General features: G+C 59.1%; 50 protein-coding genes, 2 tRNA genes, 1 other RNA gene, 1 pseudogene and 1 riboswitch (2 of these 55 running past the window's edge). Of the genes and pseudogenes, 4 read left to right on the forward strand and 50 right to left on the reverse strand.

Annotation, left to right across the window (positions count from 1 at the left end; translation table 11 throughout):
- The 5 genes and pseudogenes from glgB to T518_RS00780 form a co-directional block, all read right to left on the reverse strand.
- On the reverse strand, positions 1 to 226 hold the 5' end (the start) of the coding sequence (gene glgB, locus T518_RS00760; RefSeq protein WP_036373734.1) for a 1,4-alpha-glucan branching protein GlgB. It extends 2081 nt beyond the left edge of the window; the window shows 226 of its 2307 coding nt (coding positions 1–226); it begins with the start codon at positions 224 to 226; its stop codon lies off the left edge, out of view.
- A gap of 63 nt (positions 227 to 289) precedes the next feature.
- On the reverse strand, positions 290 to 2758 hold the full coding sequence (locus tag T518_RS00765) for a glycogen/starch/alpha-glucan phosphorylase (protein ID WP_036373737.1): 2469 nt from the start codon (positions 2756 to 2758) through the stop codon (positions 290 to 292).
- Between the two features lie 115 nt (positions 2759 to 2873).
- Complete coding sequence (gene glgD / locus T518_RS00770) at positions 2874 to 3980, reverse strand: glucose-1-phosphate adenylyltransferase subunit GlgD (protein WP_036373740.1); 1107 nt, start codon at positions 3978 to 3980, stop codon at positions 2874 to 2876.
- A 62-nt stretch (positions 3981 to 4042) separates the two neighbouring features.
- Positions 4043 to 5200, reverse strand: a pseudogene (locus tag T518_RS00775) (glucose-1-phosphate adenylyltransferase).
- Between the two features lie 449 nt (positions 5201 to 5649).
- A complete protein-coding gene (locus T518_RS00780; protein ID WP_244881826.1) occupies positions 5650 to 6204 on the reverse strand; it encodes an N-acetylmuramoyl-L-alanine amidase in 555 nt (184 codons plus the stop codon).
- Positions 6205 to 6475: 271 nt separating this feature from the next.
- Here T518_RS00780 and T518_RS00785 point away from each other — a divergent pair, with 271 nt between their 5' ends.
- Entirely contained in the window at positions 6476 to 7231 is a 756-nt protein-coding gene (locus tag T518_RS00785; RefSeq protein WP_036373746.1) for a DeoR/GlpR family DNA-binding transcription regulator, read from the forward strand.
- 85 nt (positions 7232 to 7316) lie between these two features.
- Here the strand turns inward: T518_RS00785 and T518_RS00790 are convergent, their stop codons facing one another.
- Positions 7317 to 9026, reverse strand: a complete 1710-nt coding sequence (locus tag T518_RS00790; RefSeq protein WP_036373749.1) for an ABC transporter ATP-binding protein/permease — start codon at positions 9024 to 9026, stop codon at positions 7317 to 7319.
- 142 nt (positions 9027 to 9168) lie between these two features.
- On the opposite strand from T518_RS00790, the gene T518_RS00795 reads away from it, so the two are divergent.
- Positions 9169 to 9864: a hypothetical protein gene (locus T518_RS00795; RefSeq protein WP_036373752.1), complete on the forward strand. Its 696-nt coding sequence runs from the start codon at positions 9169 to 9171 to the stop codon at positions 9862 to 9864.
- Positions 9865 to 9966: 102 nt separating this feature from the next.
- On the opposite strand, the gene T518_RS11930 is transcribed toward T518_RS00795, so the two are convergent.
- From T518_RS11930 to T518_RS00890, 20 genes are all read right to left on the reverse strand, one after another.
- A complete protein-coding gene (locus T518_RS11930) occupies positions 9967 to 10248 on the reverse strand; it encodes a family 1 glycosylhydrolase (protein WP_162177174.1) in 282 nt (93 codons plus the stop codon).
- The gene (locus tag T518_RS00800) at positions 10184 to 10924 is read right to left on the reverse strand and encodes a GntR family transcriptional regulator (protein ID WP_345938738.1); all 741 of its coding nucleotides are present in this window, start codon (positions 10922 to 10924) and stop codon (positions 10184 to 10186) included. The genes T518_RS11930 and T518_RS00800 overlap by 65 nt, the downstream gene beginning before the upstream one ends.
- A 109-nt stretch (positions 10925 to 11033) precedes the next feature.
- Complete coding sequence (locus T518_RS00805) at positions 11034 to 11912, reverse strand: ROK family protein (protein ID WP_036373759.1); 879 nt, start codon at positions 11910 to 11912, stop codon at positions 11034 to 11036.
- 165 nt (positions 11913 to 12077) lie between these two features.
- A complete protein-coding gene (locus T518_RS00810; protein ID WP_036373762.1) occupies positions 12078 to 13031 on the reverse strand; it encodes a type I phosphomannose isomerase catalytic subunit in 954 nt (317 codons plus the stop codon).
- Between the two features lie 225 nt (positions 13032 to 13256).
- Entirely contained in the window at positions 13257 to 14699 is a 1443-nt protein-coding gene (locus T518_RS00815) for an Rne/Rng family ribonuclease (RefSeq protein WP_036373765.1), read from the reverse strand.
- A gap of 56 nt (positions 14700 to 14755) precedes the next feature.
- A complete protein-coding gene (locus T518_RS00820) occupies positions 14756 to 17416 on the reverse strand; it encodes a TIGR03960 family B12-binding radical SAM protein (RefSeq protein ID WP_036373767.1) in 2661 nt (886 codons plus the stop codon).
- Positions 17417 to 17496: 80 nt separating this feature from the next.
- A complete protein-coding gene (gene rodA / locus T518_RS00825) occupies positions 17497 to 18603 on the reverse strand; it encodes a rod shape-determining protein RodA (RefSeq protein WP_036373771.1) in 1107 nt (368 codons plus the stop codon).
- Positions 18604 to 18616: 13 nt separating this feature from the next.
- Positions 18617 to 18889 (reverse strand): cell division topological specificity factor MinE, encoded by a 273-nt coding sequence (gene minE, locus T518_RS00830; RefSeq protein WP_036373774.1) that lies wholly within the window; start codon positions 18887 to 18889, stop codon positions 18617 to 18619.
- 12 nt (positions 18890 to 18901) lie between these two features.
- Positions 18902 to 19693, reverse strand: a complete 792-nt coding sequence (minD, locus tag T518_RS00835; RefSeq protein ID WP_036373777.1) for a septum site-determining protein MinD — start codon at positions 19691 to 19693, stop codon at positions 18902 to 18904.
- 10 nt (positions 19694 to 19703) lie between these two features.
- On the reverse strand, positions 19704 to 20354 hold the full coding sequence (gene minC, locus T518_RS00840; protein WP_036373779.1) for a septum site-determining protein MinC: 651 nt from the start codon (positions 20352 to 20354) through the stop codon (positions 19704 to 19706).
- Between the two features lie 56 nt (positions 20355 to 20410).
- Positions 20411 to 22195 (reverse strand): penicillin-binding protein 2, encoded by a 1785-nt coding sequence (mrdA, locus tag T518_RS00845; RefSeq protein ID WP_036374438.1) that lies wholly within the window; start codon positions 22193 to 22195, stop codon positions 20411 to 20413.
- An 81-nt stretch (positions 22196 to 22276) separates the two neighbouring features.
- Entirely contained in the window at positions 22277 to 22771 is a 495-nt protein-coding gene (mreD, locus tag T518_RS00850) for a rod shape-determining protein MreD (RefSeq protein ID WP_036373782.1), read from the reverse strand.
- The gene (mreC, locus tag T518_RS00855; RefSeq protein ID WP_036373784.1) at positions 22768 to 23796 is read right to left on the reverse strand and encodes a rod shape-determining protein MreC; all 1029 of its coding nucleotides are present in this window, start codon (positions 23794 to 23796) and stop codon (positions 22768 to 22770) included. The genes mreD and mreC overlap by 4 nt, the downstream gene beginning before the upstream one ends.
- Positions 23796 to 24836, reverse strand: coding sequence for a rod shape-determining protein (locus T518_RS00860; protein ID WP_036373789.1), 1041 nt, complete (start codon positions 24834 to 24836; stop codon positions 23796 to 23798). Before T518_RS00860 ends, mreC begins: the two co-directional genes overlap by 1 nt.
- A 107-nt stretch (positions 24837 to 24943) precedes the next feature.
- A complete protein-coding gene (radC, locus tag T518_RS00865; RefSeq protein ID WP_036373792.1) occupies positions 24944 to 25633 on the reverse strand; it encodes a RadC family protein in 690 nt (229 codons plus the stop codon).
- Positions 25587 to 26192, reverse strand: a complete 606-nt coding sequence (locus T518_RS00870) for a Maf family protein (RefSeq protein WP_036373795.1) — start codon at positions 26190 to 26192, stop codon at positions 25587 to 25589. The genes radC and T518_RS00870 overlap by 47 nt, the downstream gene beginning before the upstream one ends.
- 36 nt (positions 26193 to 26228) lie before the next feature.
- Positions 26229 to 26471 (reverse strand): DUF4321 domain-containing protein, encoded by a 243-nt coding sequence (locus T518_RS00875; RefSeq protein WP_036373798.1) that lies wholly within the window; start codon positions 26469 to 26471, stop codon positions 26229 to 26231.
- Positions 26472 to 26659: 188 nt separating this feature from the next.
- Positions 26660 to 27937 carry an ArsB/NhaD family transporter gene (locus T518_RS00880; protein WP_036373801.1) on the reverse strand — a complete coding sequence of 426 codons (1278 nt, stop codon included), beginning with the start codon at positions 27935 to 27937 and terminating at the stop codon, positions 26660 to 26662.
- Between the two features lie 218 nt (positions 27938 to 28155).
- A tRNA-Arg gene (locus T518_RS00885) sits at positions 28156 to 28232 on the reverse strand.
- A gap of 7 nt (positions 28233 to 28239) precedes the next feature.
- Positions 28240 to 28316, reverse strand: a tRNA-Pro gene (locus T518_RS00890).
- 190 nt (positions 28317 to 28506) lie between these two features.
- Here T518_RS00890 and trpD point away from each other — a divergent pair.
- Entirely contained in the window at positions 28507 to 29523 is a 1017-nt protein-coding gene (trpD, locus tag T518_RS00895) for an anthranilate phosphoribosyltransferase (protein ID WP_036373804.1), read from the forward strand.
- A 69-nt stretch (positions 29524 to 29592) separates the two neighbouring features.
- On the opposite strand, the gene codY is transcribed toward trpD, so the two are convergent.
- The 8 genes from codY to rnpB all read right to left on the reverse strand — a co-directional run bounded on the left by codY (position 29593) and on the right by rnpB (position 38950).
- Positions 29593 to 30372, reverse strand: coding sequence for a GTP-sensing pleiotropic transcriptional regulator CodY (gene codY / locus T518_RS00900; protein ID WP_036373807.1), 780 nt, complete (start codon positions 30370 to 30372; stop codon positions 29593 to 29595).
- Positions 30373 to 30580: 208 nt separating this feature from the next.
- Positions 30581 to 31978 carry an ATP-dependent protease ATPase subunit HslU gene (gene hslU, locus T518_RS00905; RefSeq protein WP_148485431.1) on the reverse strand — a complete coding sequence of 466 codons (1398 nt, stop codon included), beginning with the start codon at positions 31976 to 31978 and terminating at the stop codon, positions 30581 to 30583.
- An 11-nt stretch (positions 31979 to 31989) separates the two neighbouring features.
- Positions 31990 to 32538 (reverse strand): ATP-dependent protease subunit HslV, encoded by a 549-nt coding sequence (hslV, locus tag T518_RS00910; protein ID WP_036373813.1) that lies wholly within the window; start codon positions 32536 to 32538, stop codon positions 31990 to 31992.
- 33 nt (positions 32539 to 32571) lie between these two features.
- A complete protein-coding gene (gene trmFO / locus T518_RS00915) occupies positions 32572 to 33909 on the reverse strand; it encodes a methylenetetrahydrofolate--tRNA-(uracil(54)-C(5))-methyltransferase (FADH(2)-oxidizing) TrmFO (RefSeq protein WP_036373816.1) in 1338 nt (445 codons plus the stop codon).
- Entirely contained in the window at positions 33906 to 36215 is a 2310-nt protein-coding gene (topA, locus tag T518_RS00920; protein ID WP_072003555.1) for a type I DNA topoisomerase, read from the reverse strand. Before topA ends, trmFO begins: the two co-directional genes overlap by 4 nt.
- Positions 36178 to 37272, reverse strand: coding sequence for a DNA-processing protein DprA (gene dprA, locus T518_RS00925; RefSeq protein WP_036373822.1), 1095 nt, complete (start codon positions 37270 to 37272; stop codon positions 36178 to 36180). Before dprA ends, topA begins: the two co-directional genes overlap by 38 nt.
- 306 nt (positions 37273 to 37578) lie before the next feature.
- Complete coding sequence (locus tag T518_RS00930) at positions 37579 to 38232, reverse strand: C40 family peptidase (protein ID WP_288270992.1); 654 nt, start codon at positions 38230 to 38232, stop codon at positions 37579 to 37581.
- Between the two features lie 17 nt (positions 38233 to 38249).
- Positions 38250 to 38416, reverse strand: a riboswitch (cyclic di-AMP (ydaO/yuaA leader).
- Positions 38417 to 38594: 178 nt separating this feature from the next.
- Positions 38595 to 38950, reverse strand: an RNA gene (gene rnpB / locus T518_RS11325) — RNase P RNA component class A.
- Positions 38951 to 39164: 214 nt separating this feature from the next.
- Between rnpB and deoD the strand changes: the two genes are divergently transcribed.
- Positions 39165 to 39875, forward strand: coding sequence for a purine-nucleoside phosphorylase (gene deoD, locus T518_RS00940; RefSeq protein WP_036373831.1), 711 nt, complete (start codon positions 39165 to 39167; stop codon positions 39873 to 39875).
- A 139-nt stretch (positions 39876 to 40014) separates the two neighbouring features.
- Here the strand turns inward: deoD and T518_RS00945 are convergent, their stop codons facing one another.
- The 16 genes from T518_RS00945 to rpoE form a co-directional block, all read right to left on the reverse strand.
- Positions 40015 to 41406, reverse strand: coding sequence for an aminopeptidase (locus tag T518_RS00945; RefSeq protein ID WP_036373835.1), 1392 nt, complete (start codon positions 41404 to 41406; stop codon positions 40015 to 40017).
- Positions 41407 to 41438: 32 nt separating this feature from the next.
- Complete coding sequence (dusB, locus tag T518_RS00950) at positions 41439 to 42398, reverse strand: tRNA dihydrouridine synthase DusB (RefSeq protein ID WP_036373838.1); 960 nt, start codon at positions 42396 to 42398, stop codon at positions 41439 to 41441.
- Positions 42385 to 43188 (reverse strand): type III pantothenate kinase, encoded by an 804-nt coding sequence (locus T518_RS00955; RefSeq protein ID WP_036373841.1) that lies wholly within the window; start codon positions 43186 to 43188, stop codon positions 42385 to 42387. The genes dusB and T518_RS00955 overlap by 14 nt, the downstream gene beginning before the upstream one ends.
- A 29-nt stretch (positions 43189 to 43217) precedes the next feature.
- Entirely contained in the window at positions 43218 to 44201 is a 984-nt protein-coding gene (locus tag T518_RS00960; protein ID WP_036373844.1) for a biotin--[acetyl-CoA-carboxylase] ligase, read from the reverse strand.
- Between the two features lie 105 nt (positions 44202 to 44306).
- Positions 44307 to 46295, reverse strand: a complete 1989-nt coding sequence (gene ftsH / locus T518_RS00965; RefSeq protein ID WP_036373847.1) for an ATP-dependent zinc metalloprotease FtsH — start codon at positions 46293 to 46295, stop codon at positions 44307 to 44309.
- Between the two features lie 50 nt (positions 46296 to 46345).
- A complete protein-coding gene (gene hpt, locus T518_RS00970) occupies positions 46346 to 46888 on the reverse strand; it encodes a hypoxanthine phosphoribosyltransferase (protein ID WP_036374441.1) in 543 nt (180 codons plus the stop codon).
- Positions 46889 to 46892: 4 nt separating this feature from the next.
- Entirely contained in the window at positions 46893 to 48284 is a 1392-nt protein-coding gene (gene tilS, locus T518_RS00975; RefSeq protein ID WP_162177176.1) for a tRNA lysidine(34) synthetase TilS, read from the reverse strand.
- A gap of 83 nt (positions 48285 to 48367) precedes the next feature.
- Positions 48368 to 48826 carry a S1 domain-containing RNA-binding protein gene (locus T518_RS00980; RefSeq protein ID WP_036373854.1) on the reverse strand — a complete coding sequence of 153 codons (459 nt, stop codon included), beginning with the start codon at positions 48824 to 48826 and terminating at the stop codon, positions 48368 to 48370.
- Between the two features lie 92 nt (positions 48827 to 48918).
- Positions 48919 to 49224, reverse strand: a complete 306-nt coding sequence (locus tag T518_RS00985; RefSeq protein WP_036373856.1) for an FtsB family cell division protein — start codon at positions 49222 to 49224, stop codon at positions 48919 to 48921.
- A gap of 4 nt (positions 49225 to 49228) precedes the next feature.
- Positions 49229 to 50350 carry an MGDG synthase family glycosyltransferase gene (locus tag T518_RS00990; protein WP_036373859.1) on the reverse strand — a complete coding sequence of 374 codons (1122 nt, stop codon included), beginning with the start codon at positions 50348 to 50350 and terminating at the stop codon, positions 49229 to 49231.
- Positions 50350 to 51117, reverse strand: coding sequence for an SDR family NAD(P)-dependent oxidoreductase (locus T518_RS00995; RefSeq protein ID WP_036373862.1), 768 nt, complete (start codon positions 51115 to 51117; stop codon positions 50350 to 50352). The genes T518_RS00990 and T518_RS00995 overlap by 1 nt, the downstream gene beginning before the upstream one ends.
- Positions 51118 to 51185: 68 nt before the next feature.
- Positions 51186 to 51461 carry an HU family DNA-binding protein gene (locus tag T518_RS01000; protein ID WP_036373864.1) on the reverse strand — a complete coding sequence of 92 codons (276 nt, stop codon included), beginning with the start codon at positions 51459 to 51461 and terminating at the stop codon, positions 51186 to 51188.
- A 150-nt stretch (positions 51462 to 51611) separates the two neighbouring features.
- A complete protein-coding gene (locus T518_RS01005; RefSeq protein ID WP_036373867.1) occupies positions 51612 to 52289 on the reverse strand; it encodes an SAM-dependent methyltransferase in 678 nt (225 codons plus the stop codon).
- A complete protein-coding gene (gene mfd, locus T518_RS01010) occupies positions 52286 to 55657 on the reverse strand; it encodes a transcription-repair coupling factor (protein ID WP_036374444.1) in 3372 nt (1123 codons plus the stop codon). Before mfd ends, T518_RS01005 begins: the two co-directional genes overlap by 4 nt.
- A 97-nt stretch (positions 55658 to 55754) precedes the next feature.
- Positions 55755 to 57359: a CTP synthase gene (gene pyrG / locus T518_RS01015; protein WP_036373869.1), complete on the reverse strand. Its 1605-nt coding sequence runs from the start codon at positions 57357 to 57359 to the stop codon at positions 55755 to 55757.
- A 78-nt stretch (positions 57360 to 57437) separates the two neighbouring features.
- A protein-coding gene (gene rpoE / locus T518_RS01020; RefSeq protein WP_036373872.1) for a DNA-directed RNA polymerase subunit delta crosses the window boundary here: on the reverse strand, positions 57438 to 57671 show its 3' portion. Its footprint extends 99 nt past the window's final position; the window shows 234 of its 333 coding nt (coding positions 100–333); its start codon lies beyond the right edge, outside the window — the gene reads right to left on this strand; its stop codon occupies positions 57438 to 57440.

Here is a 57671-nt window from a genome sequence, read left to right on the forward strand (position 1 = left end):
AGATCTCGCCGTCGCGGCCGCGCGTCATCGGATTGACGCGCGTATCCCACTCATTGAAGTCACCGACGACGCTGATGGACTTCGCATGCGGTGCCCAGACAGCAAAGCGCACGCCCTTCTTGCCGTCGCTCTCGACAAAATGAGCGCCGAGCATCTCATATGCATGATAATTCGTCCCCTGATGGAAGAGATAGAGGTCGAACTCGCTTAATTCTGATGTTTTCACAATAATCCCCCTCTGTGTATCCCCTTGGAATCGGGCAGGGGCATAGCCCCTGCGATTCACAGCTTACGGGATCATGACCGGCTTGACCTGCCAGATTTCATTTGCGTACTCATCGATTGTGCGGTCGGACGAGAAGACGCCCGAGTTCGCGATGTTGATGGCCGAGGACTTCAGCCACTGGAAGCGCTTCTGGTAGCGCTTCATGATCTCGACATGCGCGTCAGCATAGGCATTGAAATCCTTGAGGATGAAGAACTCATCGTTTGCGCGGATCAGGTAGTCCGACAGTGACTGGAAATTGCCGTACGTGCCGTCCGTCAGCTGGTTGACGACGAGGCGCACGTTCTCATTCGTATTGTACTCATCCCAGGCAGAATACGTGCCCGTCGCATAGTAGTTGAGAACTTCCTCTGCCTTGAGGCCGAAGATCACACAGTTCGCGTCGCCACCGACCGCTTCGCGGATCTCGACGTTCGCGCCGTCGAGCGTGCCGAGCGTGATGGCGCCGTTCATCATGAACTTCATGTTGCCCGTGCCCGAAGCTTCCTTCGAAGCCGTGGAGATCTGCTCACTGACATCGGCCGCCGGATAGACGATCTCGCCGATGGAGACGCCGAAGTTCTCGATGAATACGACCTTGATCTTGCCCTTGATGCTCGCATCGTTGTTGACCTTGTCCGCGACGGCATTGATCAGGCGGATCGTCTCCTTCGCGATGTAGTAGCCCGGTGCAGCCTTGCCGCCGAAGAAGTACGTCGTCGGCAGCATGTCGAAGTCCGGATCCGTCTTGAGCTTGTGGTACTGGTACATGATGTGCAGGATGTTCATGAGCTGGCGCTTGTATGAATGGATGCGCTTGACCTGGATGTCGAAGATGCTGTCCGGATCGACATCGATGCCATTGTGCTCTTTGACGTACTTCGCGAGTCCTTCCTTGCGCAGGTGCTTGATGGCGCCGAGCTTCTCGAGGAACGGCTTATCCTCGACGTAGTCGTTGAGCAGGTCGAGCTGCTCCGGATGACGATGCCAGCGGCGGCTGCCGATGGTCGCATCGATGAGGTCCGAGAGCTCCGGGTTTGCGCCCATGAGCCAGCGGCGGTGCGTGATGCCGTTCGTCTTGTTGTTGAACATGCGCGGGTTGTACTCGTAGAAGTCGTGCAGTGTCGTGGACTTGAGGATGTCCGTGTGGATCTTCGCGACACCGTTGACGCTGTGCGAGCCGACAATCGACAGACGGGCCATGTGGACCATGCCGTCCTGGATGATGGAGAGCTCGTGGACTTTCTGCTCGTTGTTCGGATAGCGGTCGCGCACATCGATGAGCCAGCGGCGGTTGATCTCGTCGATGATCATGTAGATTCGCGGCAACAGCGGCTTGAACATGTCGATTGGCCACTTCTCAAGTGCCTCCGGCATGATCGTGTGGTTCGTGTAGGCAATCGTGTTCTTCGTGATAGCCCATGCCTCATTCCACTCGAGGCCCTCCTCATCAACGAGGATGCGCATGAGCTCGGCGACGCAGAGTGCCGGATGCGTGTCGTTGATGTGGATGGCGATCTTCTGGGCGAAGTCATGGATGTCCATGCCGACCTTCTTGTAGTGACGGACGATGCTCTGGACACCAGCCGAGACGAAGAAGTACTCCTGTATAAGGCGCAGGCGACGGCCATCGTAGGTGCTGTCATCCGGATAGAGGTAGCGCGTGATGCTCTCGACGAAGTTGCGGTACTCGTTCTTCTGGCGCATCTGTTCCTGCGTCAGGCGGCCGTAGTCGGAGAAGTCGCGGTTGACCTCTGCATTCCAGAGGCGAAGTGTGTTGACCGTGTTGTTGTGATAACCGACGATCGGCACGTCGTAAGGCACAGCCATGACCGTCATCGGATTCTCGTAGACGAGCTTGAGTCTGCCGTCCGGCATCTTCTTCATGTAGGCATTGCCGTTGAACTTGACATCGATGGCCTTATCCGGCTTGCGGTACTCCCAGGCAAAGCCGTTCTTGAGCCAGTTGTCCGGGATCTCGACCTGGTTGCCCTCGATGATCTTCTGCTCGAACAGGCCGTACTGGTAGCGGATGCTGCAGCCGTGGCCCGGCAGGCGGTGTGCTGCCATCGAGTCGATAAAGCAGGCGGCAAGGCGGCCGAGGCCGCCGTTGCCGAGGCCTGCGTCTGGCTCTTCATCGAACGTCTTGACGAGGCTGAGATCGAAGTCCTCCAGGACTTCCTTGACGGCCTCTTCGATGCCGAGATTGATGAGATTCGACTTGAGCAGGCGGCCGAGCAGGAATTCGATGGAGAAATAGTAGATCTGCTTCTCCTGGCGCTCTGCATACGTCTTGTTTGTCTTGATCCAGTTGTCGGAGATGAACTGCTTTGCGGTAGCAGCCACCGTCTGGTAAACCTCATTCTCCGTGAGGTCCTTGATCTCACGGCCATACATCAGATGTGCCGTGCTGACAAAACGAAGTTTCAGATTCTCCTTGAGCTTGTCAAACTCGCGGCTCTTCTGTTTCTGTTCCTTTGTTTCTCGTGCCAAAAAAAACACTCCCCTTGGCTTTGACTTACTTGATTTATAAAAGAAAAGCCGTCGTAAATGAGGTGCCAGCCCATACCTGCCAGCGCATTTCTATTTACAACGGCTTGTCTCAATCTTAGATCACCACATTTTTCGCAACGATCAGCGGATAGTTCTGAGCTCCCTTGAGCCACTTCTCCTTCGTGATCACTACGTTCTTATCACAGATGACATTTTCGAGCAGGGAATTCTCCTGCACGTCGCACTTCTGCATGATAATAGAATTCTTGACCTTGACACCCTTCTCGATGGTGACGCCGCGGAACAGGATGCTGTTCTCGACTTCACCGCGGATGATGCAGCCATTGGCAATCAGCGAATTCTTGACGACGGCAGTGTCCTTGTACTGCACAGGGACTTCATCCTTGACCTTCGTGTAAATGGAATTCTCGCCCATGAAGAGCTCTTCCCATACAGAAGGATTGAGGATGTCCATGTTTGCCTTGTAGTACGAAGCCGTCGAATCAACATGTGCGACATAGCCATCATGCTCATAAGCATAGATGCTGTACTCGTCCGAACGGCGGATGATGCCGTCGAGCAGCAGGTCCTGGCCGCCATGCTCGTAGCTGTAGCGGATCATCTCGATGAAGATGCGCTTCTCCATGAGGAAGACATTCATCGAGACTTTCGAGCCATCGTAGATGGCCGGCTTCTCGGCGATGTCCTCGACGAGCCCGTTCTCAGCCGTCTCGATGACAGTGCTGCGGCCCGCAGCTTCGTGCGAGGCCGTGTAGTAGACCATCGTGATGTCAGCATTCGTGTTCTGGTGGAAGCGCAGAAGCTCGTTGAAGTTGATGTTGTAGACGAAGCTGCCGCCTGCCAGCAGGACGTATTTCTGCGAGCTGTGCTCGAAGAAGTCGAGATTGTAGTAGAAGTTGCGAAGGTCACCGCGGCGGCGCGATTCCTCGTCATGCGGAGCCGGCAGGTAGAAGAGGCCGTCATGGCGGCGGGCCAGATCCCAATCCTTACCGGAACGCAGATGATCGAGGACGGAACGCGGTTTGTCCGGCAGCATAACGCCGACATTCTGGACGCCCGAGTTCACCATGCTCGACAGTGCAAAATCGATGAGGCGATAGCGGCCGGCAAACGGCAGCGATTCGACGACGCGACGGTCGGTCAGCTCTCGGATGAGGCTATTGTCCTCCTGAAGATTGATGATCCCCATTACTGTTTTCAATTTGATTCACTCCGATCTTCTGGTCTGTGTTCTGTTGTATCTATGAGGTTGAGCTGACAATCTTAGCCGGCCTGCTTGCTGCCTGCCGCTGTTGCGACAATCGTCTCGCCATCTGCGACGACCGTGATGGCACCCTTCTCACCCGTCACCTTTGCTCCTTCGCCGATCTCGCAATTCTGTGCGAGGATCGCATAGTCGACGACAGCATTCTCACGCACGACTGTCGACGGCATGATGACCGAATTGCGCACCTTTGCGCCCTTGCCGATGCGGACGCCTGGGAAGATGACCGAGTTCTCGACATCGCCGAGGATCATCGAGCCCTCGCTGACCATCGAGTTCTTGACCGTGGCATCAGGGCCTACATAATGCGGCGGCATCGAGGGATTCGAGGAATAGATCTTCCAATCGCCATTGAGCTCGAACGGCGGCTAATCCTGCAAGAGGTCCATGTTTGCCTGCCAGAGGCTCTCAATCGTTCCGACATCTTTCCAATAGCCATCGAAAGCGTACGAGTAGAGACGTGCTTTATCGGCAAGCATCTTCGGGATGATGTTCTTGCCGAAGTCATGGCTCGACGTCTCATCCTTCGCATCCTCTTCGAGGTACTTCTTGAGGAAGTCCTTGTTGAAGATGTAGATGCCCATCGAAGCGAGGTTGCTCTTCGGCTTAGCCGGCTTCTCCTCGAATTCCTCGATGCGGCCCGTCTTGTCCGTGTTCATGATGCCGAAGCGCGGGGCCTCATCCCACGGGACTTCGATGACACCGATTGTGGCCTCAGCCTTATTGGCCTTGTGGGCATCGAGCATCCAGGAATAATCCATCGTGTAGATGTGGTCGCCCGAGAGGATCAGGACGTACTCCGGGTCCGCCAAGTCGATGAAGTTCAGGTTCTGGTAGATGGCATCTGCCGTGCCGCGATACCAGTCCGCACCTTTCTCGCGTGCATACGGCGGCAGAATGAAGACACCGCCCTCTTTCTTATCGAGATCCCAGGCACTGCCGGAAGCCAGGTAATTGTGAAGCTCGAGCGGACGGTACTGCGTCAGTACACCGACCTTGTCGATGCCGGAATTGGCGCAGTTACTGAGTGGAAAGTCAATGATGCGGTACTTCCCGCCAAACGGGACGGCCGGCTTTGCGATCTTCTTCGTCAAAGCGCCAAGGCGGCTTCCCTGTCCGCCAGCCAGTATCATTGCTAAGCATTCTGTCTTTCTCATACAAAATCCCCCTTGGATATACTCAGCAAGAACAGCCTCCCCTTACATCAATACGCCGCTCTTGCCGATCGTGCACTGTCAAAAAAAGATGGTGCTCTGTCAGTATACCTCTTTTATCAATGATTGCAATACCATTTTATTTATCAATGAATTACGTAATATTTATGAAACTAATCGCAGTCACCTTGCTTTCTGTGAAAAACCATGAGAAAACCGCAAGTTTTCCGTTAATTCGAGAAAATCCAAGGGAACAGTTGCGCCTGCCGCCCCCTGATTTCCCGATCCATCCAGAAAACTTCTTTGTATATTATGTAGGTTCTATGAAAACGAAAAAAATCCTTCATGTAAATCGCAATTTTTCGCACTTTTTTAGAAAAAAAATAAAAAGACCGTACCAGCCAAAATGGCCAGCAGGTCCTGTCTGCATTTTCCCATCCCGCATGCATCGGTCAGTAGAGTGCCGCTGCTCCGCGAATGATATCGGGCAGCATGTCGTAGAGATTCTGACCGGGGCAGGCCGTCGCATTGAAGTCACGATGGCCGAAAATCGTCGAGCGCGATGGAGCAAAGCCGTAATTGCGGCAGAGCGCAGCGAGCAGCCGCTTCGCGGAGGCCACCTGCGCATCTTCCGGCATGTAATCTTCAAAATTCCCGACGATGTTGACCCCGACTGTGTGTTCGTTCTCCCCGTAGCAGTGCGCACCGACCGTGTCCATCGGCCGCCCCTGCTCGATGGAGCCGTCCTTGCGGATGAGGAAGTGATAGCCGATACCCGCCCAGCCGTTGGCCAGATGCCATTGATGAACCGTCTCAGCCGACACGTCGGCATTCGTGTTGCCAATATGGTGCACGATGATTGCGTCCGTCACACGCCGATTCGTCAGGGATCGAAAAGAAAGATGCGTCTGGCGGATGGCGACGCCCGGCAGTACGTTGCCGCCATCCTGCCAAGCTGCTTCTGCAACCTGTTTGGCGATGACTTCCGGTGCTAGAGCTAGTCCCATCCCCATGATCATCATATTCCGAATAAAATCCCTGCGCTTCATCGACTGTCATGCCCCCTGTAATTTTATTATTTTACTACGGCCATCTGAAAATCAGTAGAAAGCATTGATGCTGGCCCTGCGCACTCTCAACTCCACCTGCAACAAACAATATCACACATGTATTTTGCTTTGTTTTATTGTATTATGCCCAAAAACAACGTATAATAAAGAATAAAGAACAAATAAACCGACATTTGTCCAAATGAGTCCACTCAAAAGGGGGAATTTCATGTTAGGATTAGAACGAAGACAGCGGATCATGGAGAAAATCCGCCTGGATCGGAAAGTATACGTCTCTGACCTCGCGCAGACCTTCAAGGTGACAGAAGAGACCATACGACGCGACCTTGAGAAACTCGAGGGGCAGGATCTCCTGCGGCGCAGCTACGGCGGCGCCGTCATCACGGAGAGCACGAGCGAAGACCTCTCCTACAAGCATCGCAGTGCCATCAACAGCGAGAGCAAGCTCGCCATCGCCGAGAAGGCCGCCCGCCTGATCCAGGACGGCGACACCATCATGATGGATTCCAGCACGACGTGCCAGGCCCTGTTGCAGCGCCTCAAGGGCCAGAAGGACGTCACCGTCATCACCAATTCCATCCGCCTCATGAACGACTTCATGGGCAGCGGCTTCAAGATGATCTGCACGGGCGGCACGATGCGCGAGAGCTCCTGCGCCCTGACTGGCACGATTGCAAGCCAGACGCTCGAGAAATACTACGTCGACTTCACCTTCATCAGCTGCAAAGGCATCGACCGCGAGAAAGGCATCATGGAGTCAAACGACAGCGAGGGGCGCATCAAGAGCGTCATGATACGCCAAGCCCGCAAAGCTGTGCTGCTCATCGACCACTCCAAGTTCGACAGGACCGCCTTTGTCAAATGCGACGACTTCTCCCACATCGACACCCTCGTGACGGACGAAAAACCATCCAGCGAATGGCAGTCGTATCTCGCCGACAACCACATCAACCTGATTTTCTGAACATCATCATATCACACGAATGCATGAAAAACGAGCAACCCTGCTCCTCCAGAATGAAGGAACAGAATTGCTCGTTCTCTCTATATCAGGCTGTGACAGGACGGCACTGCCAGCTGCCGTTGCCTGCCAGATGGAGCTCTTCCTCATGCTGGGCAAAGAGCGTGGAGCGGTGGCCGACGCTGATGATGCCGGTATGTGGCAGTTCCTTGCGCATGAGCTCGTACATTTCCTGCTCGCGCGGCTCGTCGAGTGCCGACGTCGCTTCGTCGAGGAAGACCCAGTCGGGCTTGACGAGGAGGACGCGGGCAAAGGCGAGGCGCTGCTGCTCGCCGAGCGAGAGGATGCGGCTCCAGTCGTCGATATCATCGAGGCGCGGGATAAAGTCCGCCAGGCCGACCTTGCGCAGGACTTCCTTGAGGTTCTCCTCAGGGCCCGAGGCACTCAGCGGGTAGTAAAGGGCACGGCGCAGGCTGCCGAGGGGCAGATATGGGCGCTGCGGCAGGAAGAGGATGCGGCTCTTTTCCGGAATCTCAATCCTGCCTTGGCCATACGGCCAGATACCAGCGAGCGTGCGCAGAAGCGTGCTCTTGCCGCAGCCGGAGGCGCCCGTGATCAAGAGGCGCTCCCCTTCCTTGATGGTCAGGTTGCAGTCAGCAAGCAGCACGCGGCCATCCGGCAGCTTGACGTCAAAGTCGCGCACGACGAGCGCATCCCCGGAAGCCGTCTCACGCTTCACCTCATCCTCGATGTCCGAAGCGCCTTCCATGTGGCGCGTGAAGCCCGAAAGACGGCGGATGACTGCAGCGAGCTGTGCGATCGTATCGTAGACCGAAACGAAGTACGAGAGCGCATCCTGCACGCGGCCGAAGGCCGAGGACGTCTGCATGAGGCCGCCGAGCGTCATGACACCGGCGAAGTACTGCGGCGCCGCCATGACGAGTGGCACGATGATGGCCAGCTGGCCGTAGCCGTTGACATAGAAGTTCAGGAGCTTCGTCCGACGCATGAGCTGCCAGTAATTCTTGATGACCTTCGCGAAGCGCTCCGCGAAGCCGACGGATTCCGGCTGCTCGCCGCGGTAGAAGGCAATGCTCTCGCTGTTCTCGCGCACGCGCATCATATTGAAACGGAAATCTGCCTCATAGCGCTGCTGGTCAAAGTTGAGCCCGATGAGCTTGCGGCCGACGAAGTGGACGCCGATCGTGCCGAGCACCGAGTAGAGCAGCGAGAACCAGAACATATAGCCGTAGATGACGAACTCGTGGCCTCCGATTGGCACGGTGAAGGCGCCTGAGAGATTCCAGAGCACGACGCCGAAAGCGCCGAGCGTCGTGATCTGCTTGAGCATGCCGATGAGCAATTGCAGCGTCAGCGAGACAAACTGGTTGATGTCCTCGCTGATTCGCTGGTCCGGGTTATCCGTATCGCTGCGCAGGACCTGCAGGCGGTAGTAGACCTGGCCCTTCATCCAGTCGTCGAGGTAACGGTTCGTCATCCAGGTCCTCCACTTGATCTGGAGCATCTGGCGCAGATAGATTGCGTAGACCGCGAGGATGATGTAGAGGAAGGCAAGCCCCGTGAACTCCCCGATGAGCGGCCAGAAAGATTCCGCCTGATACTGCTGCAGTGCGTTATAAAAGACATTATACCAACTATTGAGGCGGACGAGCAGATAGACCGACGCGAAATTCAGGCCAATGACGAAGGCCAGGAGCCCCCTCGCTTTCCACTTCTCCTCTGAATTCCAGTATCCGCGGAAGAGATGCCAGAAATTCTTCCAAAACTTTTGCTTCAAATTATCACATCCTTAACGAATCTCAGTATAACGCGTTCCCTGCTTCCCTGCAAGGCCGCGCCATTGTCTTTCCGGCAAGCATTTGCTAGAATAGCATTATGTGCAGTATAAGACAAAAATCTGAATTTCCGGAGGTGGGAACATGCTCATCTACATAGGCGCGGCCATCGCAGTCGTGCTGCTCGCACTGCTCTACCACTACATCCCCAGCCGCAAGATCTTCTTCGCCTTCTTCTTCGTGCTCTGCGCGGCCAGTGCCATCGTCTTCTTCGCTTGGCCTTCGCCGCACCGCAATGGCGATGCCGTCATCAGTCAGGAGATGCGCGAGGAGCGCCAACAGCAGCAGCAGATCTTCGCCGGATGGTACAAGGATTATCAGAAGGACATCGAGGACCTCGACCGCAACTGGCAGCGCTACCACAAGATCCTTGCGGACTTCAAGGCAGACATCATCAGCATCCAGACGGCCTACCTGCGCCTCTCGCAGCTCGAGAAGGACAGCCAAGCGCTCGATACGCGCATCGCGAGCCGAACGCCGCCGCTCGCCCTCAATGATACCTGCTACGACCAATCCATCGAACTCGTGCGCAAGGCACACGCCTATGCCGAAGCCCAGCACCGCGCCATTGCGCTGACGCGTGCAGCCGCCGACCCGGCCAACCTGCGGACCGATGACCAGGAAGAACAGAGCCGCATGCTGCAGGCCGTCATGATCCGCGAATCGCCGCCCGCCCTCTTCATCGCCGACGAGATCGCGGCCATCCGCAACTACCTCGCTCTGCCTGAAGAAAACGTCGCGGCAGATATCGCAGAAGACGCCGCAGCAGAACCACAGTGAACCCTTGCACGGTTGGTGCAGACAGAGAAGCCCCCGGCTCACGAAAGACGTGAGCCGGGGGCTTCTTGCAGGAATCAACAAAAACAATCAAGAGCGTGCGCTTCAGAACCCATTCTGTGCAGCGACTTCGCGGAACCAGCGGCCGGACTTCTTGATGGTCTTCATCTCATCTGCCGTCGCATCCCAGAGCACGCCGTCGCGCGCCAGGACCTCGACGAACTTCTCGGGGAAGACACCCTTGACAGCGGGGTCGAGGAAGGACTTATAAATAAAAAGAGCAGCCCTCTCGGCTGCTCTCTTCTGCTTGTTCAGGCTGCGTTCAGCGAATGCTGACGACCCGGAATACCTGTTTGTCTCCGCGATGGTGTGCCTTGGAGTACTCAAAGGCACGTCCATCGTCGAGGAATGCAATCTGCTCGACCTCCAATATCGGCATCGTTCCATGATCGATACGAAGCAGTTCCTCTTCCTCAGGCGTTGGCAGAAGGGCGCGGATGAAGCGGTGTGCTGACTGGATCTTGAAATGAAGCTGCTCCTCGATATAGCGGTAAATCGAGTGTTCGAGCACCTCGCGCTTGATGCCTGGGATCAGCTCGATGGGCATATTCGTGTACTCGATGACGACGGGATCCCCGTCCACCTGGCGCAGGCGCACGATATCGTAGACGAAGTCATCCGTCGTGATGTTGAGCTTCTCCGCGACCTCTGCCGTCGGATGGATGATGTCAAAGCGCACGACCTTCGTCGCAATTTCATGCCCTTCGAAGACCTTCGAGAAACCTGAGAACTGGTTGGCCATGCTGATATCGTGGACATCCTCACTCGCAAGGCTCTTGACAAAGGTGCCCGATCCGCGCCGCTTGACAACAAGGCCATCCTTGACGAGCTGGTCAACAGCCTTCTTGATCGTAATGCGGCTGACGCCGTACTGCTCACACATCTCACGCTCCAACGCAAGCTGTTCCCCTGCCTTATAGACACCCTCCTGAATCTGATTGCGCAACTCATTTGCTATTTCCTGGTATTTTACCATAACACACATTCCTCTACAATAAATCATATCTTTTATTTTTTATTATATAACATATTTATTATTTTATCAAGAAAAAGATATAAAACAGCGGCCCCTCAAAATGAGGAGCCGCTATGGGACATCCACCCCCCTAAGGTCATTTCGTCTGCAGGAAGTGGCGCACCGCGCCGATGAGATTCGCATCGTTGCCAAACTCAGCCGTGCGGACGTCGGGGCGGATTCTGGCGACCTTAACGCGTTCCAAGATCGCATCGATTGCTTCCTGGATGGCAGGAACGAAGTCCTCACGGGCACTGATGCCGCCGCCGATGACGAAGCATTCCGGGTCGTACGAGTACTGGATGTTGTAGATGGCGCGTGCCAGAGACTCTATCATCTGCTTGACGGCCTTTGCCGCCTCCGCATCACCCTCTCCGGCCAGTGCAAAGACCTTGCGCCCATCGAGGCTGTGGTCTGGAAGACCTTTCAGTCGCTCGCAGAGACGCGCGATATTCTCTGTCGAGCCAGCGGTGCTGAGGATTGTGGCACCATCGTCGCCGACCATGTAGCCGAATTCACCGCCGTGGAGATGCGCGCCGTGGTGAACGCGGCCATCCTTGACGATGGCGCCGCCGACGCCACTGCCGATGACGAAAAACGCGACATCCTTGCAGTCCTTGGCGATGCCAATCCAAGTCTCGCCGAGCGCCGCGCAGTTCGCATCGTTCTCCATCGCGACGGGCAATCCGAGCACATCTGCCATCGCTGACTTGATGTCAAAGTCATGGATGTACGGGATAGCGCTCGAACCACCGATGACGCCACGGGCATCGTCCACTGCACCGGGCATGGAGAAGGCTGCGCCGCTGAAAGCATGCCCCTTTTTGAGTTTCGCCTTCGTCTGCCTGAGCCCCTCGTAGAATCCCTCGAGGTCAGATGGCGTCTTGAACGAGCCCTTATCCTCAACCGTTCCATCTTCCTGCACGACAGCGTACTTCACGCTGCTGCCACCGACGTCAAAAGCTAGAATTGCCATACTCAACATCCTCTCAATAAACATTTTTTCTATTTCATCGTATTTATTATTATAATAAAGCATCTAACTAATGTCAACTATAAAATATATCTTTTGTATTTATAACAAATTATATAAAAGACACCTTTTCACTGCGGAAAAAGTGTCCCAAAAGCAAATCCTATTTTATATCTTGCTGAGGACCAGGCGTGCCTTGCCCATCAGCGTGTAGGCACCGAGGCCAGCAGGCAGGAAAGAAGTCTCCCCCTTCTTGAAGGTCAGCTCCACATCACCGGCCTGCAGCTGCACGCTGCCGTCGAGCACCGTGAAGCTCTGGAACGAATCCTCGCCAGCCGTCAGATGGCTCGTGCCGTCAATCTCGAGCTCATAGACGGTGAAGTACTCGCACGATGCGAGCAGACGGGCCTGGGTATCCACAAAGATATCGATGGGTGCATCGAGACGCGGGCACTCCTTGACGGGCTCGAGGTTCGTGACGTCGATGGCCTTCTTGACGTGGAGCTCACGCGGCTTGCCGTCCTTGCCGAGGCGGCCATAGTCATAGACGCGGTACGTCGTGTTGGAATTCTGCTGGATCTCGCAGATGATGATGCCCTTGCCGATGGCGTGCAGTGTGCCCGAGGCGATGAAAAAGACATCCCCCTTGTGAACGGGTACCTGGTTGCAGACCTCGAGCAGCGTGTTATCGGCGATGCGCTTCTCGAATTCCTCCTTCGAGATGGCGTGCTTGAAGCCATAGATCAGCGTGGCGCCCGGCTCGCAGTCGACGATGTACCACATCTCCGTCTTGCCGTACTCGCCTTCGACACGCATGGCGTAATCGTTGTCCGGATGGACCTGCACCGAGAGGTTGTCCTTCGCATCGATGAGCTTGATGAGCAGCGGGAAGTACGGGAACTTCTTCGCGTGCTCGCCGAGGACAGCGGGGCCCGCCTCATCGAGATACGACTTGAGCGTGCGGCCCGCCTCCGGACCATTCTCGATGATGCTCATGCCATCCTTGTGGCAGGCGAGTTCCCACGACTCCGAGACCTTCTCGAGGTCCGTCTTCTTGCCGTAATCCGTCTTGAGCTTCGTGCCGCCCCAGATGTAATCCTTGAGCGGTGCCTGTAATTTCATTGGATACAAATCATCAACCCCCCTATGATGTCGAGCAAACAAGCCATTCTTCATGACTCCGATGCAACTATGCCTCTATTATACGGAATTGCAATTGCCACGTCAATAAAAGATTATGTCTTTTTATATATTAAAAAATATCCTATTCATGCGCGTACCTTTTGCACGCAAAGAAGACTCCGCTCAACTCCAAGCGGAGTCAGGCGAAGTCTTCTTTATCTCACTTCAGCTCTGCTGCAAGATGGTGTAGTTCTCTGGATGCATGCCGGGCTTGACGGTGACTTTGATGTCGGTGCCGAACTCGGCGGCGAGGTTCATCATGAGCTGGTTTGCCTGGAGCTCTTCGGCGACGGTCTCGTGGACTTCGATCTCGTAGCCCTCGCGCGCGTGGGATTTGCGCTCCATGCGGCGGATGTCGCGGCTGATGCGGATGGCGACGGTCTCGGGCGACTCGATGCGGCCGCGGCCGTGGCAGATGGGACACTCGCTGTAGACGATGCTGTCGATGTTCTGGCGCGTCTTCTTGCGCGTGATCTCGACGAGCCCGAGGCTCGTGATATCGACAATATTCGTCTTCGTGCGGTCATGCTTGACCTGCCCGCGCATGTAGGCGAGCAGCTCTTCTTTCTGCGACTCTTTCTCCATGTCGATGAAGTCGACGATGATGATGCCTCCGATGTCGCGCAGGCGAATCTGCTTGAGGATCTCGGCAGCGGCCTCGAGGTTTGTCTGGTAGACAGTGTCGCCGAGATTCGTCTTGCCGACGTACTTGCCCGTGTTGACGTCAATGACGGTCAGAGCTTCTGTCTTATCGATGACGAGGAAGCCGCCCGATTTGAGCTCGACCTCGCGGGCACCGAGCTTATCGATCTCCTCCTCGATGTGGTACGCCTTGAATATCGGCGTCTTCGCCTCGTAATAGCGGATGCGGCCGACGAGCTCCGGCGAGATAGCCTCGACGAGGCTGCAGACGCGCTGGTAGGCCTCTTTGTCGTCGATGACGAGCTCATCGACATCTGCGCTGAAGCGGTCGCGCACAAGGCGTATGAGGAGGTCAGCGTCGCGGTAGAGGAGCGCGGAGCCCTTCGACTTGAGCCTGTAGCGCGCGAGGATGGACTCCCAGAGCCGCACGAGGTAGCGCACGTCAGCGGCGAGGTTCTCCTCGCTCTGGCCCGCGGCGACCGTGCGGATGATGAGCCCCATGCCCTTGGGGCAGATGCGCTCAGCGATCGCGTGCAGGCGCGCACGCTCCGCCTCGTCCTCAATGCGCCGCGACATGCCGATGTAGGCGGCTGTCGGCATCAGGACGACGTTGCGCCCCGGCAAGGAGATGTGCATCGTCGCGCGCGGCCCCTTCGTGCCGATGGCGTCCTTGACAATCTGGATGGGCAGGCTCTGCCCGATGTGGATGCGCGCGTTCTGCGGCATGGACTCGATTGTCTCGTGTGGCAGGCCGTCGCCGATGTACAGGAAGGCGTTCTTCCCGGTGCCGATGTCGACAAAGGCGGCCTGCATGCCCGGCAGGACGTTCTGCACGCGCCCCTTGTAGATGTTGCCGACGAGATGCGAATGCGAGGAACGCTCCATCTCCACCGCCTGCAGCTCGCCGTCCTCGAGGATGGCCATGCAAGTCTCCTCTGGCACCATATTCACGATGATGGATCTCATAACGTCACCTCACTCCAATCCTTGATGTTTCGATTCCCAGATGTGAATGCCTGTGCTCAGGCAAGGTCAATGAGCTTCTTGCCGTGGCCGAAAATGCCCTGGCGCTCAATGCGGGCCGCAGCCGGATTTACGGCGAGCTCGAAGTCCTTGGCGATCAGCGAGAGGACTTCGAGCGGCTTGACGCTGCCCGACTGCGTGATGACGATGTCCATCGTCATCTGCAGCTCGCCGTCTGCCACGGCAAAGGCGACCGGCTCCTTCATGTACTGCTTCGTCTCGATGTCGCGCGTCTTTTTCGGCGTCACGCGATGCCAGACGGCCTCCGCCGCCTTATTGTAGGCATCGATGCTCGCCCTTGCCTGCGCCTCTGTGCCAGCAAACGGCACGCGCAAGATGTAGATGGCCTCGTCGGCCTCCGACATCAGGGCCTTGTGCTTGCCGCGGATCTCGCGAAGCTTCAAGAGCTTGGCGCCCGGCGGCAGTTCCTTCTGCAGGCGGTCAAAGATCTCGGGCTGACACAAGGGCTTCGTGAGCTCAAAGTCCATGTACTCCGAAGCGCTCGTGACACCGAGCGAGAGCGCCGAGGCGAAGGCCACCTTCATGTGCGGGTTGAAGCCCTCAGAATAGGCCATCGGCAGCTTGGCGCGGTCAAATGCGCGCAGGAAGAGGTTCGCATAGTCGAGATGCGAGACGTAACGGAGCTCCTCTCCCTTCGTGATCTCGGCGCGCCATGCGTAGAGCGTGCGCGGGCGGCCGGGGCCCTTCGGGTCATGCGCGGGAACCTGCTTGCTCTCCTGTTTCGCTGCGTCAGCCCTCTTTTCCTGCTCGCTCTGCGCTTCCTGATTTTCCTGTTCGAGGCGCGCGTCTTCCTGCTTCTTGTAGTCGATGACGTGCACGCCGAGGTTCGGGCAGATGCCGCAGGCCGTGCAGCGGCCGCGGCGACAGTCTTCCGTCAGGCTCGCGTTCATCGCGTGATGCCACTCGCGCAGCAGGAACTCCTGGTTGACGCCTGGCGAGGTGACGAGCCACGGCAGCGGCTCGTTGAAGTTGCGCGTGCGCATGTTGTAGTAACCCATGTCGACACCGCACTTGCGGAAGGCCTCATGCCAGACATCATCGCGGTAGAGGTCCGACCAGCCGTCGAACTTCGCGCCATCCTGCCAAGCCTGATGAAGCACCTTGGCGAGACGGCGGTCGCCGCGCGCGAAGACACCCTCGATGACGGAGAGGCGTGCGTCGTGGTAGTTGAAGGTGATGGCGCGGTCCGTGATGTGCTCCTTGAGGAGTTGCTGGCGGCGCTGGAACTCCTCGATGGGCAGCTGGCCGAACCACTGGAACGGCGTGTACGGCTTCGGCACGAAGCAGGCGACGGAGATCGTGACCTTGCAGCCGCGCTTGCCCTTGATCTCGGTGTAGAGGTCGACGACCTTCTTGGCGAGCTCGGCAATGCCGATGACATCCTCGTCCGTCTCCGTCGGCAGGCCCATCATGAAGTAGAGCTTGACCTGCTTCCAGCCCTGACGGAAGGCAGCGCCGCAGGCCTTCATGAGATTCTCTTCCGTCACGCCCTTGTTGATGACGTCGCGCAGGCGCTGCGTGCCCGCTTCCGGCGCGAAGGTCAGGCCAGACTTCCTCACCTGCTGCATCTTGTGGGCGAGGTCGATGGAGAAGCTGTCGATGCGCAGGGACGGCAGCGAGAAGCTGACCTTCTCGTCGCGGAAGTCCGCCATGAGGTCATCGACGAGTCGGCCGAGGCAGGAGTAGTCGGCCGACGACAGCGAGGTCAGGCTCATCTCGTCGTAGCCCGTCGCATCGACGAGGCCGCGGGCCATCTTGCGCAGGTTCTCCTCCGTGCGCTCGCGGGCCGGGCGATAGCAGATGCCGGCCTGGCAGAAGCGGCAGCCGCGCGAGCAGCCACGGAAGAGCTCGAGCATGATGCGGTTGTGCACGATGTCCATGTACGGAACGACGGGATGCTCGACCGAGATGGCATCGTCCATATCACGGATGACGCGCTTGTAGATGACGGGCTTGGCCGCCTCAACAAGCGGGCGCAGGGCCCGGTAGTTTCCCTCTTCGTCGTACTCCGGCTCGTAGAAAGACGGCACGTAGATGCCCGGGACATCGAGCAGGCGCTGCAAAAAGCCCTTGCGGCCGCCCGGACGCCCCTCTCTCTTCCAGGCCATGAAAGCGTCCGACACTTCGACGATTGCCTCTTCGCCCTCGCCGACGATGAAGAAGTCGAAGAAGTCGGCAATCGGCTCGACGTTGTAGACGCACGGGCCGCCGCCGACGACAAACGGCATCGCTTCGCCGCGGTCCTTCGCGAAGAGCGGGATGCCCGCAAGATCGAGCATGTTGAGCACATTCGTGTAGATCATCTCGTACTGGAGCGAGAAGCCGAAGAAGTCGAAGGCTGAGATCTCCGTCTTCGTCTCGAGCGAAAAGAGCGGCATCTTGCGCTTGCGCATCTCTTCTTCCATGTCCGTCCAGGGCGCGTAGACGCGCTCTGCCGCGATGTCCTCGCGGCGGTTGAGCACTTCGTACAGGATGGCAAGGCCGAGGTTGCTCATGCCGACCTCGTAGACATCCGGCAGGGCCAGCGCCCAGGTGCAGTCCACAGCCGCGTGGTCTTTGATGACGGCATTCCATTCGCCGCCCGTGTAGCGCGCCGGCTTCAGGACGGACTGCAGCACTTCGTGTTCGAGTCGTACCATTGATTGATTTCCTCCGTATCTCAAAAAAAGCCTCCCCTCTCTCGGGACCGAAACAGGGAAGGCCGGGCCTTCTGGCCCATCTAAAAGACAAGTTTTTGTTTGCGCCGCTCGATGTTGAGCAGGATGGCGATGGACATGATGTTCGTCGTCAGCGAGCTGACACCGTAGCTCATGAGCGGGAGCGGGATGCCCGTGACCGGCATGATGCCCATCGTCATGCCGACGTTGACGAGCACGTGGAAAGCCAGCATCGAGGTGATGCCCGTGGCCAGCAGGCGACCGAACGTGTCGCCCGCATCGCGCGCCGTCACGACACCGCGCCAGAGCACGATGAGGTATAAGAGCAGCAGGAACGTCACGCCAATGAAGCCGAGCTCCTCGCCGACGACGGCAAAGATGAAGTCCGTGTGGTTCTCCGGCAGGAAGTTCAGCTGGCTCTGCGTGCCGCCGAAGAGTCCCTTGCCGAACAGCATGCCCGAGCCGATGGCAATCTTGGACTGGATGATGTGGTAGCCAGAGCCCAAGGGGTCGACGTTCGGGTTCATGAAGACCGTCAGGCGCATCTTCTGGTAATCCTTGAGGAAGTGCCAGAAGATTGGGAAGGCCGCGATGCCCGCAGCGAAGATGCCCAGGAGCAGCTTCCTGTTGATGCCGGCGACGTAGACCATGCCGAAGAAGATGGCCATGAATACGAGCGAGGTTCCGAGGTCTGGCTGCTTGAGGACCAAGAGGAACGGCACGCCGACGTAGGCCGCGACGGGCAGGAGATCGTGTATCGTGTTGAGGTGGCCGACCTTATTGTCGAGCATCGTCGCGATCGAGATGATCATGATGAGCTTCGAGAACTCAGACGGCTGGATGCTGATTGGGCCGATCGTGATCCAGCGCTGGGCGCCAAGAGCCGACTGTCCGACAAGCATGACGGCCACGAGCAGGACCAGGTTGAAGATGTAGAGCTTGTTGCCGTACCCTTCGAGGACCTTGTAGTCAAAATTCATGAGGAAGGCCGCCAGTGCGACGTTCACGAGCGCAAAGATGCCCTGACGCTGGACAAACCAGTAGCGTTCCTCACTCGGTGTATTGATGTGCGTCGCACTGCCGATGATGACGAGGCTCATGACGATGATGGCCGCCGTCGCAGCAATGAGGATGTAATCCGTCCGGCGCAGATAACGTTTGTTCATCATTCCGTACGTCTTCTCACTTCTTCCCCGCATCATGCTTCATGCGGTTGACCGGGATATTCGCGACAAGGGCGACGGAGTTGTCGTCGTTCTCAAGCGAGATATCCATATCCTTCTGATTGATATCCATGTAATTCGAGATGACCTTGATGATGTCATTCTTGAGGTTGTCCATGACTTCTGGCGAGACATTGGCGCGGTCATGGATCAGCACGACCTTGAGGCGGTCATGCGCGATCTGCCCCGATCTCTCTTTCTTGCCAAAAATCTTCTTGACCAAATCCAACATGCCTTTCCCTCCTTATGCTCCAAATACGCGGCGCTTGAGCCTCTGGAAGAAGCCCTCCTTCGGGAATTCCATGAAGGGGATGTCCTCGCCGCAGATGCGGCCAACGATGTTGCGGTAGGCCTGTCCTGCAAGCGAGTGCTCCATCGTGATGCAGGGCTCGCCCTTATTGGTGCTCGTGACGACCATCTCGTCATCCGGCACCTGACCGATACAGTCGATCGAGAGGATGTCATTGATATCGTTCATGTCGAGCATGTCACCGCTCTCAACCATCTGCGGGCGGATGCGGTTGACGATGAGCTTGATGTCCTCCTTGTCGGCGCGCGAGAGCTCACCGATGATCTTGTCGGCATCGCGGACAGCCGAGATTTCCGGCATCGTCACGACGATGGCCGTGTCAGCGGCGGCGATGGCCGTCTTGAAGCCCTGCTCGATACCGGCGGGGCAGTCGATGAGGATGAAGTCGAACTCCTTGCGCAGGTCCTCGCAGAGCTTGACGAGCTGCTCTGGGTTGACACTCGTCTTGTCCTTGACCTGGGAGGTCGGCAGCAGGAAGAGGCTCTCATACTTCTTGTGGCGCACGAGGGCCTTCTTGCAGGGCACGCGGCCTTCTGCCACATCGATGAGGTCGTACATGATGCGGTTCTCGAGGCCGAGGAGCAGATCGAGATTGCGCAGGCCCGTATCCGTGTCGACGAGAACGACTTTCTTGCCGCGCATGGCGAGGCCGACGCCGAGGTTTGCCGTCGTCGTCGTCTTGCCGACACCGCCCTTGCCCGAAGTGATTACATAAACTTTGCTCATACCCTTATTCCTACCTTTCTATCGGTTCGATGACAATCTGCCCATCTTTTATCGAAGCGCGCTCGGCACGCTCCGTCATCTCCATGTGGTCCGGCGAGCGCGCGATGAGATTCGCGATGCGGATCTGCGTCGGCATCAGGTGATCGGCGATGATGAAGGAATCCGTATCGCCTGACGCGCCAGCATGCACGAGGCCGCGGCACGTGCCGCGGATGTCGATGCTGCCGCCTGCGATGATCTGCGCGCCGGGATTGACGTTGCCGCAGACGAGCACGGAGCTCTCCGTGCGGATCTCCTGGCCGCCGCGCAGCGTGCGGTTGACCACGACCATCTCCTGCACATGCGGGTCCTTCTTGCGGGCAGCAGGTGAAGCGGCCTTCTGCTTCTTGGCGGCCGGAGCTGCTGGCTCTTCCTCAGGCTCTTCCCCCATCGTCCTGCAGATCAGACCATGCTCGTGGAAGAGCTTCTGGAGCTTTACGAACTCCTCCTTGAGGAAGCGCTCACGCGGCACGAGCACGAGTGTGCCGCGCAGGAAAAAGCCGGAGCCAGACTCGAGCTTCTGCTCGATGTGCTTCCAGATGTCATCAAAAGAGGCGCCCTCTGCAAAACTCAGCTGCAGCCCTTTTCTCCCGCCCTTGATCTTCACAATCTCATCATGCATAATGACTGCCGATTCTCCTCTCTATCTTACGACCTTCATGACCTTACGACCGCTCATCACTTCTTATCGCCGCCGTCCTGGTTGAAGCCAAAGGCTGCCTCGAGGATCTTGCGCCCGATCGGCACGGCCGACTGGGAACCGTAGCCGCCGTTCTCGACGATGACGGCCACGACGACATTCGGATTGTCGAACGGGCCGTAGGCGACGAACCAGCCGTGATCGCGTCCCTGTGAGTTCTCGGCCGTACCCGTCTTGCCGGCGATGTCGACCGTGAAGCCACGGAAGCTCGAAGCTGCCGTGCCGTACTTCGTGACATCGTGCAGGCCGTCCTGGACGAGCTTGATGTCCTCTTCCGGAACGTCGAGCTGCGACAGGAGTTCCGGCTGGAAGTCCTTGACGACACTGCCGTCCGGCGCGATGATGCGGTTGACGACATGCGGCTTGTAGCGCTTGCCGTCAGCTGCGATCTCGCCCATGACCATGGCCGCCTGCAGCGGCGTCACAAGGTTGAAGCCCTGGCCGATGGCCGCATCAAATGTCTCCGACAGATACCATTCGCCGTCATCGAAGTTCTTCTCCTTGTAGCGGCGGTTGGCGACGAGACCCGATGCCTCGTACGGCAGGTCGATGCCCGTCTTCGCGCCCAGACCGAACATGCGCGCGTACTTTTCGAGGCGGTCGATGCCGAGGCGGTTGCCCATCTCGTAGAAGTAGACGTTATCCGAGTGCGCGAGGGCCGAGCGGAAATTCAGCCAGCCGAGCGCCTCGCCGTCGGCGTTGCCCTTCGGGATGATCCAGTGGTGGCCAGAGTCGAAGATCTGCTCGTCCGGCGTGACGACGCCCTCCGTCAGGGCAGCCGTACCCGTGACAATCTTGAAAGTCGAGCCCGGCGGATACTCACCCGTGATGGTCTTGTTGTCCATCGGGTGATACGGATTGTTGTTGAGCTGATTCCATTCCTTCGACGAGATGCCGTGCGCAAAGAGGTTCGGGTCGAAGGCCGGGCGGCTGACCATCGCGAGAATCTCGCCCGTCTGCGGATTCATGACGACGGCGGCCGCTGCATGGGCGCCGATCTGCGTGAGCTGTTCGTCAACGGCCTTCTCGGCCGCCTGCTGCAGTTTGATGTCGATCGTGAGCTCGAGGTCATCGCCCGGCACCGGCTCCTTGCGGCCGAGAATCTGCACGGGCTTGCCCGACACGTCGACCTCGACCTGCTGGCCACCGTTCTCGCCGCGCAGCTCCTTGTCGTAGATCTTCTCGATGCCGAATTTGCCGATGATGTCGCCGGACTTGTAGCCCTCGTCCTTCATCTTCTCGAGCTCGGTGTCGTTGATCTCACTGACGTAGCCAAAGGTGTGCGCGCCTTCCTGCTTGAGGATGTAGTCGCGGATTGGCGTGACCTCGATGACGACACCAGGGTACTGGCTCTTCTGCTCCTCGATGATCGAGACGATGTCCGGCGTGACATCCGTCTTGATGCGGATGGGGTTGAAGCCGCTGTGACCGGCAATCTTCGTCTTGATCTCGTCCGTCGGCACCTTCAGGAGATCTGAGAGACGCGCGATGACATCGTCCGAGATCGGCGCTGTCAGCGGCAGGAGCGAAACGGAAAAGCCCGGGCGATTCGTGACGAGCAACTCGCCGTTGCGGTCGTAGAACGTGCCGCGCGGCGCCATCGACGGCACGATGCGGATGCGGTTGCCGTCCGCGAGGCCCGCGTAGTACTCCCCCTGGTAGATCTGCAGGTAGGCAGCCCGCCCGATGAGAACGGCAATGACCAGGACCGATATGATCATCAATGTCCGTAATCTGCTGTTGATTTCATCATTATCCAAAATCGAATCTCTCCCATAACGAAAGGCACCCCGCAAGGTGCCTTAATCATTGCCAAAACGTCTGCTGCCCCAGAGAGGCTGCTGTCATGCTTTCTTCCCGTACCGCTTGTCGAGCTCGTAGGCCAGATGATGGACCGGGTAAGCGAATGCCAGCTGATAGATGAGCATCGGCAGCAGCGTGTACTGCATGTGGCCCATCAGATTAAAGCGATACCCTAATAATATCATAAGTAACGCCAAAATAAAATAGTTCACTGTCGTCACCAGCAAAGACGCGAATACCGGCAGGAAGACCTGCTCCTTGAAGACCTGGTCGGAGAACTTGCCGACGCAGAAGCCGATGAGGACGCGCGTGAACGCATTCACGCCCAAGAACGTCCCACTCGCGATGTCCTGCAGCACGCCGACGGCAAAGCCCGAGAGCGCGCCGACGCGCGCCCCCTTGAGGAACGCCGTCGAGGTGACGAAGAGCAGCATGAGATCAGCCGTCACGCCGTGGTAAGCGATGAGCGGCAAGATGGAAGTCTGGAGCGCGTAGAGGATGATGACGAGTAGCGCGGTTGCGCCTGCATTCTTCATTGTGCGCTCCCCTCCCCGCTGTCCGCGCTGCCATCCGAGCTAGACGAGCTGGAAGAATCAGACGAGCTGTCCGCATCGCCATTTGCAGCAGCGGCCTGTTCCGCCGCCTGGGCTGCCGGATCCGTCTCCGTGCCCGGCGTCTGCATCGGCGTCTTTAAAGGCTCGGGCGGAGCCTCGCGGGAAGCCGTGATGACCATGACATCCTCGAGTTTCTGGAAGTCGACGGCCGGTTCGAGCACAGCGATCTTCAGGAGGCCGCCCTCATCGTTGCGCATCTCTGCGACAGTGCCGACGTTGAGCCCCTTCGGGTAGATCCCGCCGAAGCCGGAGGTCACGACGACATCGCCCTCATCGACATCAGACGTCTTCGGGATGTTGACCATGCGCGGCATGGTCGGGTTGTCCATATCACCCTCGACAATGCCGGCGACGCGGGAGTCGGCGCGCTGGACAAGCGTGCCGACCGACGAGCGCGGGTCGAGCAGGAGCTGGACCTTTGCTGACGTCGGGCCGGCCTCGATGACATGGCCGACGAGCCCTTTCTCCGTCACGACGGCCATGTCGACGTCAACGCCGTCACGCGTGCCGCGATTGATCTCGATGACGCTCGACCAAGTGGCCGACTCGCGGCCGATGACCCTGGCGGCGACGAGGTCGAACTGCGTCGCCGTCTGCTTGTAGCCGAGCAGTGCGCGCAGGCGCTGGTTCTCCGCATCGTACTCACTCGCGTGGAGGTTCTGGATGCGCAGCTGCTCGACTTCATTGCGCAACATCTTGTTCTGCTCGTGCATCGTGGCGAGCTCCCAGATGTTGCTCGTCACGTAGTTGAGCTGGCTGCCGACCCATGAGATCGCACCCTGGAACGGCGTGAGCACAACGGACACGACCTGCTGGGCGACGGGGACCTTGAAGCGCCCGCGCGCCGCGAAGAAGATGATGCAGAAGAGGCTGATGAGCACGAAGATCAGGATCAGGATCTTCTTGCCCGTCCCCTTGTTGTTGTTCCTTCTGTACTTTCCACTCATCACTGTCTCAGCTTCTTTGAAGTCATGACGACGCGCTTGAGGAGCTCGATGTTCTCAAGCGACTTGCCCGTGCCTTCACCGACACAGGACAGGGGATCTTCGGCCACGAGGACCGGCATGCCCGTCTCATGGGCAAGCAGCTGGTCGAGGTTCTTGAGGAGTGCGCCGCCACCCGTCATCATGATGCCGTGATCCATGACATCGGCTGCGAGTTCTGGCGGCGTCTTCTCGAGCGTCGCCTTGACGGCATCGACGATCTTGTAGATTGGCTCGCCGAGAGCCTCGCGGATTTCCTTGGCCTGGATCGTGATCGTCTTCGGCAGGCCGCTGACGAGGTCACGGCCGCGGATGTCCATCGACGTGTCCGTCTCCGGCGTCACAATGGCTGTGCCGATGTTGATCTTGATCTCCTCAGCCGTGCGCTCGCCAATCATGAGGTTGTACATGCGCTTGATGTACTGGACGATGGCCGAATCCATCTCATCGCCGCCGATGCGGATGGAGCGGCTCGTGACGATGCCGCCGAGCGAGATGACGGCGATCTCCGTCGTACCGCCGCCGATATCGACGACCATGTTGCCCGTCGCCTCTTCGACCGGAAGGCCAGCACCGATGGCAGCAGCCATCGGCTCCTCGATGAGGTATGCTTCGCGCGCACCGGCCTGCTGTGCCGCGTCGATGACAGCACGCTTCTCGACTTCCGTCACACCGGAAGGAACGCCTACGACGACGCGCGGGCGCACGAACGACTTCGTGTTCATCGCCTTGCGGATGAAATACTTGAGCATGGCCTGCGTCACATCGAAGTCCGCGATGACGCCGTCCTTCATCGGACGGATCGCGACGATGTTGCCCGGCGTGCGGCCAATCATCTGCTTGGCCTCATCACCGACAGCCAAGACGTCTCCCGTATCACTCTTTATGGCGACAACAGAAGGCTCGCGCAGGACAATCCCCCTGCCTTTCACATGGACGAGCGTATTGGCCGTGCCGAGGTCAATACCCATATCGTGAGATAAACCACCAAAAAGACTCCACATTTTACTGATAAACTCCCTTCAGAATTTCCTTATCGAAACAATACATATCATTGTACCACATCTCATACTGGATTGTAACGGCAAAATAGAGGAACGTCAAGAATTATTCAGGAAATCATGCCTTTTTCCTTCAGACTCAGGAAGCGATTGTCCCCGAGGATGATGTGGTCGAGGACAGGAATGTCGAGAATCCGCCCCGCCTTGACGAGCCTGTCTGTGATAGCGATGTCCTCGCGGCTCGGATTCGGGTCCCCGCTCGGATGGTTGTGCACCAAGATCATCGAGGCGGCCGCGTAGCGGATGGCCATCGCGAATACCTCGCGCGGGTGCACGACGGAAGCCGACAGACTGCCTATCGAGACATCGCGCAGGCCGAGGATGTGGTTCTTCGTGTTGAGCAACAGCACGGCAAAGTGCTCCTTCTGCTCATAGCAGAGGTGCGGCATGGCAAAGTGCGCCGCATCCTCGGGGCCATGGACAATGTGGACCTTCTCAGCCGCCTTCTTCGCGAGACGCCGGCCGAGCTCGACAGCAGCCAGGATGCTCGCGGCCTTTGACGGGCCGATGCCGTGGATGCCCGCGAGGTCAGCCACCGTCGTGTGCACGATGGACGTGATGCCCCGCTCCTTGAATTTGCCGAGCACGGATTCCGCGAGGTGCAGGACCGACTGCTCCCGCGTCCCCGTGTGCAGCAGCACAGCGAGAAGTTCCGCATTGCTCAGTGACTCCGGCCCGTAGGCGATGAGCTTCTCACGCGGTCGCTCCTCCATCGGTAGATCTCGAACCATGATTGTCATAGAGATTCACGCCTGCCTTTCCGGCAAGCCGGCAGACTGCGTAGAGGGGAAGCCCCACGACGTTGGAGAACGAGCCCTCAATCGACTCGATGAACTGCGCCGCCCGGCCCTGGATGGCATAGGCACCCGCCTTGTCGAGCGGCTCTCCTGTCTTCACGTACGCATCGATTGCTTCCTCCGTCAGCGGGGCAAAGAAGACGCGCGTCGTCTCGACATCCGTGAAGACCTCGCCCGCATGGACCCAGGCGATGCCCGTCGCGACCTCATGCTCCCTGCCAGCCAGCGCCCGCAGCATCGCCTTTGCCTCTTCGCCGTCCTTCGGCTTGCCATACACTCTGCCGTCTAGGAAGACGATGGTGTCGGCCCCGAGCACGGCATCCCCCGGGAAAGCCTCTGCCACAGCCTTTGCCTTGCGGACGGCATTTTCCACTACGATCTCAGCAGGTGCCAGATTGCCGCCAGTCACTTCTTCCACGGAACTGACCTTCACTTCAAAGCTGGCGTCGATCTGCTGCAGGAGTTCCCTGCGGCGCGGCGACGCAGATGCCAGAATGAACATGGTATCCTTCCTTTCTCAAATCATCTCAATGCGATCTCAGTAGCGGCGGTAGAGAGCGATGGCCACGACGATGCCGAGCATGCTCATGAGATTGGGCATGAAGGCGAGGCCGACCGTCAGCCGGATCACGTAGAGGTCGATTGTCACAGGTGCCATATCGAAGACCGGGAACGTCGTCACGAGGTAGGGCATGACGCCTTCTAGCGACGGCACATTCTTCAAGAGCTCACCGAGTATGCCGCCGAGGATTGCACCGATGATCACGAACAGGATACACATGCCATATCCACGTCCACCAAACTTAGACAAGAAAACCCCTCCAAACAAAAAAATGTTTACTACTTTATCTATTCTTGCTGCAGTCCAGAAATCCTGCCAGCTGCCAAAACTTCCCTGCATGCAAAAGTCGGCCCCCGAGAGGGCCGGCTCATATGCCGTATCTGTATCCGTTCCCGCTCCGATACCGGTCAGAGCAGATAGCGCAGGTAGACGTAGATTGTCGAGATCGCAATCGTCATGATCATGATCGGGAAGCTGATCTTGAAGTAGTTCAGGAACGAGATCTTGACGCCGCGGTCCGCCGCCATGCCAGCGACGATGAGGTTTGCCGAAGCACCGACGAGCGTACCGTTGCCGCCGAGGCAGGCGCCAAGAGAGAGGCTCCACCAGACCGGCTCGAGATTGTCTACCCCCATCGCGCCCATGTTCTGGATCAAGGGGATCATCGTCGCGACGAACGGGATGTTGTCGAGGACCGAGGAGACGAGTGCCGAGAGCCAGAGAACGAGCAGCGACGTCTTCGTCACATCGCCTTCCGTGAGTGCCACGGCCTTCGTCGCGAGGTCGCGGATAACGCCCGTCTCGCTGAGGCCGCCGACTGCGACGAAGAGGCCGATGAAGAAGAAGATCGTCGCCCACTCGACCTTGCGCATCGAGAAATCGACGGCGTGCTGACTGCCGCCCTCGAGGAACAGCAGCAGGAAGGCGCCGAAGAGAGCGACGACAGACGACTCGATATGCGTGAAGGAATGCGTGAAAAAGCCGAGGATCGTCAGGCCGAGCACGAAGAGCGAGCGCGCGAGCAGCTTGCGGTCCTTCAGAGATTTCGTCTCATCCATCTGCATGATCTCCGCCTGCAGCTCCGGCTTCGTGACCATCTGCTTGCGGTAGAGGACGTTCATGACGAAGAGGACTGCCACCATGCAGAGGATGACGACCGGCGTGAGGTTCTCGATGAAGGCGACAAAGGTCAGTTCCTTGACGGCACTGCCGATCATGATGTTCGGCGGGTCGCCGATCAGCGTGGCCGTGCCGCCGACATTCGAGGCGAGGATCTGCGTGAGCAGGAACGGCACGACAGGGATGTGCAGCTTATTGGTGATGGCGAAGGTGACGGGGACCATCAAGAGGACCGTCGTCACATTGTCGAGGAAAGCCGAGAAGACAGCCGTGATGATGCCGAGGTAGATGAGCAGGCGGCGCGGCTGCGCCTTCGCGGCCTTCGCCGTCTTGATGGCAACGTAATCGAAGAGCCCCGTCTTGGCCGTGACGCTGACGAGGATCATCATGCCGATGAGCAGGCCGAGCGTGTTGAAGTCGATGTGATGCAGGGCCGTGTCCACCGGCATGATGCCTGCAATGATCATGATGATGGCGCCCATCATGGCGACGATCGTGCGATGGACCTTCTCTGAGACGATCAGCATGTACATCAGCACAAAGATAATGGCAGCTAGTGTTTCCATAAAGTTCCTCCTTGATGAATGGCGTTCTTCCTTCTTCCCCATGTGCCTGCAATAAAATAGACGGAGCCTCTATTTGAACAGACTCCGCCTAAAATTCCCCTATACAATTCACATATGTCTAGTATAACACAGATAATCCCCGATAGCAAGACAAACTTCACGCTCAGGTGGAAAAGCCCAACAAAAAAGCTCCGGCGAACCGGAGCATCTCTCTCAAATGGTGCGTCTGGCAAGATTCGAACCCGCGACCCACGGCTTAGAAGGCCGTTGCTCTATCCAGCTGAGCTACAGACGCATATGGATGGTCGGGATGACAGGATTCGAACCTGCGACATCCTGCTCCCAAAGCAGGCGCGCTACCAAACTGCGCTACATCCCGTTATTACGTACTTTACTATTATAATGACTTATCGCTGCCTTGTCAACGCATCCGCCAAAAATTTTGGAGGCATTGCGTCAGGAGGGCGGAAGAGACGTTGACAACTTTACAATTGGATGCTAACGTTAGTCATGCCGAATCTTTTATCATCACGCTATCATACGAATCATTGCCTACAGGAGGGTTTCCTATGATCAAAGAAGCCATTGAGAAGATCGTCAGCAAACAGGATCTCACTTACGACGAAGCCTACACCGTCATGAATGAGATCATGAACGGCGAGACGACACAGGTCCAGAATGCCGCCTACCTCGCGGCGCTCTCGACGAAGAGCACGAAGGCAGAGACAATCGATGAGATATCGGGCTCGGCCATGGCCATGCGCGACCATGCGCTCAAGGTCGAGCATGCGATGGATGTGCTCGACATCGTCGGCACGGGCGGCGACCACGCGCACAGCATCAACATCTCGACGACTGCGGCCATGATCATCGCCGCAGCAGGCGTCAAAGTCGCCAAGCACGGCAACCGCGCCGCTTCCTCGAAGTGCGGTGCCGCCGACTGCCTCGAAGCGCTCGGCGTCAACCTCGACCAGCCGCCCGCTAAAGTCGTCGAGGAGCTCAAGAAGATTGGCATCTGCTTCATGTTCGCCCAGAAGTATCACGCCTCGATGAAGTACGTCGGCGCCATCCGCAAGGAACTCGGCATCCGCACCGTCTTCAACATCCTCGGCCCTCTGACGAACCCGGCACATCCGACGCGCATGATCCTCGGCGTCTACGATGAGTACCTGCTCGAGCCGCTCGCCAATGTCCTCCTGACGCTCGGCGTCAAGAGCGGCATGGTCATCTACGGCCAGGACTGCCTCGACGAGTTCTCGATGAGCGCTCCGACGAGCGTCTGCGAATTCAAGGACGGCTGGTATCGCCGCTACACGCTGAAGCCGGAGGACTTTGGCTTCACGCGCTGCACGAAGGACGACATCCGCGGCGGTGATCCGGCTGAGAACGCAGCCGTCACGCTCGCCATCCTCAAGGGTGCCCAGGGACCGAAGACCGACATCGTCCTGCTCAATGCCGGTGCCGCGATCTACGTGGGCGGCAAGGCGAAAGACATCGCCGAGGGCATCGAGGTTGCCCGCCAGATGATCGCGTCGGGCGCCGCCCTCAAGAAGCTCGAGGCATTCAAGCAGCTCTCGAATGCCTGAACATCCTCAGGCAACGAAAAAGAGGAACCCAGGCGGGTTCCTCTTTTTCGTTGCCTATCGCATGTGTGTTCACTCGTTGCGGAGCTTCTGGACCTCGTCGAGCAGGTACTCATTGAGGACCTTGATGTAGGTGCCCTTCATGCCGAGCGACTTCGACGAGATGACGCCGGCCGACTCGAACTTGCGCAGGGCATTGACGATGACCGAGCGCGTGATCTTGACCTGGTCCGCGATCTTCGAGGCGACGAGCAGGCCTTCCGTGCTGTCGAGTGCCGAGAGAATGGCATAAGCAGCCTTGCGTTCCGAGAAGGACAGCGTGTTGATGGCAATCTGGACCGTCGCTTTCTTGCGCGCCTCAATCTCAATCTTCTCGGCGTGGTCGCGCAGCATCTCCATGCCGACGACCGTCGCGCCGTACTCGCAGAGCAGCAGGTCATCGTCATCGAACTCTTCGTCATACTTGGCGACGATCAGCGTGCCGATGCGCTCGCCGACGCCGTAGATCGGCACAACCGTCGTGTTCTTGCCGTTGAAGAGGCACTTCGTATTCTCTTCATAGGCGCACATGCCCGTCTTCGAGCGCAGGTTGGCACACGTCTCATCCATGCGCATGAGCCAGTTGACATAGTGCTTCGGGAACTCGCCCTGGTCGATGACCTTGTCGATCATGAGATCGCATTCAAAATCGTCGACAAAGGCATAGCCGTAAATCTTGCCCTTCTTGTTGGTGATATAGACATTTGCATTCAGGACATTGCTGAGGACACGCGAGATGCCATCATATTCTACATTTTCAGAACGCTGAAGCAGACGATTGATCTTGCGGGTTTTTTCTAGTAAAGATGCCATGGTATACGCTCCTTTGATCTCTTGACGAATGAATTCCGAAAGTTTTATCTTTGAACACCTTTAGTTTATCATACTTTTCAAAATAGTCAAAGAGAATCTGCTGATTTTTTTATTTTTTTCGCGAATTCTGGCCAATGAGATGCGCACCGCAATAAAAAGCAAGCAGGATACAGGCAATCCTGTACCCTGCTTACCTGACGGACCTGTATCAGAGGATGAACTGCGAGAGGTCGCGGTTGATCACGATGTCGGCCAGGCGCTCGTTGACGTAGTCGGCGTCGATGACGACATCCTTGTCGGTGAGCTCCGGCGCGCGGAAGCTGATGTCCTCGAGGACTTTCTCGAGCAGCGTGTGCAGGCGGCGGGCGCCGATATCTTCGGCCTGCTCATTGACGTCGCAGGCGAGCTCGGCGATGCGGCTGATGGCATCCGGCTTGAAGGATAGCGCGAGCCCCTCCGTCGCAAGCAGCGCTTCGTACTGCTTGATAAGGGCGTTCTGCGGCTCCGTCAGGATGCGCTCGAAATCCTCCTTGCGCAGCGACTTGAGCTCGACGCGGATTGGGAAGCGGCCCTGGAGCTCCGGGATGAGGTCCGAAGGCTTCGCCATGTGGAAGGCGCCGGCTGCGATGAAGAGGATGTGGTCCGTGCGGACCGGGCCGTACTTCGTCGAGACCTGCGAGCCTTCGACGATTGGCAGGATGTCGCGCTGCACGCCTTCGCGCGAGACGTCAGCACCCGAGCTGTTGCCCTTGACCGCGACTTTATCAATCTCATCGAGGAAGACGATGCCGCTGTACTCCGTGACCTTGACAGCCTCTTCCGCAACAGCTTCCATATCGATGAGCTTGCCGGCCTCTTCCTGCGTGAAGATCTTGCGGGCCTGCGCGACCGTGACTTTGCGCTTCTTGTGGCGCTTCGGCATGATGTTGCCGATCATATCCTGCAGGTTGTCGCCCATGCCTTCGAGGCTCGAGCCCGAGAACATGCCGACCATCGGACGGCGCGACTCCTCGACATCGATCTCGATGAGCTCGTCTTCGAGCTCGCCCTTCTCCAGGCGCTTGCGGACCCATTCGCGGCCGGCCTGATACTTCTTCGGCTCGTCCGCCGGCTTGTCCTTCTCTTCCTCGTCATCGCCGCCGAAGAGGCGGCCGAGCGGGTTCTGTGATTTCTTCGGCTCTGGCACAAAGACATCGAGGATGCGCTCTTCTGCCTGCTCTTTCGCCTTGTCCTGCACGTCTTCGAGGCGCTCCTGGCGGATCATGCGCACAGCGGCCTCGGTCAGGTCACGGATGATCGATTCGACATCGCGGCCGACGTAGCCGACCTCCGTGAACTTCGTCGCCTCGACCTTGATGAACGGTGCGCGGACGAGCTTCGCGAGGCGGCGGGCGATCTCCGTCTTGCCGACGCCCGTCGAGCCGATCATCATGATGTTCTTCGGGATGACCTCTTCCTTCATGGCTCCCGTGAGCTGACGGCTGCGCCAGCGGTTGCGCAGGGCGATGGCCACAGAGCGCTTCGCCTCATCCTGTCCGACGATATAGCGGTCAAGCTCTTCTACGATCTCGCGCGGCGTCTGTTCGTTGACGCCGATACTTTCGATACGGTTCTCCATCAGTCAAGTTCCTCCACTCTGATATTGTGATTCGTGTAGACGCAGATATCGGCTGCGATCGACAGCGCCTCCTTCGCGATGTCCTTCGCCTCCATGTCGGTGTGCTTGACGAGGGCGCGCGCTGCCGAGAGGGCGAAGAAGCCGCCCGAGCCGATGGCAGCGACATCGCCGTCCGGCTCGATGACCTCGCCGTTGCCGGATAGCATCAGGAGCGTGCTCTTGTCGGCCACGAGCAGCAGGGCCTCGAGCTTGCCCATCATCTTGTCGGTGCGCCACTCCTTAGCAAGCTCGACAGCCGCACGCTGCAAGTTGCCGTTATAGGTCTCGAGCTTGGCCTCGAATTTCTCGAACAGCGTGAACGCATCGGCAACGGAGCCGGCAAAGCCGGCCAGCACGCGGCCGTGGTAGATGCGGCGGACCTTACGGGCCGTCGACTTCATGATCGTGTTCTGGCCGAACGTCACCTGGCCGTCGCCTGCGATGGCCGTCTTGCCATCCTTGCGCACGGCACAGATGGTCGTCGCATGGAACTGTAATTCTGTACTCATATATAATCCCTCATTTCTGGGTAATCGCTTTTATCAGCAGCCAAAGATCTGCGGCTTGAACGCCTCGATCGCTGCCAGAGCTTTCTCGGCTAGCAGCTGTTTCTTCTGTTTCTTGTCGCGGATGCGGCGCCCATTGGCATCGCGCATCTCAACGGGCGGCAGGATGCCGAAGTTGACATTCATCGGCTGGAAGTGCTTGGCCTCGCTCGTCGTGATGTAGTGGCAGAGCGCGCCGTGGCAGCTCTCCTCCGGGAAGACGAGCGGCTGCTCGCCGCGCGCGATGCGCGCCGCATTGACGCCGGCGACAAGGCCCGACGAGGCCGACTCGATGTAGCCCTCAACGCCCGTCATCTGACCGGCAAAGAGCAGATGGTCCTCGCCTCGAAGCTGCAGCGTCGGGCGCATGTGGCGCGGCGAGTTCAGGAAGGTGTTGCGGTGCATGACGCCGTAGCGCAGGAACTCCGCGTGCTCGAGGCCGGGGATCATGCCGAAGACGCGGCGCTGTTCCGGCCACTTGAGATGCGTCTGGAAGCCGACGATGTTGTAGAGCGTCGCGCCCGCATTGTCCTGGCGCAGCTGCACGACGGCATAGGGGCGCACCCCCGTCACGGGGTGCTCGAGTCCGACGGGCTTCAGCGGGCCGTAGAGCAGCGTGTCGATGCCGCGGCTCGCCATGACCTCGACCGGCATGCAGCCCTCGAAGAACTTCTCCTTCTCGAAGTCCTTCGTCGGCGCCTTCTCCGCCGTCACGAGCTCGTGCCAGAACGCCTCGTACTCCTCCTTCGTCATCGGGCAGTTGATGTAGGCTGCCTCACCCTTGCCGTAGCGCGAGGCGCGGTACGCCTTTGTCATGTCGACGGACTCGAGGCTGACGATTGGGGCGGCCGCATCGTAGAAGTACAGCGAATCGTTGCCCGTGCGCGCTGCGATGTCCTCCGCCAGGCTGCCGGCCGTCAGCGGGCCGCTCGCCACGACGGTCACTGCATCTTCCTCCATCGGGATCTTCGGCACTTCTTCGTGCACCACGGTGATGTGCGGGTGATTCGTGACTTTTTCCGTCACGTAGTCACTGAAGCCATGGCGGTCGACAGCGAGCGCACCGCCGGCAGGGACGCGCGTCGCATCGGCTGCCTCCATGATGATGGAACCGAGGCGGCGCATCTCTTCCTTGAGCACGCCGACCGCATTCTCCAGGCCGGCACCGCGCAGCGAATTGCTGCAGACGAGCTCGGCAAAGCCGGCCGTCTTATGCGCCGGCGTCGACTTTTCGGGACGCATCTCGTAGAGCGTGACTTCCGCGCCCTGCTTGGCCGCCTGCCAGGCGGCCTCGCTGCCAGCCAGGCCAGCGCCGACTATGATGACTTTCTTCATGGATTCTCCTTCTTCTCGGCCTCTGCCGCCATCTTCTCCGCTTCGCGCTTCCGCTTGGCTTCGGCGCGCTCGCGCATCTTCTCGAGTTCCTTGTTGATCGGGTGGTTGATGCGCGTCTCGCAAGCATCATTGCTGCAGTAGAGCATGCCGCGTCCGTTCTTGAAGTGATGCTTCAAGAGGAAGGCACCGCATTTCTCGCACTTCTGCTGTTGCGGCGTATCCCAAGTCGTGTAATCACAGTCCGGATAGTTCTCGCAGCCATAGAATGTGCGCCCGCGGCGCGTGCGGCGCTCGACGATCTTGCCGCCGCACTTCGGACACTTGACACCTGTATCTTTCAAGAGCGGCTTCGTGTTGCGGCATTCCGGGAAGCCCGGGCAGGCGAGGAACTTGCCGTAGCGTCCCTGCTTGATGACCATCAGGCGGCCGCAGTGCTCGCAGCGGACGTCCGACACCTCGACGGGCAGTTCGACGTGGCCGATGGCCTCGTCGGCCTTCTCGAGCGTCTGCTCGAACGGACCGTAGAACTCCCGCAGCAGCTGGTTCTTGTGGACCTTGCCCTCGGCGATCTCATCGAGCTCGTTCTCGAGATTGGCCGTGAACTTGACATCGACGATGTCCTTGAAGTACTCCTCGAGCATGTCGACGACGACGAAGCCGAGCTCCGTCGGCTGGAAGTGCTTGTCGATGCGCTGGACGTAACCGCGCGCCTGGATCGTCTCGATGATCGGCGCGTACGTGCTCGGGCGGCCGATCTCCTTCTCCTCGAGCGTCTTGACGAGCGAGGCATCGTTATAGCGCGGCGGCGGCTCTGTGAAGTGCTGCTGCGGCAGCGTCTTGGCGATGTTCAGGACATCGCCTTCTTCAAGCTCCGGCAAGAGGACGTCTTTTTCCTTCTTCGTCGTCTCAGCACCGGCGTAGACTTTCGTGAAACCGGCGAACTTGAGGCGGGAACCGTTGGCGCGCAGGTCATAGCGGTCGCCGGCCTTGATGGCGATTGCCATCGTGTCGTAGATGGCCGGCGTCATCTGGCTGGCGGCAAAGCGCTGCCAGACGAGCGTGTAAAGCTTGAGCTGGTCCTTGTTGAGGTACTTCTCGAGGCTCTCCGGCGTGTGGACGAGGCTCGTCGGGCGGATGGCCTCATGCGCATCCTGCGCTTTCTTGCCCGTCACGTAGACGTTGGCCTTCTCTGGCACGAATTCCGGGCCGAACGCTTCGAGCAGGAACGACTTCGCCTCCTGCTGCGCGAGCTCCGAGATGCGCGTCGAGTCCGTGCGCATGTAGGTGATGAGACCGGTCGAGCCGTGGCGACCGAGCTCAATGCCCTCGTAGAGCTGCTGCGCGAGCATCATCGTCTTGCGCGAGGTGAAGCCGAGCTTGCGCGCGGCATCCTGCTGCAAGGAGCTCGTCGTAAACGGCGCCGCGGGCTTGCGCCTGCGCTCACTGCGCCGCACGGATGCAACCGTCAGCGCTTGCTTGGCGAGGTCTTCCGTGACGGCCATCGCTTCGCTCTCATTGTGCAGGGCAATCTTCTTGCCCTCCTCATCGGTGACAGCGAGGCGCTTGCCGTCGATCTGCACGAGGTCGGCCTGGAACATCGCCGATCTCTCCTTGCGCAACTTGAGCCCGACCGTCCAATACTCATCCGAATGGAACGCCTGGATCTCCTTCTCGCGGTCGCAAATCAGTCGGACTGTCACCGACTGCACGCGGCCGGCCGACAGGCCCTTGCGCACCTTGCGCCACAGAAGAGGCGACAGCTTGTAGCCGACGATGCGGTCGAGCATGCGGCGCGCCTGCTGCGCGTCGACCTGATCGAGGTTGATGGCGCGCGGGTGCTTGACGGCCTCCTGGATGGCCGGCTTCGTGATCTCGTTGAAGACGATGCGGCAATCCGATGACGGGTCAAGTCCTAGGATGAACGCCAGATGCCAGGCGATTGCCTCTCCTTCGCGGTCCGGATCGCTTGCCAGATAAATCTTGTCGGCATGCTTCGCGTCCTTCTTGAGCGCCTTGATGAGATCGCCCTTGCCGCGTATGTTGATGTACTTCGGCGCGAAGTCATTCTCGATGTCGATGCCGAACTGGCTCTTCGGCAGATCGCGCAGATGACCCATGGAAGCGCGCACCATGTACTTCTTTCCCAGATATTTCTCGATGGTCTTGGCCTTGGCCGGAGACTCGACAACGACGAGCGTTCTCTTTGTCTTCGTCTTGGTTCTTGTCTTTGCTTTTGGTGCCGTACTTGCTTTTGTTGCAGCCAAACCGTCACTCCCTCTCAGCACGCCTGTAGGCATGCAGTTCATTTTCTATGATCAGTCCCTTGAGCTCCATCTGCAGGAGCGTGAAGGACAGATTCGGCATCTCTCCATCCGGCAGGCTCATGAGGATCTCGTCGGCGCTCAGCGCGCGGTCGAAGGACAGGACCTGATAGACCCTGCGCTCGTCCGGCGTCATGCTCTTCTGCTTCTTGGCCGTGACCTTCTGCACGAGCCCCATGTCCTCGAGGATATCGCCAGGCTTCGTCACAAGCCTCGCTCCCTGCTGGATCAGGTGGTGGCAGCCCTCACTCATCTTAGAGAAGACGCTGCCCGGCAGTGCATAGACCTCGCGCCCTTCGCTAAGGGCGAGTTCCGCTGTAATCAGCGAGCCGCTCCTCGCGGCCGCCTCGACGACGAGCGTCCCCTCAGACAGACCGCTGATGATGCGGTTGCGCGCGGGAAAGAAGGCCGGCAGCGGCTGGACGCCCGGCGCGTACTCCGAGATGACCGCGCCGCTCTCCGCAATCTGCGCGAGCAGACGGCGATTTTCAGCCGGATACGCCACATCGATGCCGCAGCCGAGCACGGCGACCGTGCGGCCTGTCTTGAGCGCACCGCGATGCGACCTCGTATCGATGCCGCGCGCTGCACCGCTGACGACCGTCAGGCCCGCAGCGGCCAGCTGCTCGCCGAACTCGAGCGCCAGCGCCTCACCGTAAGGGCTCAGGCGCCTCGAGCCGACGATCGCGACGCGGCGCTCCTTTGGCATGAGCGTCCCGCGGCAGTAGAGCACGGGCGGCGGCGAAAAGATTTCCTTCAATAAATACGGGTAATCCTCATCCTGCAGCGTGCAGAGATGGACGCCGCGCTGCTCACAGATATCCGCCAGCGCTTCCGGCATATCGGGATGGTCCCTGCGGAATGCGTCAATCGTGCTGACGAGCCCCTGCGGCATCTTGACGAGCCTGCTCATCTCAAGAGCCGGCATCTGCCAGAGGCTCACGGCATCCAGGCCTGTCTGTAACAACGGGCCGAGCCTGCGGCTGCCGAGTCCCGGGCACTGCGCGAGTGCCGCCAGATAGAAATCCTGCCTTGCATCCATAGCATCGCCTTCTTCCTGGTCTATACGTTATATCATCTTACCCAAAAATCGGATAATATGCAACCTCTCGGCGTAAAGTTTCAGAAAAAATACACACTGATGTGATGACAAGAAAGGCCATCTGCCCAAGCAGACGGCCCGTTGTCATTCCGTGAAAAGTTCATCCCAGTAAGCAAAGGCAAACATCAGGATGATCAGGAACAGAAGAAAGAGATCCCCCATGGTTCCACCCCTTCGGTAAAATCCGTAAAATCCGGTAAAAACGTAAAAAAAAGGGAGAGAGACGCTTGCCCCTCTCCGAAAAGATTACATGACGCGACGGGCACCGATATAGCAGGAACCCCAATAGGAACTGTACAGGGATGCAACTGATACACCCTGGCTCGACGATGCGTTGATGAAATCACCATCGCCAAGATAGATGCCGACGTGCGACGGACCCGGCTCATACGTCGAGAAGAAGACGAGGTCGCCCGGCACGAGCTCGCTCGTGGAAACCGAGTAGCCGACCTCATACTGTGCATCAGCCGTGCGCGGCAGGTAGACACCGGCATTGGCGAATACATAGCGGACGTAACCCGAGCAGTCGAAACCGTTCGGCGTCGTGCCGCCGAAGACGTACGGGACACCAAGGTAGTTCATGGAATCCGATACGACGCGGCGTGCGATGGAGTTCGTCGTGGAGCTGACTGCCGGCATCGATTTGCCGAGCAGAGCGGCATACGTGGAAGGACCGACAAGTCCGTCTGCGTTGATGCCCTGCGTCATCTGGAAGCTCTTGACTGCCTCGACCGTGGCGGGGCCATAGGCACCGTCTGCCGTGACGTCGTAGCCCAGATTGGCCAGCTGGCCCTGGATTTCTGCTACATCGCTGCCCTGATCTCCGACGCGAAAAGCTGAAGCCCCCGCCACCGAAAACCAGCACATAAGGATCATGGATACTGCGAAAATGATACGCATTGCTTTACTCAAAAAGCCACTCCTCTCTCTCTTCGCTTACGAGGTTAGCTGCCGGGTTAGGGTAGAGAAGACCACCCTCGCCTATTTCACCATGAAGACCGCTCGGCCTGACACCGTGAGCCAGACGTTCACCCCAAAAAACTTGGTTCCCCCGCTCCTGGGCTGGACTCAGCTTATTCTTTTTGCGCCCATTTGATTTATAATCATACGACAGGAGTCGTCGTACTTCGAGAAGTTAAATCATAAAAAGTGCTTCCTTCTGTTTTCAAGCTCGTTCGTTCTCATTTCTTTCAGGTTCTTTTCAGATTAACCTCAGATATGAAAACAGGCTGCCAGAAGGGGCAGCCTCATTGCTTGCAGATGTTATAAGTCGTCAATAAGCCGAGTTCTGTTCCGCTCACGCGGTGACAATCATTTATCTAGGCACGGCAGTTGCCTGCCGGCTCAAGCGACTCAACCCGGAAGGTTCCGCGGGCCGCATCATCCCTTCCCTATTTGGTCTTGCTCCATGTGGGGTTTACCGAAGCCAGCCAGTCACCTGACTGCTGGTGCGCTCTTACCGCACCTTTCCACCCTTACCTGACGAGTCAGGCGGTCTAAATCTCTATGGCACTTTCCCTGAGGTCACCCTCGCTGGACGTTATCCAGCACACTGCCCTGTGGAGCCCGGACTTTCCTCATCAGCCTCGAGGGCTGCCGCGATTGTCCTGACAACTTATATCAACACAGCGAATTATAGCACTTTAGCACGTATCTGTCAAATCAGCTCCTAATCTATCCCGAAAATACGTGTTTTCTCACGTTTTCCCCGCAAGCCTGGACATTTGGCCTTTTCTTTTCCCGCGCATTTCACTATAATGTACGTATACGATTTAAAATCTTCAGAAAAGAAATCACGTTGTCCATCATCAAGAAAGAAAGAGGGAAACACCATGAGCACACCACATATCGCTGCCGAGAAGGGCGAGATCGCTGAGCGCATCCTGCTGCCGGGCGACCCGCTGCGCGCCAAGTTCATCGCCGAGAACTTCCTCGACAATCCGAAGCAGTACACCTCTGTCCGCAACATCCTCGGCTTCACGGGCACCTACAAGGGCGTTCCCGTATCGGTCCAGGGCACGGGCATGGGCATCCCGTCCATCTCCATCTACGTGCACGAGCTCATCCATGAATTCGGCTGCAAGAAGCTCTTCCGCGTCGGCACCTGCGGTGCCATGCACCCAGATGTCCACCTGCGCGACGTGCTAATCGCACAGGCAGCCAGCACGGACTCCTCGATCATCCGCAATATCTTCGGCGGCTCGATCAACTTCTGCCCGATTGCCGACTACGACCTGCTCTCGAAGGCAGTCGCCAACACGAAGAAGCTCGACCTCAAGGCTACCGTCGGCAACATCATCTCGGTCGACCGTTTCTACGACGAGGAGATTGACAACGACAAACTCCGCAAGTACGGCATCCTCGCCGTCGAGATGGAAGCAGCTGCCCTCTACACGCTCGCAGCTGAGGCACATGTCCAGGCACTCGCCCTCTTCACGGTCAGCGACCATCTGCTGACGGGTGAAGGCTGCACGACGGAAGAGCGCCAGACGTCGTTCAACGACATGATCAAGATCGCACTCGAAACGGCAATCGAAGACTGAGCATCAAGCTGACTTCTCTTTCTCAACATATATTTTCCATTCTTTTTCTTCTTTCCAATCTTCATGTCCAAGAAAAACGACCACATCAGACGATGTGGTCGTTTTGTCGTTTCTGTGTTCAATTCTCCTGCGGGAAGGCTCACGCCTCTGCCAGGAAGGCCATGTAGCCCTTCTTCGTCTCGTAGATGTCGACCTTGCTCGTCGCTTCCCACGGGGCGTGCATCGAGAGGACGCCGACGCCGCTGTCGATGACCTGCATGCCGTAGAGGCTCATGATGTAGGCAATCGTGCCGCCGCCGCCGAGATCGACGCGGCCGAGCTCAGCGAGCTGGAAGTGGACATCGTGCTTCTCGAGCATGCGGCGGATCTCGCCGAGGTATTCGGCATTGGCATCGTTGGAGCCCGACTTGCCGCGCGCCCCCGTGAACTTGTTGAAGACCATGCCGCGCCCGAGGTAGGCGACGTTCTTCTTGTCGTAAGCGCTGGCGTAGAGTGCATCGTAGGCACTGGAGACATCAGATGAGAGCATCTTCGAATTGGCGAGGCAGCGGCGCAGGCCGAGCTCACTGTACTGGCCGCAGGCGTTCATGAGCTCGGCGAGGATGTTCTCGAAGAAATGCGACTGCATGCCCGTCGCGCCGACACTGCCAATCTCTTCCTTGTCGACGAGCAGGCAGCAGGAGGTGCGCTTGCGCGGAGCACTGCTCTCAAGCATGGCCACGAGGCTCGTGTAGGCGCAGACGCGGTCGTCCTGTCCGTAGGCTAGGATCATGCTGCGGTCGAAGCCGAGGTCGCGCGCACGGCCGGCTGGCACGAGGACGAGCTCAGCCGAGAGGAAATCCTCTTCTTCGATGCCGTACTGCTCCTCGATGAGCTTCAGCACGCCGGCCTTGACCGACTCCTTCTCGCCATCCTTGAGCGGGTAATTGCCGACGAGGATGTCGAGGTCTTCGCCCTCGATGACCTTGGCCGCGTTCTTCTTCATCTGTTCCTGCGAGAGATGGATCAGGAGGTCCGTCACGCAGAAGACGGGGGCGCCCTCTTCCTCGCCGATGCGGATCTCGACGACCGTGCCATCTTTCTTGACGACGACGCCGTGCAGAGCGAGCGGCAGCGTGACCCACTGGTACTTCTTGATGCCGCCGTAGTAATGCGTGTCGAGGTAAGCGAGGCCGCCGTCTTCGTAGAGCGGGTTCTGCTTGACGTCGAGGCGGCACGTATCGATGTGCGCGCCGAGGATGGCAAGGCCCTTCTCAAGCGGGTCTTCACCGATCTGGAACAGCACGATGCTCTTCTTCATGTTGACAGCGTAGACCTTGTCGCCGGCCTTGAGCTTCTCCCCCGCCTGCAGTACATCGCAAAGGTCGCGGTAGCCTGCGGCCTTTGCCTGGCGCACAGCCTCCACGACGCTCTCGCGCTCTGTCTTGCAGGTGGAGAGGAAGTCGCGGTATCCTGCAGCCAGTTTCTCAAGCGCCTCTCTATCGGCCTCGGTATACGAGGACCAGACGGACGCCTTTTCTTCTCTTGCCATATGCAATCCTTCCTTTCAAGTTCAATTCAAGTTCAACGGAAGTATTCATCGAGGATTTCCGCAAAATCCTCGCGCGTCACCGCCTTGTTGAAGCGGTCGCGCAGGACGGCGCCGTGCACGATGCCGCGCGTGTACCAGGTCGCATGCTTGCGCATCTCGCGCGGGCCGACGTAGTCGCCCTTGTACTTGAGCAGCAGATCGAGATGGCGCATGATGACTGCTGCGCGCTCCTGCATCGTCGGCCCCGGCAGGCGCTCGCCCGTCTCAAGGTAATGCGTGAACTGGCGGAAGATCCAGGGATTCCCCTGCGCAGCGCGGCCGATCATGACGCCGTCGCAGCCCGTGACCTCGCGGATCCTGTCGAGGTCATCAAAGGTGCGCACATCGCCATTGGCGATGACGGGCACCTTGACGGCGCGCTTGACGGCGCCGATGATCTCCCAGTCTGCACGGCCCGTATAGAACTGCTCGCGCGTGCGGCCGTGCACAGCGATAGCATCGACGCCAGCTGCTTCCGCGAGCTTCGCTATCTCGACGACATTGACTGAGCTGTCATCCCAGCCCTTGCGCATCTTGACGGTCACGGGCATCTTGACGGCCTTGCGGATGGCCGAGAGGATCGCGTAGGCCTTCTCGGGGTCACGCATCAGGGCCGAGCCCTCCCCGTTCTTGACAATCTTCGGTGCAGGACAGCCCATGTTGAAGTCGAGGATGTCGGCCGTGCCGAGCGATTCGACGAAGGCAGCCGCCTCCGCCGCCATCTCCGGCGTATTGGCGAAGATCTGCATGGCCAGCGGGCGTTCCTCCGGCTCCGACTGCAGCATGGCGAGCGTGCGCTCATTGCGGAAGTGGATGCCCTGCGACGACACCATCTCAGCAAAGCAGAGCGGGCAGCCCATATCGTGCGCGATGATACGGTAGGCCGTATCCGTCACGCCGGCCATCGGCGCGAGGAATACCGGCGCCTTGAAGCTGTACTCACCGATCTTCATGGGGATGTCCTTTCTGGTTGCGCTCGTAGAGGACGCGCAGACCCGTGAGCGTCAGGAAGTGGTCGATCTTGTCGATCGTGGCAGATTCCTTCGAGATCATGCGCGCGAGCCCGCCCGTCGCGATGACCTTGACCTCTTCCTCCACGCCGTTCTCGCGCATCTCCCGCTTGATGCGGCGCGCGATCTCGTCAATCTGGCCGACGTAGCCGAAGATGATGCCCGCCTGCATGCCCTGGATCGTATTGCGGCAGATGATATTCTTCGGCGGCACGAGCTCGATGCGCGGCAGCTGGGCTGCGCGCTGGAAGAGCGCCTCCGAGCTCGTGCCGATGCCCGGCGCGATGACGCCGCCCAGGAAGTCGCCGTTCTTCGCCACGACATCGAAGGTCGTCGCCGTGCCGATGTCGATGACAATCAGCGGGCCACCGTACTGCTCGTAGGCGCCGACGACATTGACGATGCGGTCCGCGCCGATGGAGCGCGGGTTCTCGTAGTGGAGGCGGATGCCCGTCTTGATGCCGGGCCCGACGATCAGCGGGCGCAGGTGGAAATAGCGCTCGCACATCTTGATGAATGGCACGACGAGCGGCGGCACGACAGATGAGATGATGATGGCATGGATGTCGGCCATCTCGATGCCCTGATAGTGGAACAGGCTGTTGATGAGCATGCCGTACTCGTCGCCCGTCTTCTGGCGGTCCGTCGAGATGCGCCAGTGTTTCTGGAGCTCCTTGCCCTCATAGGTACCCATGGCAATATTCGTGTTGCCGATATCTAGAACTAATAACAAATATAATCCTCCTGTTGTAAAAGCCTGTCTCAGTCCTGCTGCGGGCGGATGGAGACGTCGCCCGCGAGGACGCGTCGGCGTCCTTCTGCCGTATCGACGAGCAGAGCGCCGTCCTCGTCGATATCAACAGCCCTGCCCGTAAAGGCATCCTTGCCGCCGCGCGCATCGATGACGCGCACCATCTGCCCCAGCGTGATGCTGTAACGGCGCCACATGGAGAAAACCTCAGCGAAGCCCTCGCGCAGGATGGAGTCGTAGAGCGCATCCATGTGCTCCAGGACGGCGCGGAAGAACGCCACGCGCGGAATCTCCTCGCCCTTCAACTGCGAGAGCGAAGTCGCCTTGTCGCGCAGGTCCTCGGGGAAATCCTCTTCGGCGATGTTGACGTTGATGCCCGTGCCGATGATGACGTAGTGGATGCGCTCCATCTCGGCGCTCATCTCGGTCAGGATGCCCACGAGCTTCCTGCCATCTGCAAGCACATCGTTCGGCCACTTGATGCCGACCTTCATGCCGAAATCCTCTGCGGCCTGCGCGACAGCGACGGCCGACAGCAGCGTACATTTCGGCGCTTCCTGCGGCAGGAAGTCGGGGCGCAGGATGACCGAGAACCAGATTCCTTTGCCCGCCGGTGAGAAGAACGAGCGCTCGAGGCGGCCGCGCCCCTTGCCCTGTTCCTCAGCGACGACGATGAGGCCGTCCGGCGCGCCCTGCTGTGCGAGCCGCTTCGCCTCGAGGTTTGTCGAATCGACGGTCGGATAGAAGCGGATCTCCCTGCCGATGCGCCTCGTGCGGAGGCCATTCTTGATTTCTTCCGGGCGAAGCGTGTCCGGCGCACTCTGCAGGGAATAGCCGCTGCGCGAGTGGCTGACGATGTCATAGCCATCGCGGCGCAGCTCCTGGATGTGCTTCCAGACCGCCGTGCGCGAAACGCCCAGGCGCTTCGCCATCTCCTCACCAGAAAGGTAGGAATCGCCTGCTTCTCTGAGCAAGTCTAATATCTTTGAGCGCAAAAACGCCACCTCCTCATTGTAACACCACTATATTATACACCGTAGCGGGGTATAAAAAAAGCAGGGATTCTCTTGCGAGAACAGCCCTGCTTTTGCTGCATCTTCTTATTTGTCGTAATGCGTGACGTTGAATTTCGGTTCGGCTTCCTTCTCGTGTTCCTCTTCCGATTCCTTCTCCGTCTCTTTTGCCACTGCCTCAGGCTTCTCTGCCTGCTCTACGGGCAGCGGCGTCACGGCCGGCGTGCCGGACTGCGGCTTGTCGTCCTCGTCCTTGTCGTCCGGATCGGTGATGCTTCCCGTCGTCAGGAGCTCTTCGAGTTCCTTGGCCGTCAGTGTCTCGCGCTCCATAAGCGCCTGCGCGATGAGCTCGAGCTTGTCGCGGTTCTCCGTGATGATCTTGCGGCAAGCTTCGTACGCCTCTTCCATGTACTTGCGGACTTCCTTGTCGATCTCGCTGGCCACTTCTTCCGAGTAGTTGCGCTGATGGTTGATGTCACGGCCGAGGAATACCTGATGGTTCTGGCTCTCGCCGTAGGCGACAGGTCCGAGCACATCGCTCATGCCGTACTGCATGATCATGCTGCGCACGATGCGCGATGCCTGCTGGATATCCTGCGAAGCGCCCGTGGAGATCTCCTTGAGCACGACTTCTTCCGCGACGCGGCCGCCCATCGCGACCTTGAGGCGGTCGAGGAGCTCGGAGCGCGTTGCGTAGTTGCGGTCTTCCTTCGGCAGCATCAGCGTGTAGCCGCCTGCGCGGCCGCGCGGGATGATCGTGACCTTGTGGACAGGATCGGCGTGCTTGAGCATCATGCCGACGAGCGTATGGCCGCCCTCATGGTATGCCGTCAGGCGCTTCTCTTCTTCGCTCATGACGTGCGACTTGCGCTCCGGACCTGCGATGACGCGCTCGATGGCTTCTTCCATCTCCGTCATGCCGACCTTGTGCTTTTCGCGGCGGGCGGCGAGCAGTGCCGCCTCATTGACGAGGTTCGAGAGGTCCGCACCCGTAAAGCCCGGCGTGCGGCGCGCGATGATATCGAGGTCGACATCCTTTGCCATCGGCTTGCCCTTCGTGTGGACCTTGAGGATGGCCAGACGGCCGCGCACATCGGGCTTATCGACGACAATCTGGCGGTCGAAGCGGCCCGGGCGCAGGAGCGCCGGGTCGAGGATATCCGGGCGGTTCGTCGCCGCGATGATGATGATGCCCTCGTTGGCCGCAAAGCCGTCCATCTCGACGAGCAGCTGATTGAGCGTCTGCTCGCGCTCATCGTGGCCGCCACCGACGCCAGCGCCGCGCTGGCGTCCAACTGCATCGATCTCATCGATGAAGACGATGCACGGCGCATTCTTCTTCGCCTGCTCGAAGAGGTCGCGGACACGCGAAGCGCCGACACCGACGAACATCTCGACGAAGTCCGAGCCCGAAATCGAGAAGAACGGTACACCCGCCTCGCCTGCGACAGCGCGTGCAAGCAGCGTCTTACCGGTGCCCGGAGGGCCGAAGAGCAGGACGCCCTTCGGGATGCGGGCGCCAAGCTCGTTGAACTTCTTCGGGTGCTTGAGGAACTCGACGACTTCTTCGAGCTCCTGCTTCGCCTCATCCGCACCGGCGACATCGCGGAACGTGACCTTGATCTTGTCGGCGCCGCTCATGCGCGCGCGGCTCTTGCCGAACGACATGACGCGTCCGCCACCGCCCTGCGTCTGCTGCATGATGAAGAACCAGACGCCGATGAGCAGCAGGATGGGGATGACAGACGAGAACATCTGCGACCACCAGGGCGGCTCCGGCGGATTCTCCGCCGCGATGTCGATCCCCTTCGCCGAGAGCTTCTGGTAGAGGTCCGGGTCATTATTCGGGGCATCCGGCGTGATGGTCGTGAACTCCGTGCCATCTGCGAGCGTGCCGTGGATCGTGTTCTGGATGATCACGACCTTCGACACATCGCCCTTGTCTACCTGCTGCAGGAACTGCGTGTACTCCACTTCCTGGCGGTTCGTGTTCTTCGTCGAGAAGTAGTCGATGACGGAGATTGCCACCAGGATGATGAGCAGATAGAACCCTACATTGCGTAGAAACTTATTCAATCCATTGTCCTCCTTTGTCTCAGAGCTTTTGCTCCAGGAGCAGCTGGCCCTTATTCGTAGATCTCAGGCTTGAGCACACCGATGTACGGCAGATTGCGGTATTTCTCCGCATAATCGAGGCCATAGCCTACGAGGAATTCGTCGGGGACCGTATAACCGCAGTAGTCGATGTTCACATCGACCGTGCGGCGCGACGGCTTCGAGAGCAGCGAGCAGAGCTTGACGCTCTTCGGCTTGCGCTCGCGGAAATACTTCATGAGGTAATTCATCGTCGTGCCCGAATCGATGATATCTTCGATGATGATCAGGTGTTTTCCTTCTACATCGTAATCGAGATCCTTGAGGATCTTCACCGAGCCGCTCGACTCCGTGCCGTTGCCGTAGCTCGAAGCGATCATGAAGTCGAAATGGACCGGCAGATTGATGTTGCGCACGAGGTCCGTGTAGAAGACGACGGCGCCCTTGAGGATGCCGACGCAGTAGATCGTCTCCTTCACGTCCTTGTAATCTTCCGTGATCTCTTTGCCGAGCTCTGCGATGCGCTTCTTGAGCTCCTCTTCCGAGAAGACGACTTTCTCGATATCCGCATTCATGTCTTTAGTCATTTGTGTGCCTCTTTTCTTTTATTTGGAAATACAGGATTCTCTTTGTTCGGTCGTTGACCGGGTAATGGCTCGTGCGCCGCCTGCCTGCGATCCAGAGGATCTCCTGGCCGTTCGCCAGCAGCAGCAGCCGGCTGCGCTCTTCGCGCGGGACCTTGTCGTCGATGAGGACGTCCTTGAGTTTCTTGCGCCCAGCAGGAAGCTCGATGAAGTCGCCGGGCCGCCGGTAGCGGAAGACGAGCGGGCCGCGCGCGAGGACGTCGGCATCGAGGTAGAAGGCGCCGGGCCCGGCAGGTACAGGCCGCTCCCGGCAGAACTCCGCCTCGATGACGAGGCTGCCCGCTTCGGTCACGCCCGGTATCTCCGGCCGGACGGCAAGGTCCGCCGGCGTCTCCGAGACCTCCTCGGAGGATTGCCGCAGGAAGAGCCTGTCGTACGAGAAGCAGGCCCGATACCCGCCGGAAAGTGCCAGCACCTTGCCGGTCGGCCGCTCAGAGATCGCCAGCTGGCGCAGCTCTTCCACATGGATGAAGCTGAGGTCCCTGCCGCTCCCCGCCGCCTCCCGATAGAGGCGGCGCAGCGCGCGGCGCTGCATGGCCGGATGCTGGCGGCGCAGCGAGGCGAGCACGATCTTGCGCTGTCCCTCTTCCTCGCGCGTCAGATAGGGCCAGATTGCATCGAGTTGCTGCTCGAGGTAATCGCAGTCGGCGCGTGCGAGCTCAGCGAGCTGGCAGAGCGCACGCGCGACTTCTGGATTGCATGACTGCTGCAGGTACGGTAGCACCTTGAGGCGCAACACGTTGCGCGTGCAATCAGGGAGATCGTTCGTCGCATCGTGGCGCGGCTCAAGGCCGCGCGCCCCGCAGTAAGCGAGGATCTCCGCGCGCCGCGCAAAGAGCAGCGGGCGGATCTTCTTTCCCTCGCGCGGCTTCATGGCAGAGAGGCCGTCGAGCCCCGTGCCGCGCAGGATGCGCATGAGCACCGTCTCGGCCTGGTCATCGGCGTGATGAGCCGTCGCGAGGACATCCGCGCCGACGCGCGCCATCGTCTGCCAAAAGAACGCGTAGCGCAGTTCGCGCGCCGCAAGCTCGAGCGACTTGCCCTGTGCGCGCGCAGCAGAGGGCACATCACCGTGCCCGATGAAGCAGGGCACGCCGCGCTCCTTGCAGAACGCGGCGACAAATGATGCATCGCCTTCCGATGAGGCGCCGCGTATGCCGTGCTCGAAGTGCGCCACAGTCAGGGCGAGGCGAAGACGCCCGCGCAGCCGCAGCAAGATGTCGAGCAGGGCCAGGGAGTCCGGCCCGCCGGAGCAGGCCACGAGCACGTGCATGCCGCGGTGCAGGAGTCCCTGCGCCCTGGCGTAGCGCAATGCTTCTTCAATCATAAAGCCCATAGAGCCATCTGCCTTCAACATAAAGAACAAAAGCACCCCGTCAAGAGTGCTTGTATCATTCCGATTTCAGATGATCAATCCGAGCGGCGGGAGCCACGGCCTCCGCGCTTCGAATCCGTCTTGCGGCGCAGGTCCGTCAGGCGCTCGTCACTGTCCTTGAGGAACTTCGAGAGCTTGTCTTCAAACGAGGCCGTGGAATTGCTGTAGCGGCCACCGCGGCGGAAATCCCGCGGTCCGCGGCTCTGGCGCTGCGGGCGGAAGGAAGAATTCCCTGCCGGAGCCTGTGCTTCTGGCTTCTTCTCCTGAAGCTGCTTGATGGAAAGGGCAATCTTGCCGCGATCATCGATGCTCAATACCTTAACCTTCACCTTGTCATGTTCGGAGAGGAAATCGTGGACATCCTTGACATAGACATCCGCTACCTCAGAGATATGGATGAGACCCGTCTTGCCTTCCGGCAATTCTACGAAAGCACCGAAATTCGTGATGCCCGTGACAACACCCTCAACTACATTGCCAACTTCAATGGACAAATTAATTCTTCCTCCTTAAGTCGTGATGGAAAATACACGCTTTATTATAACCTTGCGCGCTCAGCAGTGTCAAGGAAAGAACGCGATTTCAGTCAGCGCGAGCCTACGGATTTCCCTGAGCTGTACGGCAGTTCTCCCCTGCGCGTCATGCCGAGCTCCTCGCGCGCGATCTTCTCGATGTAATCAAGGCGGTTGAGGTCATCCTTCTCCTTGACGAGGCGCTCGTGCTCAGCCCTTGCCGTCGCGAGGCGCTCCTCTGCCGCAGCCTGATCGGCGCTGACCTGGTTCAGGTAGATCTGCTGCTTGACGAGGATCACGGCAAAATAACCGATGATGATGACTAAGAGGATCGTGAACCAGTTGAAGAGACCCTTCCTCTGCTTTATCCTTTGCTTCATGAAATCAACTCCTTCTCAACAGCAAATCCTTCAGATCTTCGGCAATGGACGGCGCGGCATCGGGGCGCGCACAAGAAACGGCGGCCCGGCTCATCGCAGCGAGTGAATCGCCGTCCAGGAGTTTCCGGACAGACCGCGCGAGGTCCTCGCGCGGATGGAGCCAGACAGCCGCCCCGTGCTGCGTCGCATAGATGGCGTTCTCCGTCTCAGGCCCCGGGATGGGATCGTGCAGCAGCATCGGCAGGCCGAGCACGAACGCCTCGCTGATGGTCAGCGCCCCAGGCTTCGTGATCAAGAGGTCAGCCGCCCGCATGAGGAAGTGTACCTGATCCGTGTAACCCCAGACGAGCACCTGATGATGCGAGGCGTCCGCCATGTCCTGCACGCGCTCCATCAGACGTTGATTGCGCCCGGCCACGACGAGGATGGTCAGGCGCGCTTCGATCTCCTCGAGGTCGCGCAAGTTCGACTCGATGCCGCCGAGGCCGAGGCCGCCGCCCATCAAGAGGACGGCTGGCTGCCCCTCCGGTATAGCCAGCGCGCGCCGCACAGTGGCTTTGTCCTTCATCTCCTGCAGGACACTCGCGACAGGGATGCCGGGCACCTCGAGCGTATTGACGGCAAAGCCATGGCTGATCATGCCCATGCGCATCTCCTCCGTCGCCATGTAGTAGCGATCAACGGCCGGATAGAGCCAGATCTGGTGCAGGGAATAGTCCGTCATGACTGTCGCGAGCCGGTATGATTCCTGCTGGCGGCGGCGCAGGAGAGAAGCCGCTCCCTCAGGGAACGGGTGCGTGCAGAGCACGAGGTCCGGCTCGTAGCGGCGCACGAGCCGCTTCATGACCGGCATCATAATCCAGGCAAAGGCGTTCTGGACGAGCGTGCCGCCCGAGGAACCGCCCGAGAGCTTGTAGAAAACGTCGTAGAGGTTCGGCACGAAGGCCAGCATCGCCAGGTAGAATTCCTTCATGAACCAGTGGATGCGCGAGATGCGGCGCGCCATGAAGTCGACCGTCGTGATCTCGGCATCGGGCAGCAGGCGGCGCAGTTCCGTCTCGATGGCCTCGGCCGCCTTGATGTGCCCCGAACCAATCGAGGCCGTGAGTATCAGTATCTTATGCATCAGGCAGTCAGGCCTCCGTCAATCCCGTAGATGGCGCCCGTCACGAAAGACGCGCGCGCCGAGGCGAGGAAGACGATGAGTGAAGCCGCTTCCTGCGCCGTGCCGATGCGGCCGAGCGGATAGACAGCAGCCATCTCCCTGAGGTTCGCTTCACGCCTTTCCCCCGTACCGAGCTGCGCCTCTGTCAGAGGCGTCATGATGTCGCCCGGTGCGATGGCATTGACGCGCACGCCGAAGGCGGCCACCTCGAGTGCGAGCGCGCGCGTGAAGAGCACGACAGCGCCTTTGCTCGCGCAGTAAGCCGTACAGAAGTAGTTGCCGTGGACACCTGCGTCAGACGACACGTTGACGACAGCGCCGCGAGCGGCCTTGAGCGCAGGCAGAGCGGCCTTCGTCATGTGGAAGACGCCCTTGACATTGCAGGCGAGGATATCGTCGAGTTCCTCTTCCCCGAGGTCTTCAAGCGCCCCTTCCCGATAGATGCCCGCCGAATTGACGAGCACATCGAGGCGGCCAAAGTGCGCCACCGTCCCTTTGACCACGCGGCCGCAGTCCTCGACGCTCTTCACATCCCCCTGCAGGAAGCAGATTCGCTCTGCCCCGGCCTCCTGCGCGAGGCGTGCCGCTGCCTCACGGCCGCGCTCCTCGGAGCGCCCCATCAGGCAGACACTGGCACCTTCCTGCAGGAATTCACGCGCCGCTTCCAGTCCGATGCCGGAAGTGCCGCCCGTGAGCAGGACAACCTTTGACGATAAACCGAGATCCAAGCCTATCCCTCCAATACAAGAAGAAGCCGGGCTCCCGAAGGAACCCAGCCTCTCGTACACAAGCCAGATTATGCGTTAACCGCATCTTTCAGGGCCTTGCCAGCCTTGAACACCGGATTCTTCGAAGCCGGGATCTGGATCGTCTCGTTCGTGCGCGGGTTGCGGCCTGCGCGAGCAGAACGCTCCTTGACTTCAAACGTACCGAAGCCAATCACCTGTACTTTATCGCCCTCAACCATAGCCTGCTGGATGCTATCGAAGATAGCGACCACAGCCTTCTCTGCGTCTTTCTTCGTCAGACCTGCTTTTTCAGCAACGCTAGCTATCAATTCAGCTTTATTCACGATTGTAGCCTCCTTAAATAATGGTTTTGCTTATGTGACAGATATTCGCGGCCTGCCGCGAATATCCTGCCTGCTTATCAAAATTTAGCAGAAAACCCTTGAAAAATCAAGGGTTTTCGGAAAAATAACCGCGAACAGGCGCGTTTCGGCTCATTGTGCTGGCACAAAGAGACTCGTCAGATGGTCGACATCCTTCTGGCGGTCGAGCTCGTAGAGCGGAATCTTCCGGATGGATTCGTCGGGCAGGGCGAGATTGTGGATGTAGGTGACCTCGTACTCGTCGGGATAGAACTCCATGAGCATGAGCTTCGTGTCCGAGGCGATGATGGGATCGTAGACCTGCGTGATGACGAGCGACTGGGCCGGGCGCTCCTTGAGCGTGCTGACATCCTCTGCATCGAGGATCGTCAGACCCTCGATGGGGTCGATGCCGAGGCGCGTGTACATGACCTCGACAAAGCTCATGCCGGGCAGGATGTCGACTGCGGTATCCGTCTCCTTCGCGAGTTCGCGCAGCAGCACGACGGTGCGCTCGGCGACGAGCGGGCTGCCGGGCACGGCGTAGACGAGGTCGCCCTGCTCAGTTGCGCGCCGCAGCAGATCTTCAGCGATATGGCGGTAGAGCGTCTCAAAATCCGGCGCTTCTTCGTAGAAGCCGTCGTATGACGAGAACGTCAGGCCGCGCTTCTCGATCTCTGCGACAGTCGGATGGATGCGCGTGCGCAGTACAAGATGCGCTGCCGCCTGCATAGTCTGCCAGGATTCCAATGTGATGAGGCCGAAGCGGCCCGGGCCAAGTCCGACTACGGTGATCTTTGGCTGTTTCATTCTGTCTCTCTTTCCTTTCCCTTCTGACTCTTCTTGATGGCGCTGGCCTTTTCCCTTGCCTTTGCCTCGAGCGCCTCATCGTCACCGGCAGCGATCATGAGCACGCGCGTGACGAAATTCGTGATGTTCTTCTTGTAGCGGTCACTGAGCGCAAAGCGCAGCCCGTTCTTTTCAGGCAGGCTCCGCATGCGCTTGCCGAAGAGGTTGGCAAGTGCGAGCATCCCCTTGGCCGGCATGCGCTTTTCTGGCAGGAAGTAGAGGTCGAGCGCCAGCGGCAATTCCTTGATAGCGCGGATGCCGAGCTCGCGCGCGTAGTTCTTGATGCGCGCGACCTCCAAGAGGTGCATGACCGGCTTCGTCGGGTCGCCGAAGCGGTCGATGAGCTCATCGAGCAGGCTCCGCAGCTCCTCATTGCTGCGGACGGCCGCGATGCGCTGGTAGATCTCGATCTTGTGCATGGCGTCTGTGATGAAGCCGCCATCGATGTAGGCTTCCGTCTGCAGGTCGATGACAGGCTCCGGCGGTGCTTCCTCAGGCGCCTTGCCGCTCTGCAATCTCTCTACGGCCTCTTCGAGGAGCTTACAGTACATCTCGAAGCCGACGCTGGCAATGTGACCGTGCTGCTGGGCACCGAGCAGATTGCCCGCACCGCGGATCTCGAGATCGCGCATGGCGATCTTGAAGCCCGCGCCGAGCTCGGCGAACTCCTTCATGGCTTGCAGGCGCTTCTCGGCCGTCTCGGTCAGGATCTTGTCCGCCTGATAGACAAAGTACGCAAAGGCCATGTGATGCGAGCGGCCGACGCGCCCGCGCATCTGATAGAGCTGCGACAGGCCGAAGTGGTCGGCGTTGTAGACGATGATCGTGTTGGCATTGGCAACGTCGAGGCCGTTCTCGACGATGCTCGTCGCGAGCAGGATGTCGTAATCGCCCTCGTAGAAGTCCATCATGACGTGCTCGAGCAGTTCCTCGGGCATCTGGCCATGTGCCGTCTGGATCCGCGCCTCGGGCACGAGCGATTCGATGTGGTCGCGCATGCGGTCGATGGTGTCGACGCGGTTGTAGATGAAGTAGACCTGCCCGCCGCGCCTCATCTCACGCTTGATGGCGTTCGCGAGGATCGTATCGTTGTTCTCGACAACGTACGTCTGCACGGGGAAGCGCTCGGCCGGCGGCGTCTCGATGATGCTCATATCGCGCGCGCCGACGAGCGACATGTGGAGCGTGCGCGGTATCGGCGTTGCCGAGAGCGTCAGGACGTCGATGCCGGCGGCGAGCTTGCGGATCTTGTCCTTCTGCTTGACGCCGAAGCGCTGTTCCTCGTCGACGATCAAGAGACCAAGGTCCTTCCACTTGACCTTGTTCTGGTTGAGGATGGCATGCGTGCCGATGAGGATGTCCACCTGGCCGAGGCGCACCTTCTCGATGGTCTCCTTCTGCTGCTTCGCCGTGCGGAAGCGGCAGATGACATCGATGACCGGCGCAAAGCCGTTGAAGCGCGTCGTAAACGTCTGGTAATGCTGCTGCGCGAGGACGGTCGTCGGCACGAGCACGGCCACCTGCTTGCCGTCCATGGCCGCCTTGTAAGCCGCGCGTATGGCGACTTCCGTCTTGCCGAAGCCGACGTCGCCGCAGAGCAAGCGGTCCATGGGCTTCTCTTTCTCCATGTCCGCCTTGATCTCCGCGATGGCGCGCAGCTGGTCTTCCGTCTCCTCGTAGGGGAATGCGTCCTCGAACTCGCGCTGGCTCACATCGTCCGGCGGGAAGGCATGGCCTTTGGCCTCCTTGCGCTTCGCGTAGATCTCAATGAGCTTCTGCGCAATGTCCTCGACCGACTTCTTGGCGCGCGCCTTGGCCTTGACCCACTCCGTGCCGCCCATGCGGTGCAGGCGCGGCACATCGCCCTCCGAGCCGATGTACTTCTGCAAGAGGCCGACCTGGTCCGTCGGCACGAAGAGCTTGTCGTCGCCCGCGTACTGGATGTGCAGGTAGTCCTTGTGGATGCCGCCGACATCGAGCGTCTCGACGCCGAGGTACTTGCCGATACCGTGGCTCTCGTGCACGACGTAGTCGCCCGGCTTGATGTCGCGGAAATGCGAGATCTTCTCGCCGTAGTCGCTGTGCTTGCGGACAGCCGTGTGGCGCTTGTGGCGGCCGAAGATGTCCTTCTCCGTCACGACGACGAGGCGCGCGGACGCCATCTCGAAGCCCGTGAGCAGGGCCCCGCGGCGGATGTTAATGGCATTGTCATGGAGAGGCTCTGCTGCGCCCTCGATGAGAGACGGGATGCGGCGGTGCGCGAAGAACTCACGCAGGCTGTTCGCCTTCTCCCTATCGCCGAGCAGCACGAGCACGCGCTGCTTCTGCGCGAGCCAGCGATTGGCCTCGTTCTCCAAGAGGTCCATCTGGCGGCGGAACGGCGTCATCGTCGTTGCCGTCACGCCAATCGTCTCAACGGGCACAGCGCCCGGCACCTGCTGCAAGAGGAGTGCCAGGTAGACGACGCGGTTGGCGCGCGCGGCTTCCAAGAGTTCCTCCCAGCTGAAGATCTTGCCCTTGATGTCCGGGTTCTCGCGCACCATCGTGCGGATCGTGTCGCGGACGCGCGTCGGCTCATCAAAGAGGACAGTCCCCTTCCCCTCGAGGTACGAGAGGAAGAGTTCCGGCCGGCCCGAATCGTCCGTCTGTGCCAGCGGCATGATGGTCGCCGCGCCGATGTTCTTGGTCGAGCGCTTCGAGTCGAGGTCGAATTCACGCAGCGAGTCGATCTCGTCGTCGAAGTACTCGACGCGCACCGGCTCAGCCGCATTGATGGCAAAGATGTCGACGATGCCGCCGCGCACGCTGAACTGTCCGACGCGCTCGACCTCCTCCGCGTGCTCGTAGCCAAGGTCGACGAGGCGCTCCAAGAGGTCCTCGCGCGGCAGGACGTCGCCCATGCGCAGCGAGAGCGAGAGCCGCATGAATTCATTGCGGCCCATGCCCTTCTGCACGGCTGCTTCCGTGCGCGTGAGCACGATGACATGCTCGCCGCGCACGAGGCGGCCGAGCACCTCCATGCGCCTGGCGGCCCGCTCCTGGCTCTTGGCCGCCGCCTTGACGTCAAACGTATCGACCTCCGGCAGTTCGACGATGGGGACCTTCGGGAGCAGCAGCCTGAGGTCCTCCTTCCAATCGGAGAGCGTCTCCGACGAGTGGCAGATGATGGCCATCATCTGCGGCATTGAAGCGTAGCAGGCAGCGACAGCGGCGTGCTTCTGTGAGCCGCCGAGCCCGTAGATCAGGGCTTCGCGCGGCTCGCCCTGCGTGTTCTCCCGCAGGCGCTGCAGGGCTCCGTCCTGCAGCATCGCGGTAAATAATGCATTCATACAATCATCCTTCATGTCATTCGGTGCATCATGCCATTCCATGCGATTCACGTCAAAAAGACCCGGCAATGCGGGTCTTCTCTATCGTCATGCTGTTTTACTGAGCAAGAGCGGCCTTGAGGAAGTCGCGGAACAGCGGATGCGGGTTGTTCGGGCGCGACTTGAGTTCCGGATGCGCCTGCGTGGCGACGAACCACGGGTGGTCCTTGACCTCGATCATCTCGACCAGGCTGTCATCCGGCAGCGTGCCGGCGATGACCATGCCCTTTTCCTGCAGGGCGCCGCGGAATTCATTGTTGAACTCGAAACGATGGCGATGACGCTCATGGATGAGGTTCGTGCCGTACGCTTCCTTTGCATGCGTGCCATTGGCGAGCGTGCAGGGATACGAACCGAGGCGCATCGTGCCGCCCTTCTTCTCGATGCCCTGCTGCGATTCCATCAGCGAGATGACAGGATGCGTCGTCTCCGGATCGAACTCCGTCGAATGAGCGTCCTCCATGCCGCAGACGTGGCGGGCGAACTCGATGACGGCGCACTGCATGCCAAGGCAGAGCCCGAGGAACGGGATCTTGTGCTCACGCGCGTACTGGATGGCCTTGATCTTGCCCTCGACGCCGCGGCTGCCAAAGCCGCCCGGCACGAGGATGCCCTTGCAGCCGACGAAGACCTCGTCGAGATCCATGTCCGGATTCTCCTCGATCTCCTCTGCATTGACCCAGTTGATCTTGACCTGCGCATCGTTGGCAATGCCGCCGTGATGGAGCGCCTCGGTCACGGAGATATAGGCATCCGGCAGCTCGACGTACTTGCCGACGACCGCGATCTTGACGCGCTTCTGCGGGTGGTTGATCTTATAGACCATCTTCTCCCACTCGCTCATGTCAGCCGGACCGTAGTCCATGTTGAGCTTCTTGAGCGCGATCTTGTCGAGACCTTCCTTCTGCATCATCAACGGGACTTCGTAGATTGTCGACGCGGTGCGGTTCTCGATGACAGCTTCCGGCTGCACGTCGCAGAACATGGCAATCTTTTCCTTCATCTCCTTGGAGATCGTCTTCTCCGTGCGGCAGACGAGGATGTCCGGCTGGATGCCGATGGCGCGCAGCTCCTTGACGCTGTGCTGCGTCGGCTTCGTCTTGAGCTCGCCAGCTGCCGAGATGTACGGCAGGAGCGTGACATGGATGTAGAGCGTATCGTTCGGGCCGACTTCCTTCTTGACCTGGCGGATGGCTTCGAGGAACGGCTGGCTCTCGATATCGCCGACCGTGCCGCCGATCTCCGTGATGACGACATCAGCGCCGTCAGCCTTTGCCACGTCGTAGACCTTCTGCTTGATCTCATTCGTGATGTGCGGGATGACCTGAACGGTCGAGCCGAGGTACTCGCCCTTGCGCTCCTTGTTGAGGACCGACCAATAGACCTTGCCCGTCGTGATGTTGGAGTTCTTCGTCAGGTTGATGTCGATGAAGCGCTCGTAGTGGCCGAGATCGAGATCCGTCTCCGCACCGTCATCCGTGACAAAGACCTCACCGTGCTGGTAAGGACTCATCGTGCCCGGATCGATGTTGATATACGGATCGAACTTCTGGATCGTGACCTTGATTCCCCGGCTCTTGAGAAGACGGCCGAGCGATGCAGCCGTGATGCCCTTGCCCAGGGAAGAAACAACGCCACCGGTAACGAAAATATACTTTGCCATGGAACTGCCTCCTGCTTGTTCTTTGAAACACATGTTGACTATTCTACCCCGAATCGCATGGGGATGTCAATCCATCGATTATTCCTGGATGCTTTCGAGTTTCTTCTTGCGGTTGCTGCTGGCCTTGGCTGCGGCCTTGCTCGAGCCAGACGTCGAGCGGCTGGAATGGGAGCGCTTGACCTCTGGCGGATTCCATTCCGTCAGCCCCCACTGGCCTTCGCCTTCATAGTGGAAGCGGCTGTCCATATTGATGAGCGTGTAGACTTCCGAGATGGCAGCCGACAGCGACTGCACCGGCTTGTGCGTCTTCTC

It is taken from the genome of Mitsuokella jalaludinii DSM 13811 (genome assembly GCF_000702905.1).
In the GTDB taxonomy this organism is placed as follows: domain Bacteria; phylum Bacillota; class Negativicutes; order Selenomonadales; family Selenomonadaceae; genus Mitsuokella; species Mitsuokella jalaludinii.

Bases quoted from the DNA above. Each gene is read 5' to 3' on its own strand.
- T518_RS00780 (WP_244881826.1), bottom strand. From the start codon at position 6,204: ATGGGACTAGCTCTAGCACCGGAAGTCATCGCCAAACAGGTTGCAGAA.
- T518_RS00785 (WP_036373746.1), top strand. From the start codon at position 6,476: ATGTTAGGATTAGAACGAAGACAGCGGATCATGGAGAAAATCCGCCTG.
- T518_RS00795 (WP_036373752.1), top strand. From the start codon at position 9,169: ATGCTCATCTACATAGGCGCGGCCATCGCAGTCGTGCTGCTCGCACTG.
- T518_RS00800 (WP_345938738.1), bottom strand. From the start codon at position 10,924: ATGATTTATTGTAGAGGAATGTGTGTTATGGTAAAATACCAGGAAATA.
- T518_RS00805 (WP_036373759.1), bottom strand. From the start codon at position 11,912: ATGGCAATTCTAGCTTTTGACGTCGGTGGCAGCAGCGTGAAGTACGCT.
- T518_RS00810 (WP_036373762.1), bottom strand. From the start codon at position 13,031: ATGAAATTACAGGCACCGCTCAAGGATTACATCTGGGGCGGCACGAAG.
- T518_RS00815 (WP_036373765.1), bottom strand. From the start codon at position 14,699: ATGAGATCCATCATCGTGAATATGGTGCCAGAGGAGACTTGCATGGCC.
- T518_RS00820 (WP_036373767.1), bottom strand. From the start codon at position 17,416: ATGGTACGACTCGAACACGAAGTGCTGCAGTCCGTCCTGAAGCCGGCG.
- rodA (WP_036373771.1), bottom strand. From the start codon at position 18,603: ATGATGAACAAACGTTATCTGCGCCGGACGGATTACATCCTCATTGCT.
- minE (WP_036373774.1), bottom strand. From the start codon at position 18,889: ATGTTGGATTTGGTCAAGAAGATTTTTGGCAAGAAAGAGAGATCGGGG.
- minD (WP_036373777.1), bottom strand. From the start codon at position 19,693: ATGAGCAAAGTTTATGTAATCACTTCGGGCAAGGGCGGTGTCGGCAAG.
- minC (WP_036373779.1), bottom strand. From the start codon at position 20,354: ATGCATGATGAGATTGTGAAGATCAAGGGCGGGAGAAAAGGGCTGCAG.
- mreD (WP_036373782.1), bottom strand. From the start codon at position 22,771: ATGAAGAATGCAGGCGCAACCGCGCTACTCGTCATCATCCTCTACGCG.
- mreC (WP_036373784.1), bottom strand. From the start codon at position 23,796: ATGAGTGGAAAGTACAGAAGGAACAACAACAAGGGGACGGGCAAGAAG.
- T518_RS00860 (WP_036373789.1), bottom strand. From the start codon at position 24,836: ATGTGGAGTCTTTTTGGTGGTTTATCTCACGATATGGGTATTGACCTC.
- radC (WP_036373792.1), bottom strand. From the start codon at position 25,633: ATGACAATCATGGTTCGAGATCTACCGATGGAGGAGCGACCGCGTGAG.
- T518_RS00870 (WP_036373795.1), bottom strand. From the start codon at position 26,192: ATGTTCATTCTGGCATCTGCGTCGCCGCGCCGCAGGGAACTCCTGCAG.
- T518_RS00875 (WP_036373798.1), bottom strand. From the start codon at position 26,471: ATGTGTATCCTGTTCGTGATCATCGGTGCAATCCTCGGCGGCATACTC.
- T518_RS00880 (WP_036373801.1), bottom strand. From the start codon at position 27,937: ATGGAAACACTAGCTGCCATTATCTTTGTGCTGATGTACATGCTGATC.
- trpD (WP_036373804.1), top strand. From the start codon at position 28,507: ATGATCAAAGAAGCCATTGAGAAGATCGTCAGCAAACAGGATCTCACT.
- codY (WP_036373807.1), bottom strand. From the start codon at position 30,372: ATGGCATCTTTACTAGAAAAAACCCGCAAGATCAATCGTCTGCTTCAG.
- hslV (WP_036373813.1), bottom strand. From the start codon at position 32,538: ATGAGTACAGAATTACAGTTCCATGCGACGACCATCTGTGCCGTGCGC.
- trmFO (WP_036373816.1), bottom strand. From the start codon at position 33,909: ATGAAGAAAGTCATCATAGTCGGCGCTGGCCTGGCTGGCAGCGAGGCC.
- topA (WP_072003555.1), bottom strand. From the start codon at position 36,215: ATGAACTGCATGCCTACAGGCGTGCTGAGAGGGAGTGACGGTTTGGCT.
- dprA (WP_036373822.1), bottom strand. From the start codon at position 37,272: ATGGATGCAAGGCAGGATTTCTATCTGGCGGCACTCGCGCAGTGCCCG.
- T518_RS00930 (WP_288270992.1), bottom strand. From the start codon at position 38,232: ATGCGTATCATTTTCGCAGTATCCATGATCCTTATGTGCTGGTTTTCG.
- deoD (WP_036373831.1), top strand. From the start codon at position 39,165: ATGAGCACACCACATATCGCTGCCGAGAAGGGCGAGATCGCTGAGCGC.
- T518_RS00945 (WP_036373835.1), bottom strand. From the start codon at position 41,406: ATGGCAAGAGAAGAAAAGGCGTCCGTCTGGTCCTCGTATACCGAGGCC.
- dusB (WP_036373838.1), bottom strand. From the start codon at position 42,398: ATGAAGATCGGTGAGTACAGCTTCAAGGCGCCGGTATTCCTCGCGCCG.
- hpt (WP_036374441.1), bottom strand. From the start codon at position 46,888: ATGAATGCGGATATCGAGAAAGTCGTCTTCTCGGAAGAGGAGCTCAAG.
- tilS (WP_162177176.1), bottom strand. From the start codon at position 48,284: ATGATTGAAGAAGCATTGCGCTACGCCAGGGCGCAGGGACTCCTGCAC.
- T518_RS00985 (WP_036373856.1), bottom strand. From the start codon at position 49,224: ATGAAGCAAAGGATAAAGCAGAGGAAGGGTCTCTTCAACTGGTTCACG.
- T518_RS00990 (WP_036373859.1), bottom strand. From the start codon at position 50,350: ATGCATAAGATACTGATACTCACGGCCTCGATTGGTTCGGGGCACATC.
- T518_RS01005 (WP_036373867.1), bottom strand. From the start codon at position 52,289: ATGAAACAGCCAAAGATCACCGTAGTCGGACTTGGCCCGGGCCGCTTC.
- mfd (WP_036374444.1), bottom strand. From the start codon at position 55,657: ATGAATGCATTATTTACCGCGATGCTGCAGGACGGAGCCCTGCAGCGC.
- pyrG (WP_036373869.1), bottom strand. From the start codon at position 57,359: ATGGCAAAGTATATTTTCGTTACCGGTGGCGTTGTTTCTTCCCTGGGC.